Genomic DNA, 56007 nt, shown 5'->3' with positions numbered 1-56007 from the left:
GAACTTCGTCTCCAACAAGACCCGGCGCAAGTTCAAGGCCTTCCTGGCTTACGACAAGAAGGCCGGCAAGGTGAACTTCGAGTTCGAGCCGCGCGCAGCCAAGCCGGGCGTGCCGCTGCGGGGTGCCGCGGCCAAGACGGCGGCTGCCGATGTGGTGAGCGAGGCGCCGGCGGCCAAGAAGGTCGCGGCCAAGAAGGTGGCCGCAAAGAAGGCGCCTGCCAAGAAGGCAGCGGCCAAGAAGGCCGCCTGAAGCCCGGGCGCTGCATGACGCCCACCCCCACTTGCGAGGGGAACTGGGGCTGCTCCTCATCGGCATGGCGCACAAAGGCGCTATGCTGATGCGCAGAGCAGTTGCGTTAGACCCGGGCCGCCCGCGTGCCGCCTCGGTCTGGTCTTGGTCCGGCCCAGGTCAGGAGTGAGTGCATGGCCCCAGTGCGAGTGAGCTTCGGCATCCAGTCCCGCTTGATTCTGGGCATGGCGCTGGCGGCCGGTTTGCTGGCTTTGGCACTGGGTTGGTCCTGGACCTCGCGCGAGGAGCAGGAGCTCAACCTCGCCCTCGACCACCGCCAGACCCGCATGGCCAGCCTGGTCGCCCTGGGCTTTGCCGGGCCGATCTGGAACCTCGACAACATCGCCATCAAGAACCTGCTGGACGCCGTGATGGCGGACCCCGAGGTTCATTCCATCGAGCTGCGCCCGGTCGGCGTCAATGCCGAGCCCCTGCGCCGCCAGCGCAGCGAGCCGGCTGTGGAGCCGCTGAGCCGCCAGTTCGACATCAGCTACCAGGCCGCCCCGGACCTGGCCCCCACGGTGGTGGCCCAGGCCACCCTGGTGCTGAGTCGCGAGGGCGTGTACCGCCAGGTGGCACAGATGCGCCGCTTCGTGGCCAGCTTGCTGGGCGCCATGCTGGCGGCCGTGGTGGCGGCCAGCCTGCTCCTGGTCAATCGCCTGGTGCAGCGCCCGGTGCAGCGCCTGGGCCAGATGGCCCGCCAGGTCTCCGAGGGCCGCTTGGGCGCCACCACCGAGGTCGAGCGCGACGACGAGATCGGTGCCCTGACCGAGCAGTTCAATCTGATGAGCGCCCGCCTGCTGGCCTCATCCGAGGGCCTGCAGCTCAGCGAGGAGCGCTTTCGCAGCCTGTTCGAGAACGCCACCGAGGGCATCTTCCAGTGCGATGCGCGCGGCCGTCTGCTCAGCCTCAACCGCGCCCTGGCCCTGATGCTGGGCTTCCACAGCCCGGCCCAGGCCATGGCTTCGGGCCGGCGCCTGCGCAGCCTGGTGCAGATCGAGGCGCAGGAGTTCAAGCGCATCGCCCTGGCCCTGCAGCGCCACCGCCTGCTGCAGCAGGTGCCGCTCTTGATCGCCACCAACGAGGGGCGCCAGCTCTGGGTGGAGTTGAGCGTCCATGTCGTGCCGGGCGGCGGCGGCCAGGGCCTGCGCATCGAGGGCATGGTCAGCGACATCAGCCTGCGTCGCCAGGCCGAGCAGGAGCTCACGCATTACCGCGACCATCTCGAAGAGGTGGTCACCGAGCGCACCCGCGAGCTCAGCGAGGCCAAGGCCCGGGCCGAGAGCGCCAGCCAGAGCAAGAGCCGCTTCCTGGCCACCATGAGCCATGAGTTCCGCACGCCGCTGAACGCCATCCTCGGCTTCGGCCAGCTGCTGCAGATGGATGCCAGCCTGAGCCCGGCCCAGCAGGCCAAGGTGGGTCAGATCCGCGATGCCGGCGAGCATTTGCTGAGCCTGATCTCCGATGTGCTGGACATGGCCAGCATCGAGGCCGGCAAGGTGCGCCTGCAGCCCAGCTCGGTGGACCTGCGCGCCCTGCTCGATATGGTGGCCGACAGCGTGCGCCTGCGTGCCGAGCAGAAGAACCTGGATTTCCAGGTCGAGATCGACCCGCAGCTGCCGACCCGCGTGCTGGTCGATGGCCAGCGCCTGCGCCAGGTGCTGATGAATCTGCTGTCCAACGCGGTCAAGTTCACCGACCAGGGCCGCTTCGGTCTGCAGGTCAGCCTGGTCGCGCAGCAGGACAGCCGCGCCCGCATTGCCTTTGTTGTGCACGACACCGGCATCGGCATCGCCCGGCGCATGATGGATCGCCTGTTCAAGCCCTTCGAGCAGGTGGCCGAGGACGCACGCTGCCTGGGCGGCACCGGCCTGGGCCTGTCGATCAGCCAGCAGCTGCTGCGCGAGATGGGCGGCGAGATCCGCGTGCGCAGCGAGCTGGGCGAGGGCAGCGTGTTCGAGTTCGAGCTGAGCTTGCCGACCACGCACTGAGCCGGGCGGCTCTCCCGCCGGTTCTCCAGGCCGCTGGCCCGGGCGCGGCATACTGGGCCGCATGAGCTGGATTGTTTTTCACAAGCTGTTGGCCATTCTGATTGCGGTGGCCATCGGCTGGTTTGTCGGCCGCATGCGCTGGCTGGGTGGGGCGGATGCCGGCGGCAGCGGCGGTGACCCGGCGCGGGTGCTGTCGAATGTGGCCTTCTACATCTTCGTGCCCGCCCTGCTGTTTCGCACCACGGCCCGGGTCGAGTTCGCCAGCCTGCCCTGGCTGACGCTGACGGCATTTTTCGCCCCCGTGCTGGGCCTGCTGGTGGCCTTGTATGCCTTGCAGCGCTGGCGCGGTGCGGCGGCCGCCGGTGCGGCCGTGCCCAGCGTGCAGGCCATTACTGCCACCTTTGGCAACACCTTGCAGGTCGGCGTGCCGCTGGCGGCCGGTGTGTTTGGCGAGGCGGGCCTGGCCATCCACATCACCGTGGTCAGCCTGCATGCGCTGAGCATCCTGACCGTGCTGACGGCCCTGGTGGAGCTGGACCTGGCACGTGAGCGCAGCCAGGGCCAGCCCACCGGCCTGGGCAGCCTGCTGGCCAACACCGTGCGCAACACGGTGATCCACCCGGTGGTGCTGCCAGTGGTGGCGGGCCTGTGCTGGAACGCCCTGGGCCTGGGCCTGCCGGCGGTACTCGACGAGGTGCTGCAGATGCTGGGCACGGCCGTGGTGCCGCTGTGCCTGACCCTGATCGGCATGTCCCTGGCCTACCTGGGCTGGCCGCAGCGCTGGACCTCGGTGTTGGGCCTGGTGGCGGCCAAGCTGCTCGTGCTGCCGTCCCTGGTGCTGGGCCTGGGCCTGCTGCTGGGTTTGCGCGGCATGCCGCTGGCTGTGGTGGTCATGATGGCGGCCCTGCCCACCGGCTCCAACGCCCTGATCTTTGCCCAGCGCTACCGCTGTCAGGAGGGTGAGACCACCGCCGCCGTGGTGGTGTCTACCCTGGGCTTTGTGCTGACGGCGCCGCTGTGGCTGGCGCTGCTGCAGCACATGCCGGCTTGAGGGCTGCCAGCCTCAGGGCAGCGAAGGAGCAGCCGGCGGGCGTGGCGGGCTGGGCGGCTTGAGGCGCGAGATGGCAGCCGCCGGTGCGGCGGAGGCCGCGGGCGCGGCCTGGGCTGGCGTGGCCGGCGCGGCCGGTGCTGCCTGGGCCAGGCGGTCCATCACCGGGTCCAGTGCGGCCTCGACCTTGCCGCGCTCATGTTCGCTCAGGCCTCGCGCTGCCTGGCGATAACGGGCCACCAGCTCGGCATCGGCCGGCAAATGGGCCGCCAGGGCGCTGAGCAACTCGGCCCGCTCGAAATCGGAGTCGATGCTGCGTGCGGCATCGAGCACGCCCAGCAGCGCGGTCTTCTGGTGCACGCCGGCATCGAGCAGGGCGCTCAGGGCGATGCGGCGTTCGAAGTCGCTGTCGATGCGGCGGGCCGATTCGCTGTAGGCCCGCAGGGCCGCCTCGGCCTGCGCATCGAGTGCCACCTGGCGCGGCAGCTTTTGGGCCACGGCTTCCAGCGCGATGCGGTGCTCGAAGTCCGAGTCCAGGCTCAGGCTGGCCTGCAGCGCGGCGGCCAGGCTCGGCAGGCTGCCTTGCCGCTCGATCAGCTCGACGATGGCGCTGCGTTTTTCAAAGTCGGAGTCCATGCCTTGCGCCGCCTGCACCCAAGCTTGCAGGGTGGCGGTGTCCGGGCTCAAGCGTGGCGCCAGGCTTTCGAGCACCTGGCGGCGTTCGAAGTCAGAGCTCAAGTTGTTCAGGCTGTTCAGCAGCTCGGCCTGCAGCGCCGGGCTCAGGGCCTGGCCTTCGATCAGGGTCTCCAGCAGCTGGCGGCGCTCGAAATCGGAATCGATGCCGCTGCTGACCTGGATCAGGGTCTGCAGCGTGCTGTCGCTGTGCCGGCCTTGCTTGAGCAAGGCCTCGGCCCGGCTGCGGCGGCGGTGGTCCTCAAGAGCGGGCGCCTGGATGTCGGCCAGCACGCGCGCGACGCCGCCTTGGGCCATGAGGCTGCGAACGCGCTTCTCGCTGCCCTCAATGGTCTCGCCGGCCAGGGCGACGCGATCGCGGAGCCAGGCCTGACCCTCGGCGTCCGGCGTCTGTTCCTTGCCGTCAAGGCTGTAAATCAAGCGCGGTGCCTGGCCGGCTTCGCCCGGCAGGAACTCGGCGCGCCGGTGCCAGCCCTCGCGCCGCTCATCGATCAGCAGGCGGCCCTGGCTGAGGCTTTCGAGCGCGGTCTGGTCCTCGTTGAAGCGCATCTGGCCGCTGAGGCGGATGTCCAGGTTGTGCGAGGGGCTGTTTTTGACGATGCGGGTGCCCATGGCCGAGCCCACACCGAAGCGCGCCTCGAAGCTGTGGCCCAGGTCGCGCAGGCGGCTCAGGTCCAGCGGCTGGCTGTGGCCCACGCCCAGCAAGGGCAGGGCCAGGGCGCACAGGGTCAGGCCGCCGACCAGCACGCGCTTGCGCCAGAGCTCGCGTGCAGGGAGGGCGGTGTAGGGTTCGGGCTTGGGGTTCATGGTCGGGTCTCCGTGCGGGTTGGGGGCAGGGTTCATCAGTGCGTCGATGCGGGCCAGCAGGGGCGAGCGGCCGCTGGCGGCCATGCGGCTCAGCAGCTGCAGGCGCCGCACCGGGTGGGCTGCCTGCTGCAGCTCTTGGGCGCAGCGGTACAGGCTCTCCGCCAGGGCGCGGCGGGCCTGCTCGCGGGCGGCATCGCTGGGTCGGGCGGTGGCCCAGGCGTCGCAGGCCTGTTCGGCCAGGGCGTCGAGCCGGCGCAGAGCCAGGCGGTTCAGGGGTTGCAGCCAGGCCAGCTGGTTCAGCAGCTGGGCGGCCAGGCGCCAGGCCGGATCGCGCCGGCGCAGATGCGCCAGCTCATGGGCCAGCACCGCCTCGCGCTGCGCGGGCGGCAGCTGCAGGGCCCAGGCGGGCAGGCAGATGGCGCCGCCCGGGGCGATCAGGGGGCTGGGCCACTCGGCGCGGCCGAGGCGCAGGGGCGGGGTCGGCAGGCCGGCGGATCGGGCCAGGGTTTGCAGGCAGCCGTGCAGATCGGCATCGTCGTCCAAGCGGGGCAGGCGGCGCGCCTGCACGCGCAGGCGCCACCAGGCCAGGCCGGTGGCCAGCAGGCCCAGACCGGCCAACAGCGCCCAGGCCGCCGCCAGCGCGGCCACGGCGGCACTGGCTTCGGGGGGCAGTTGCAGCCAGGCGCGTGGTGCGGCCGGCGCTTGGCGAGTGGGGCGCTCTGCGCCAGTCATCGGCGCGGGTTCGCGCATCGGTGGGGTCGCTGTGGCGGTCGGCGCGTCGCTTGGCTCCGGGAGGGCGGGGCGCTCGATCGCTGTGCTGGTGGCGGTGGGCGATGCGAGCGGCCCGGCCGTCGGTGCCGGGCTCCAGCTCAGCAGCGTGGCCAGGCCGGCCGTCAGCACCGGGCCGAAAAAGGCCAGGCGCCACAGGGCCTCGCGATGCGAGGCCTGGCGCGGCCGCAGGCGGGCGCTGCGCTCGATCAGCCAGGCGCCACCGAGCAGCAGGCTGCTGTGCAGCAGGTAGTTGAGCAGGCCGCTGCTCAGGCCAGCCAGCAGCAGGGGCGCGTTGATGCTGAGGGGCTCAGTCATGGCTGCCGTCCTTGGGGTTCTTGCTCGTGCCGCCCTTGGCCAGCAGGCGGCGCATCTGCGCCATGTCCTCGTCGGCAATGTCGCCGGCTTTCAGCAGGTGGCTGAGCAGGGCGCTGGCCTTGCCGGCGAACAGGCTGGCCAGCAGGCCGCTGACCATGGACTTCTGCACCTCGGGCTCGGACACGCAGGGGCGGTAGACCAAGGCGCGGGCCTCGCGATCGCAGGCCAGCAGGCCGCGCTTTTCCAGGCGCTGCAGCAAGGTCGCCACGGTGGTGTGAGCCAGGGGTCGGCCTTCGGCGCGCAAGGCCTCGGCCACCTCGGCCGTGCTGGCCTGGCCGCGCTGCCAGAGCACACGCATCAGGCTCAGCTGCAGCTCGCTCAGGCTCAGTTCGCTTTTGTCTTCGGACATGGACTTGCTCTCTACTACAGGTGTCGTACTACAAATGTAGTTGAGCGCCGTGCGCAGCGCAAGCGGGAAGGTGCGCAGTGCGCGTCGGCGGACCGATGGCCTGGCACAGAATGACGCCCACAGCCCGCATGCCGCGGCGCTTGATGCCGGGGAGGGTGCATGGATCTGGGATTGAAAGGCCTGAGGGCAGTGGTGACTGGCGGCTCGGCCGGCATCGGTGCGGCCATCGTGCACGCGCTGGCGGCCGAAGGCTGCGAGGTGGCGTTCTGCGCGCGTGGGCCCGAGCGCATCGCCGCCCGCCTGGCCGAGTTGCAGGCGCTGCAGCTGCCGGGGCGGGTGCAGGCGCGCGCGCTCGATGTGGCCGAGCCGGGCGCCTTCGAGGCCTGGTTGCAGGAGCTCGGGCCGCAGGACATTTTTGTGGCCAATGTCAGCGCGCTCTCGGCCGATTGGTCGCAGGCCTTGGCGCTCGATGTTGCTGCCACCGTGCGCTGCTGTGAGGCCATGCTGCCCTGGCTGCAAGACTCGCCCCAGGCCGCCATCACCTGCATTGGTTCGCGCGCCAGCTCTCAAGCCTGCCCGAATTCCGAAGCCTACGGCGCGGCCAAAGCGGCCGTGGCGCATTACGCGAAGTCGTTGTCGGCCCGTGTGCTGCCGCGGGTGCGGGTCAATCTGGTGTCGCCCGGCGACACCTGGGTCGAGGGCGGATTCTGGGGCCGTATCGCCGAACAGCAGCCCGAGGCCTACCAGCGCGCGCTGCAACGCAACCCGCTGAAGCGTCTGGCTCGCGTGGAGGAGATCGCTCGCGTGGTGGCCTTCATTTCCAGCCCGGCCGCCAGCTTTGTGGCCGGTGCCAACTGGTATGTCGACGGCGGCTCCACCAGCCATGTGCAGCTGTGAGCGCGCCGCCGGTGGAAGCGCTGTTGCTCAGCGATTGGGCAGGAGGTTCAGGTGGAAGGCCAGGGTCTTTTCCTGATCGCTCTTGCAGCCGGCTTGGCGCAGCGCTGACTGCAAACGTGCCCGCACTTCGATGGGCGTGTTTTCCTGGCGAACCTGGCTGATGCTGTCGCCCTTGACGGTGAACTCGACGCGCGCCAGCGATGCCTCCATCAGCTTGCGGGTGTCACGTTCCAGGGCCTGCTGCAGCTTCTGATCGATCTGCGGGCAGGCTTGGCGAACGGGGCCCAGTTCGTCCTGGCCGGGTACGGCCGCTTGAGCGCCGAAGGCTGCGAGAGCGAGTGCGGACAGAGCGATGCGTGCGGTGGCGGTGACAGTCTTCATGGTGTGGCCTCTTTGCGTTAGGTGCCGACGCCGGCACGGGGTGGTGAGTCGATGGCTTCAATGTAGGAAAGCAAGCGACCGGGCGACAGCGGCCTGCGATGAAGTCCAATATTTGGGCGACGATCTGCAAGCCAGCCCGCATGAACTGCTGCCGGTACAAGATGAAATTTGATGGTCGTTGCAATTCGGGTAGACCCGGGTGCGAGAGGCGCGCGCGCCGGCTGTGAGGAATGGCATGGGTGTCGATGGAACCTACCTGAAACTGCCGCGTCCGGCACATCGCGGAGAATGGCGCCATGAGCTCGACCCTGCCTTCTCCCGATCTGGCCGCCCAGGATTTGCCCCTCTACATGAGGGCGGTGGGCCAGGCCGCCCGCCAGGCTTCGCGCCGCATGGCTGCCGCCTCCACCGCCGCCAAGAACCAGGCCTTGCTGAGCCTGGCCCGCCGCCTGCGCGAAGCCGGCCCGGCCCTGGCTTCTGCCAACGCCCGTGACCTGAAAGCCGCTGCCGCCGCCGGCCTGGACGGCCCCATGCTGGACCGCCTGAAGCTGAGCCCCGAGGTGATCGAGACCGTGGCCCAGGGCTGCGAGCAGATCGCCGCCATGCCCGACCCGGTCGGTGAGATCAGCGGCCTCAAGCGCCGCCCCAGCGGCATCAGCGTGGGCCAGATGCGCGTGCCCCTGGGCGTGTTCGGCATGATTTACGAGAGCCGCCCCAACGTCACCATCGAGGCGGCCTCCCTGGCCATCAAGAGCGGCAATGCCTGCATCCTGCGCGGCGGCTCCGAGGCGATCCATTCCAACCTCGCCCTGGCCGAGCTGGTGGCGGCCGCCCTGCGCGAGGCCGGCCTGCCGCCCGAGGGCGTGCAGCTGATCGCCAGCACCGACCGCACCGCCGTGGGCCTGCTGATTACGGCGCCCGAGCATGTGGATGTGATCATCCCGCGTGGCGGCAAGGGCTTGATCGAGCGCATCAGCGCCGAGTCCAAGGTGCCGGTCATCAAGCATCTCGACGGCAACTGCCACTGCTATGTCGACGCCGAGGTCGATTTCGACCTGGCCCTGACCGTGGTCATGAACGCCAAGACGCAGAAGTACAGCCCCTGCAATGCCACCGAGTCTCTGCTGGTCCATGCCGAGAGCGCTTCGGATTTCCTGCCCCATATCGGCGCCCTGTTGGCCGAGAAGGGGGTGGAGATGCGCGGCTGCTCGCGCAGCCTGGCCTTGCTGGGCCCCATCCCGGGCGCCGTGATCAAGCCGGCGACCGAAGCCGACTGGAGCGAGGAGTATCTGGCGCCCATCCTCAGCATCAAGGTGGTGGACAGCCTCGATGAGGCCATCGAACACATCAACCGCTACGGCTCGCACCACACCGACGCCATCCTCACCAGCAACCATGGCCATGCCATGCGTTTCCTGCGCGAGGTCGATTCAGCCAGCGTCATGGTCAATGCCAGCACGCGCTTTGCCGATGGCTTTGAGTACGGCCTGGGCGCCGAGATCGGCATCTCCACCGACAAGCTCCATGCCCGTGGCCCGGTGGGACTGGAAGGCCTGAGCTCGCTCAAATGGGTGGTGCTGGGCCAGGGCGAAGTGCGCCGCTGAGCATGGGCGACAGCGCCCGCCACACCGAACTGAACCAGCTGCTGCGCCAGGCGCAAGGCCTGGCCGAGGCTGAGCGCGGCCCCTGGTTGGCGGCGCTGGCCGCGCGCGATGCCGCCCTGGCCGCCGAGCTCGCGCAGCGCTTGATCCAGCAGGCCGAGACCCAGTTTCCTGCAGCCGCTGGGCCCGTGCCCTTCAGCGCCATGCCGGTGCTGGACGAGAGGCAGCAAGCGCCTTCACTGAGTGGCCAGCGTATGGGGGCTTGGCAGCTGCTGCGCAAGATCGGCGAGGGCGGCATGGGCCAGGTCTGGCTGGCGCGGCGGGCCGATGGCTTGTACGAGCAGGAGGCCGTGGTCAAGCTGTTGCGCAGTGATTTGCAGCAGGCGCCGCTGTCCCAGCGTTTCGCGCGCGAGCGGGCCGTGCTTGCCCGGCTCAAGCATCCCGGCATTGCGCGCCTGCTCGATGCTGGCATGGCGGACGGTGTGCCCTATCTGGTGCTGGAGTACGTGGCCGGCCGCACGCTCAGCGAGCATGTGCGGGCCGAATGCCCCACGGTCGCCTCACGGGTGGCCTTGCTGATCCGCGTGGCCCAGGCGGTCGAGCATGCCCATGCCCAGTTGGTGGTGCACCGCGACCTCAAGCCTTCGAACGTGATGGTCGGCGCCGAGGGCGACAGCCGGGGCGAGGTCAAGGTGCTGGACTTCGGCATTGCGGGTCTGCTGGATGAAGAGGATCCAGGCCACCTGACCCGCGTAAGCGGCCGTGGCCTGACCTTGTCGTATGCCGCACCCGAGCAGCTCAGCGGCACGCCGGTCGGCGTGGCGGCCGATGTCTACTCGCTCGGCGTGCTGTTGTTCGAGATGCTGTCCGGCCGCCTGCCCTTTTACAACGCCGGCAGCAGCCGCACGGCCATCGAGCATGCTTTGCTGCACCAGGACGCGCCGCGGCTCGGGCCCTTGCTGGCCCAGGCTTTGGCCGAAGATGCGCCGGAGGGCGCCCGCCCGCTCGACGCCGAGCGCGCCCGCGGCGACCTGGAGGCCATCGTCGCCAAGGCCTTGCGCAAGCTGCCCGAGGAGCGCTACCCGGCCGTGAGCGCCTTGGTCGAAGACCTGACGCGCTGGCTCCAGCATCGCCCGGTCAGCGCCCGCCGCGAGGACTGGCGCCATCGCCTGCGGCTCTGGATGCGCCGCAATGCCCTGGCTGCCTCGCTGTCGGGCGGTCTGGCCGTGGCCGTGCTGCTGGGCCTGGGCGTCAGCCTGGATCAATGGCGCCGCGCGCAGGCGGCGGCCCATGAATCCGATCAGGTGACGCTGTACCTGACGGATCTGCTGGGCAGTGCCAGCCCCGATGTCCATGGCGGGCAGGCGCCCACGGTCATGGATCTGCTGGAGAAAAGCCGCAGCGAGATCGCAGGCAAATTCCAGGACCAGCCCCGCATCAAGGCGCGCCTGCTGGCCACACTGGCCGAAACCTACGGCGCCCTGGACCGCTACGACCTGGCCGCACCGCTGGCGCGTGAGTGGGTGGCGCTGATGGTTCAGCCCTACGGGGAAGACGACGAGCGCACCGTGGCGGCCCATATCAAGCTGGCCCAAATTTATGTGCCGACGGGCCCGCACGATTTGGTGGTGGCCGAGCTGGAGCCTCTGCGCGAGCGCGTGGCGCGCTTGCATGGCCCCAAATCCGATCCCATGCGCGAGCTCTACTACGCGCTGGCCAATGGTTATATGAAGACTGGCCGCCTGGCCGAGGCCAAGCTGGCCTTGGATCAAGCCGGCGAGTTGGTGCGGCTGCTCTACCCGGAGGGCCACTTCTATCGAACCTTCCACCACATGGTGGAGGCGGTCCGCCTGTCCGGAGAGGGGCGCATCAGCGAGGCCCTCGCCCAGCTGCGCCTGACCGAGCCGGCCTTGCAGAATCCGCCCAAGGAGAACCTGCGCCATGTGCTGGCCATCCGGCGCAACATCCTGACCATGGAGATCCGTGCGGGCTTGTACGACGGTGTGGAGGCGCGTGCGCAGGCCTTGGGCGAGGAGATGGACCGGCTGCATGGTCGGGGCAATTCCATGCGCGCCTTCATGTACCCGGAGATTGCGCGTTACCACCACGACCGCGCTGAGTACGCGCAGGCCCTGGCCGCCCGTCTGGCCTTCAACACCCAAGGCAATGGCGCACCCTTCAATGCCCGGACGGCGGCCAAGGCCTCGCTGTTGCTGGCGCGCGCCCAGGCGGGGGAGTCGCCCGCGACCACCTTGCGCCAGGATGCCCGCGCCCTGCTGGAGGAAGTGGACCGGGTGCGTGAGCAGATGGGTGTGAGCCGGGCCGAGGCCTGGCTGGCCCTGGCGCGCAGCGGCCTGGTGCTGGGTGACCTGGATTTGGCGGCGGATGCTGTCGCCCGCCTGCGCGGCGATGCCGACCTGCATCTGGAGCGCGACCTGTGGCTGGAGAGCCGCATCGCCCAGGTCGAGGGTGCGCTGCTGCGCGCCCGCGGCGATCTGGCCGGCAGCCGCCGCCTGCTGGAGCGCCGTGTGGCCTTGCTGGAGACCAGCCCGGACCGCCAGCTGCCGCCGCTCTGGCAGGCTCGCCTCGACCTGGCGCTGACCCTGGTGATGATGGGCGCCCCCGATGCGGCCGCCGCGCTGGCCGCAGCGCGCGAGGCCCGCCCGCCGCAAATGCCGGCCGGTCATCCTTTCGATGCCTTGCAGTCGCTGATGCAAGCGCAGCTGGATGCACCGGCCAGCGACAGCCCCGCCGCCCGCCAGGCGCGGAGCGCATTGAAAGCGGGCCTGCAAAAAAACGCCGCCCATCCGCCCGAGATTCGGGAGGACCTGGGCGGCTGGTTCTGAGCCCGTGGTCTGGGGCCGAGCTCAGGCCGTGGCGCGGCGGCGGCGGGCCAGGCCCAGCACACCGGCCAGGCCGAGGCCCATCAAGGCATAGCTGCTGGGCTCGGGCACGGCGGTGACGGTGCGGGTGAAGCCGCAAGTGGCCCAGTCACCACTCTCGCAGCTCGATGCGATGACGGGCTGGTTGGCGGAATACAGCGTTCGGCCCAGGGCATCCACGCCGGTGTACTGCAGCGTCATCGAGGTCTGGTAGAGATTGACGGTGCCTTCCGGTGCGCCACCTGCCTTCGGCGTGAAGCGGCCAAACAGGTAGTCGTAGCTTTGGCCGGGGGCCAGATTGAAGTGATTCTGGTAGGTGGGCCCCGGCAGTTGCGGGTTGTAAATCGTGGCGAATTGGAAGTCGTAGCCCATGAACTCGCTGCCCGACACCGTCATCGAGGCGCTGATGAAGACACTGTCAATCCGCGCAAAAGTGGCCGGGGTGTTGGTGCCTGTGATCGGGTCGTGGTAGACGCCTTCGGGCGACAAATCTCCGGGCGAAATGCCCGTGAGTGGATAGCTGGAGAAGGTGAACGCCGGGGAGTCTGCGTCCAGCGTAAGCCGAACCCAGATGTCAATGGCCTCGGTCGTGCTGACCGTGCCCTTGGGCTGCAAGAACGTCAGGCTGCCTCGGGGCAGCTCGGCCCAGGCCGCGTGGCTCGCCATGAGGCAGGCAGCGGCAATCAACTTGAAGGTGTGCGTTTTCATGGGTTCCTCCCCCCGGACTTTGATACGAGCGAGTGTCTCCGGAGCGAATTGCCGCTGTCACTCGCAGTTACCCTAGCCGCCCCGCGTATGAGGGATTCTTCACTTTTGCCTCGGGTCTGGCCTCGTGATTCAGCGCAATCCGCTCACCCGCGCGTCCTTGGGTGTGCTGATCAGATACTCGGCCGTGAAGCGCTGGCTCTGGCCAGGCGCCAATTGCAGCTGCCACGCGACCACGCCGGGCAGCTGTTTCCAGCGCTGCTGGCTCGGCTGCGGGTTGAACTGGGTTTGCACCTTGATGTCCTCATGCTGGGCCACGGGCGAGGGCTCGATCAGCTGTAGCTGGATGGGCTGGCGGTGCAGGTTCTCGACCAGGTAGGCGCGGCGGATCTTCTGCTCGTTGCGGCTGCCGATGAAGCCGCGCTCCGCCCCGTCTTTCTGCGGCGGCTCCACCGCCACGCGCAGCAGCTCGTCGCGGCCGAAGAAGAGCTCCAGCTTTTCCTCGCTGCCCAGCTGCAGCTGGCTGTTGCCGATGAAGGCCCCGTCGCGGAAGAGCTGCAGCGCGCCGGCCGGCCAGCTGCCGCTGGGGTGGTTCAGCTCGGCCAGCAGATAGGCCTGGCGGTCTTGCTGGGGCTGCACGCGAGCGAACACCTGGGCTGTCATCTTTTCGCTGCCGAGTGCGAAGCTGACGCGCTGGCCGTCGCTGCTGATGGAGACGCGCCCCGGAACCTCGAACTCCGCGGCGTACTCGCCCTGCTGAGTGCTGATGTCGAAGCTGGGAAGGGCTGGGGCTTCATCCGCGCTCCGATTCGATTTGAAGGCCGGCGCGGGCGCTGCCATGAGCGGCGCGGCCATGCGAGAACCAGTTAGTTGAAGCTCCTGAGCGGCGATCGGCGGCAGGATGTCCAGGGTCCAGGGGTAGGGCGGGGGCAGGCCGCTCTGGCTGCGCGGCGTGCTGGTGCTCAGGCGCAATTGCACGCCACTCCAATCCTCACCGCTGGTCTGCGCCACCTGGGCCAGACGCTCCAGGCGCAGCTGCTGCCCCTGGGTGTCGAGATGAGCGCGGTAGATGGGGATCCAGCCCGCTTGATTGAGGCGGTAGCTCAGGCGCAGCTCGCCGGCGCGGGCGGCCGCCAGGTTGATGCGCACGCTGCGCAGCTGCGGGTTCGCTTGAATCAGACGGTCGCGCTCTGCTTGCAGAGGGCTCAGCTTTTCGTCGAGGTCCTGTAGGCGTCGCGCGAGCTGATGTTTGCGCAGCCAAGTTTCCTGGCCGCCACGCTTGAGGGCCTCCAAGGTACTGGTGATCGGTGCTGGTGCAGACTTGCCGTCACCCGCCCCACCGTAGCTCTTGAGAAAGCCAAGGGCCAAGTCCTGCGCTTCGCTTTCGGCGTTGATGCTGGCGCGCTGGTCCTCCAGTTCTCGAATGCGGGTGTCCAGCGGGCTGCTGTGGCACTCGGGAACGCGAACACGATCCAATGTCTGGATGCTGATCTCGCCAATTTGGATGCCGGCATCGGCTTGCACTTGCAAGGAGTCCGCCTCGAAGCGGGCGGGCAGGCAGTGAATCACGAGCTCGCGCGCGCCGGCGGCCACGTTGGCCGTGCGCTGCACCGTGGCGCCGCCCGGGTAGACCAGAACCTGGCTGATGGGCGCCGATGCGGGTGCCGCCTGCGCCGCAATGGCATAGGGCAGCAGAACGCCAAGCAGGCGTGAGGCAATGGAGGTTTTCATGAGCGCTTGTCCAGGAGTGCGTGTAGCTGCGAGCTTAGCGCGGGGGGGGCGATGTCGGGCCGTTTCCTGGCGCGGGGCGACCCTGGCACACTGGTGGGCATTGTTTGCCGCCACCGTGCGGCGCTTTCCGAGTTGTCACGCATGAACCTCCCGACGCCGCCCCAAGCGCACACCGAACGCAAAGCCCTGGTCCTGTTCTCCGGCGGCCAGGATTCCACCGCCTGCCTGGCCTGGGCCCTGAATCGCTATGCCGCGGTCGAGACTTTGGGCTTTGACTATGGCCAGCGCCACCGGGTCGAGCTGGAATGCCGCCAGACCGTGCGCCGCGAGCTGGCCGCGCAGTTCCCGGCCTGGGCCGCCAAGCTGGGCGAAGACCATGTGCTGGACCTGAGCCTGCTGAGCCAGATCTCCAGTACCGCGCTGACCGAGGATCGCGCGATCGAGATGCAGGCGAATGGATTGCCCAACACCTTTGTGCCGGGCCGCAACCTGCTCTTCCTGACCTTCGCCGCCACCCTGGCCTACCGCCGCGGTGCCTCGGTGCTGGTCGGCGGCATGTGCGAGACCGATTACTCGGGCTACCCCGACTGCCGCGACAACACGCTCAAGGCCTTGCAGGTGGCCCTGAGCCTGGGCCTGGACACGCCGATGACGCTGGAAACCCCGTTGATGTTCATCACCAAGGCCCAGACCTGGGCCCTGACCGAATCGCTGGGCGGCGCTGCACTGAACGAGTTGGTGGTCGAGCACACCCACACCTGCTACCTGGGCGAGCGCAGCCAGCGCCACGCCTGGGGTTATGGCTGCGGCAGCTGCCCGGCCTGCGAGCTGCGCGCGCGCGGGCATGATGAGTTTCTTGCCTTGAAGGCCGGAGCCTGAACATGGAGCCGACCGACACGGGCTGGAGTTGGGGTTGGGCCGGCTGGGGGCTGGCCGCCATGCTGTTGTTCTGGGCCATTGGCGCCTACAACCGGGTCATGAGCTTGCGCAACGCGATCGCGGTGGCCTTTGCTCAGCTGGACACCCATATGAGCGCGCGTGCCAGCGTCTGCGCCGAATTGCTCGCTGTGCTGCGCCCGCTACTGCCCAATGAGCAGGCCACCTTCGACGCCCTGGATGCTGCCCAGCAGGAGGTGCAAACCGCCTTGCAGGCTGTGCGCGCCCGGCCCTATGCCGGTGACCCGGTCGCCAGCCTGGGTGTGGCCAGTGCCGTGCATGCCGCAGCTTTGACGCGGCTGATGTCCATGCTGGAACACCACGCCGAGCTGCGCGAGCACCCCGAACTGTTCGCCCAGGTGGACGAACTCAAGATGATCGAGCGCCAACGTTCCTTCACCCGCCAGGTCTTCAACCAGGCGGTGGGCGCCTACAACGAAGCCATCATCCAGTTCCCGACGCGGGTGCTGGCCAGCTTTTACGGCTTTCGGGAAGCGCGCTCGCTCTGAACGCGCGTGGCCTGTCGAAAGCAGCTACTGAATGCAGGAAAAAAGAGAAAGGGCGCCGTCCGATGACGAGCGCCCTTGTCTTTTCGTCGGAGCCGGCCGAAGCTGGCCCCAGCGCATTGGCTTCTTGCTTACTTCTTGACGTTCACAGCGTCTTTGAGCGCCTTGCCCGGGGTGAACTTGGGCACGGTGGCGGCCGCGATTTCCAGGGCTTCGCCGGTGGCGGGGTTCTTGCCGGTGCGGGCAGCGCGCTCGCTGACCTTGAAGTTGCCGAAGCCGAGGATGGCCACGGTGTCGCCGGCAACCAGGGCTTCGGTGATCGAGGCCAGGGTGGCGTCCAGCGTCGACGTGGCGACGGCGCGGGTCACGCCAGCCTTGGTGGCGATGCTTTCGATCAGTTCACTTTTGTTCATCAGATATCCAGTGGGTACGGAAAAGAAAATCCCTTTGCGGGGAGCGCGATTATCGTTGCGTCCGAGGGCCTGCTCGCCACAAGCCCCGAAAACAGGCGCTTGAAGCCCTGCCGCCAGCCTTTTTTGCTTGCAATTTCTGACACTTCGGCGCGTTTTTCTTCGCGGCTTCGAGGCGGCACCCTCAGCCCAGCTGGGCCCTGTGGCTGCGCGAGACCCGCAGCCTTGCACCCGAGCGCATCTGCAGCTCGGCCTCGCCGCGTGGCAGGGCACTCAGGCCCTGGACATGGGCCGGGTTGATGGCATGGCTGCGATGCACACGCACAAAGCGGCCTTGCACGCTGGCGTGGGCCAGGAAGTCTGCCAGGGTGCAGCGGTCCAGATGGCAGGCCGGCGGCGCGTGCAGCTCGATGTAGTTGTCAGCCGCGGCCACCCATTCGATCTCAGCCAGCGGCAGCTTGAAGAGGCCGCCTCCGCGCTGCGGCACCAGCCAGTGGCCGGGCACCGGCTGGATCTGCTGCAAGGCACTGAGCCAGCCCTGACGCTGAGTTTCAGCGGGTTTGGGCGCCAGCGCTGTGCGCCGCTGCCGCAGGCGCTGCACGCTTTCCGCGAGACGCTCGGGCGTGAAGGGCTTGAGCAGATAGTCCACCGCATGCAGATCAAAGGCGCGCACAGCATGCTGGTCAAAAGCGGTGCAGAACACACAGAGTGTGTCCTCGGGCAAGGCCAAAGCCAGCTCCAGCCCGCTCTGCCCCGGCATCTGGATGTCCAGGAACAGGGCATCGGGACGATGGCTGTGCACCAACTGCAGCGCCTGCTCGGCATCGCCGGCCTCCTCGGCCAGCAGGTCGACGCCGGGCTGGCTGCTCAGCAGGCGGCGCAGCTTGGCGCGGGCCGGTGGTTCGTCGTCCACGATCAAGACGCGCAGCGGCGCGGCGTCCGGCCGCGGTTCCATCCCCTCGTTCATGCGCGCTGCTCCGGCAATTCGATCTCCAGCAAGCTGCCACCGGCACCATCGGCGCTGAGGCGCACCCGGGCCGCATCGCCGTAAAGCACGCGCAGGCGCTCGCGGGTGTTGCTCAGGCCCACCGAGCCCGGGCGTTCGCTGCGTTCCGGCGCGCGCCCGCTGTTGGCCACCTGCAGGCACAGCCGACCCTCTCGCACTGCCGCGCTCACGCGCACCTGCACCAGGCCCGCACTGTGCGCCACATCGTGGGTGATGGCGTTTTCCACCGGTGCGATCAAGAGCAAGCTGGGCAGGAGGCAGACGCTGGCGGCCTCCTCCACATCCACCTGCACCTGCAGGCGTTCGCCGAAGCGGGCTTGCATGATGGCCAGATAGGGCCGCACCAGGGCCAGCTCGGCGGCCAGGGTGTGGCGGCTGTTCTCCTGCGCCGTCAGGGCCTGGCGCAACAAGGTGGCCAGATCGCAGACGATGCGGTCGGCGCGCGGCACATCCTCGTACATCACCGAGGAAATCAGGTTCAAGGTGTTGAACAAAAAGTGCGGCTGGATCTGCTCGGCCAGGCGGTTCAGGCGGGCTTCGGCCAGCTCGGTCTGCAGGCGCAGCAGGTCTTGCTCGCGCTGGCGACTGGCTTCGTGCAGCTGCAGGCCATGGCAGAGGCCGACGATGAAGCCATAGCTGACGAGGTCCTTGCCGGCCTCATAAAGCAAGATGTCCGCCGGATGGCCGGGCTCATAACTCACACCTGCGACGGCATAGACGGCAAAGCGCAGGCCGAACATGCCCGTCACATGCAGCAAGGTGTAGCCCAGCGCACCGGCCAGATGCAGTCCCAGGCTTGGCAACCAGCCCTGCTGCCGCCGGCTGCGCGCGTGCAGGCGATAGATCAAGGGCGCCAGCAGGGCGGTCAGCAAGGTGGAGCTGAGCTCCCAGAGAAAGGGCTCCCAGGGATGTTGGCCTCCGCCGGCCCGGTATTGCTGCAGCTCGGACATGCTGTGCAGCAGGCCCACGGCCAGCATCACCGCGGCAAAGCCCCAGCTGAAGCGCTGCCGGGCTGCGGCCGAAGCGGCCATGAATGGAGGCGCTGGCCTCATCGAGTTCTCCATGGCCGCACCTTACCGCAGCCGACGCCAGGCTTCACCGCAACGCGGGTCGGTTCACCCCAAGCCAGGCGCAAGTCATCCCAAATCGGCCGGTGCCGCCTCGCCCTGCACGCCCAGCACGCCCTCCCTGACCAGGGTTTCGATGGCCGCATCGGCATAGCCCAGCTCGCGCAGCAGCGCGCGGCTGTGCTGACCCAGGCGCGGCGGGTCGCGGCGCAGGCCCAGGCGCTCGCCGTCCAGGCTCAGGGGCAGCAGGGGCACGCGGGTGGCGCGGCCGTCGGGCAGGGTCATGGGGGCCAGGCCACCGGTGGCCAGCAGATGCGGGTCGTCCATCAGCTGCTCGGGCCGGGTGATGGGAGCAAAGGGCAGGCCGGCGGCCTCGAACACGGCGGCGATCTCTGCGGCCGCGCGCGGCAGCAGGCGGTGGCGCAGCTCGGGGATCAGCCACTCGCGCGCCAGCACGCGCAGATTGTTCGTCAGCAGGCGCTCATCCATCTGCAGATCAGCAAAGTCAAATGCCTGGCAGAAGGTGGCCCATTGCGTGTCGCCCACCACGGCCAGAAAGATCTGTTCGCCACCGGCCACGGTGAAGACGTCGTAAATGCCCCAGGGCGAGATGCGTTCGGGCATGGGCGCCGCCGGCTTGCCGGTGACCGCGAACTGCATCATGTGCTGGGCGACCAGGAAGATGTTGTTCTCGAACAGGCTGGACTGCACCTGCTGGCCACGCCCGGTCTGGTGGCGCTGCTGCAAGGCGGCCAGGGCACCGATGGCGCCGAACATGCCGCCCATGATGTCGTTGACGCTGCTGCCGGCACGCAGCGGGTCGCCGGGGCGGCCGGTCATATAGGCCAGGCCGCCCATCATCTGCACCACCTCGTCGAGCGCCGTGCGGTGCTCGTAGGGCCCGGGCAGAAAGCCTTTGTGCGAGACATAGATCAAGCGCTCGTTCAGGCTGCTCAAGGCCTCATAGCCCAGGCCCAGGCGCTCCATGGTGCCGCTCTTGAAGTTCTCGCTGAAGACATCAGCGCCAGCCACCAGCTTGAGCACGATCTCCAGCCCGCGCGGGTCTTTCACGTCCAGGCTGAGGCTGAGCTTGTTGCGATTGAACAGCGGGTAGAAGCCAGCGCCCGAGCCGAGCAGCTGGCGCGTGCTGTCACCGGCCAGAGGCTCGACCTTGATCACCTCGGCCCCCAGGTCCGCCAGCACCATGCCGCAGGTCGGGCCCATGACCATGTGGGTGAACTCGATCACGCGCAGGCCGCTCAATGGCAGGCGCGGCGCATCAGACACAGAAGACTCATTCATCGACATCATCGGCGAGCCCGGCGAGCCCGGCAGGGCCAACGGGGGCTGCGGAGCGTTGGACAGGGGGCCCACATTGTCGCAAGCCGGGCCACCCTTCATCGCTCTCCCGGTCTTCGCATCCCGGCAGCTGTCGATTCGTCGCCTCATTGCCACAGCGCTTCACCTCGGCCGGCACCATGGCGCCATCAACGATCCCGTCAAGCAAGGAAGACGCCATGACCGTTCACAGCCCCCTCACCGAGCAGCGCAGCCTGGAGACCCAGCGCGAGGAGTTCAGCCACCGCCGCGGCCTGGCCATGCCGCTGGCTGGCACCCTGGCTTGGGGCCTGATCGGCCTGGTCGGCGCTCTGGGCACGCCGTTTCAGGCGGTGGTGACGCTCTACATCGCAACCGGCTCGATCTTCTATCTGGGCATGGGGCTGTCGCGTCTGACCGGCGAGAACTTTTTCGCCAAAGGCCGGCCCAGGAACGAGTTCGATCGCCTCTTCATGGCCGGCATGCTGATGAGCCTGCTGGTCTTCACCATCGCCCTGCCCTGGGCCTCGCAGAACCACGAATCCCTGCCTTTGAGCTTCGGCGTGCTGGCCGGCCTGATGTGGCTGCCCTACGGCTGGATCATCCAGCACTGGATCGGTGCCTTCCACGCCATCGCCCGGGCCCTGCTCTGCGTGGGCGCCTGGTACGCCTTCCCGGCTCAACGCTTCGTGGCGATTCCGGCCGTGGTGGTGGCGGTCTACCTCATCACCATCGCCGTGCAGGAGCGGCGCTGGCGCGCCCTGCAGGCCCGCTGAACCCGGGCGGCGCCACGCAGGAATCCGGCGCCGCCCCTGTGCGAGACTGCCCACGTTGTGATTGCTGTACCGCCCTCGCTGGGTGGTTTGAGATTTGTCTATGAAGATTTGCATCGTCGGCGCGGGCGCCATCGGAGGCTGGTTCGCCGGCCATGTGGGGCAACATCTGGGTGCCGAGGTCGAACTCAGCGCCCTGGCCCGCGGCGCCACCCTGGCCGCCCTGCGTCAGCACGGTGGCCTGCGCATGGACCTGATCAGCGGCGAGCGCATCCAGGTGCCGCTGCGCGCCAGCGACAAGCCTGAGGAACTGTGCCAGCCCGACCTGATCGTGCTGGCCGTCAAAGGCCCGGCCCTGGCCAGCGTGGCGCCCGCGGTGAAGGCCTTGCTGGGCCCGCAGACGCGCGTGCTGGTGGCCATGAACGGCGTGCCCTGGTGGTTCTTCCAAGGCCTGCCCGGCGAGGCGGAGGGCTTGCGCCTGGAATCGGTGGACCCCGGCGGTGTGGTGGCCGGCCTGATCCCGGCCGATCGCGTGATCGGCTGCGTGGTGCACGCGAGCTGTGCCACGCCCGAGCCCGGCCTGGTCAAGCATGTGATGGGCACGGGGCTCATCCTCGGTGACCCGGCCGGCGGCCAGCCGGCGCACATCAGCGAGTTGGCGGCGCTGCTGTGCCGCGCGGGCTTCAACGCCACGGTGTCCGAGCGCATCCAGCGCGACATCTGGTTCAAGCTCTGGGGCAATGTGACCATGAACCCGATCTCGGCCCTGACCGGCGCCACCTGCGACCGCATCCTCGACGACGAGCTGGTGCGTGGCTTTGTGACGAATGTGATGTTGGAGGCCGCCGCCATCGGCGCGCGCATCGGCTGCGCCGTCGAGCAGACGCCCGAGCAGCGCCATGCCGTGACGCGCAAACTGGGCGCTTTCAAGACCTCGATGCTGCAGGATGTGGAAGCGGGCCGCCCGCTGGAGCTGGATGCGCTGGTCGGCGCCGTCAGCGAGATCGGCCGCCACCTGCAGCTGCCCACGCCCTTCACCGATGGCATGCTGGGCCTGACGCGCTTGATGGCGCAAACGCGCGGCCTGGCCTGAAACGAAAGCCGCGGCGCAGCGCTGCTGTCGATTGAAGTCGACACAAGCTGCAGAGCGCACCGGCGGCGCAGCGCGCGCTCAAGAGAAGGCATGTGGATGTCGATCTCAGGGTTCTGAAATGGTGTCGATGGGGCTGGGCTTGCCGCCCCTCGCGCGATAGAGTGTTCGCAGGGAGCGAGCAACACAACGAACCCCGAAGTCCGCAGCTGAGACTGCGAAGGAGACACCCCATGCTTGCTGTCGTGCAATCGATGCGCCTGAAAGCGCGCGTCCTGACGGGCTTTGCCCTGGTGATGAGCTTGTTGCTGGCCGGATCGGCGCTGGGCATCTGGCGCATCCAGCAGCTCAACGACCGGATCGACCGCCTGGTCAATGTCGACATGGAAGCCCTGGACCTGGCGCGCAGCTGGGCCGGGCTGACCGAATCGAACATCCAGCGCCGCATCATCACCATCTGGTCGGACGATGCCGATTTCGTCAAGGCCTTCACCGCCAAGTCCAAGGAAGTCAGCGCCCGGGTCGACAAGATTCAGGACGCCCTGGGCAACCTGCCCAAATCCGCGGAAAGCGAACGCATCAAGGCCCAGATCGACCAGGCCCGCAAGCGCTACCAGGAGCTGCGCGACGACATCGGCAAGCAAAGAGCCGCCGGCACCGACGTGCGCGCCCGTGTGGTGGGCGAGCTGATCCCGGCGATGGAGGCCTATCTGGAGCCCATCCACGGCTATGCCGAGCAAAGCCGCAAGGAGCTGCAACAGGCCCGCGATGTGGCCGAGGACCAGGCGCGATCGGCCTTCCGGCTGATCACCGGCCTGCTGATCGGGGCGGCCGCCTGCGGCGTCTGGATCGCCCTGTCCATCACCCGCAGCATCACCGCGCCGCTGGACCAGGCGCGCGACATGGCCGCGCGCATCGCCGAGGGCGATCTGAGCCAGGCGGTCGTCGTGCAGGGCCGCGATGAGCTGGCCGAGCTGGCCGAATCGCTGGACCAGATGCGCGCCCAGCTGGGCGCCACGATTGCCGATGTGCGCCATGTGGCCGAGCAGGTGCAGATGGCCTCCAGCGAGATCGCCAGCGGCAATATGGACCTGTCCAACCGCACCGAGCAGGCCGCCAGCAGCCTGGAGCAAACGGGGGCGGCCATGATGCAGCTGCGCGAAGGCGTGCAGGCCAATGCCCAGGCCGCGCGTCAGGCCGACGAGCTGGCCAAATCGGCTGCGGCCGTGGCCGACCGCGGCGGCGCCATGGTGCAGCAGGTGGTGGACACCATGACCGACATCCAGCAGTCCTCGGCCCGCATTGCCGACATCACCAATGTCATCGACAGCATCGCCTTTCAGACCAACATCCTGGCCTTGAATGCGGCCGTGGAAGCGGCCCGTGCCGGCGAACAGGGGCGCGGCTTCGCCGTGGTGGCCAGCGAGGTGCGGGCCCTGGCCCAGCGCTGCGCGCAGGCGGCGCGTGAGATCAAGAGCCTGATCGGCGCCTCGGCCGAGAAGGTGGAGGCCGGCGGCAAGCTGGTCAGCGCCACCGGCGCCACCATTGCCGATGCGGTGCAGAGCGTGCAGCGCGTGACCCATATCGTGGCCGAGATCTCCAGTGCCACCAGCGCCCAGGCCAGCACCCTGGGCGAGATCGGCCAGGCCGTCGGCCATCTGGACCAGATGACGCAGCAGAACGCGTCGCTGGTCGAAGAATCGGCGGCCGCGGCCGAGGGCCTGAAACAGCAGGCGCAGACCCTGGTGAACCACATGGCCAAGTTCCGCCTCGCGGCCACACGGCGGCGGGAATGATTCCCGTAGCGGCAGGGCGCCCGGCCGTCACAGTCCGTGCCTGCATGGCATGGCTGACGGCGTGGGCCTTGACGGGCAGCCTGTGCACCACGGCCCATGCCGCCCCGCACGGTGAAACCAACATCCGCTACCTCTTGCGCACGGCGGCCGAACAGGGCGGCGCGCCGAAATGGCTGCAGCATGGCCCGCAGATGCACAGCGGCTTTTGCGCGGATGTGATCGCGGCGCTGAACCAGCGCGGCTCGGGCTTGAAGATCCAGCTGGTCGAGCAGGCATTGCCGCAGAAACGCCTGCTGCAACAGGTCAAGAGCGGCGAGCTGGACCTGCTGTGCGCGCTCACCCACACCGAGGAGCGCGACCAGGATTTCGTCTTCGTGCAGCCCGAGCTCTACAACATGCCCTATGTGCTGCTGGCGCGTGCCGACGACCCGGTCGAGGTGCGCAGCTGGGAGGCGCTGCGGGCGCTCGGTGAGCAAGGCCTGGTGCTGCTCAACTACGACAGTTCACGCCTGCCCCTGCTGCAGGCCAAGGGCGGCCTGCATCTGCACGCCCGCGGGCTGACGACCGAGGCCAATCTGCGCATGCTGCTGGCCGGGCGCGGGCGCTTCTTCTACTTTCCGCTCAGCAATGCCTGGTTCGCGGTGCAGCGCATGGGCGTGCAGCACCAGGTCCGGGTGCTGCTGCCGGCGCTGCAAAGCGAGCCCTACCACCTGCTCGCCCGGCGCAATCTGCCCAAGCCCGCGCTGGACCAGCTGAGCCAGGGCCTGCAGCAGTTGCGCCAGCAGGGCGAGCTGGCACGCCTGGCCCTGAAATGGTTTGGCGCCGACCTGCCGCCCGAGCTGCGGCAGGCCTTGCCCCATCCCTGAAGCTCAACCTTGAAGTTCAGCGCGCCCTCCGGCGCCGCTCAGAGCTCGCCCGTCTGCAAGCGCCACAGCGCCGCATAGGCCCCGCCCTGCGCCAACAGCTGCTCATGCGTGCCGCTCTCGACGATGCGACCATGCTCCAGCAGATGGATGCAATGGGCTTGGCGCACGGTGGACAGGCGGTGGGCGATGACGAGCGTGGTGCGGCCCTGGCTGACCACGTTCAGCGAGCGCTGGATGGCGGCCTCGGTCTCGTTGTCGACGGCGCTGGTCGCCTCATCCAAGATCAGCAGCGGCGGGTTCTTCAAGATCGCGCGGGCCAGGGCCAGGCGCTGGCGTTGGCCGCCGCTGAGCTTCTGGCCGCGCTCGCCGACGCGGGTGGCAAAGCCCAGGGGCAGGCGGGCTATGAACTCCAGGCTTTCGCTCAGCCGCGCGGCCTCATGGATCTGCGCGTCGCTGGCCTCGGCCATGCCGTAGGCGATGTTCTCGGCGATGGTGCCGTCGGTCAGGAAGCTGTCCTGGGCGACATAGCCGATGCAGCGGCGCAGGTCCTGCAGATTCAGCTCCGAGATCGGCCGGCCATCGAACAGGATGCGGCCTTGCTGCGGTTCGTAGAAGCGCAAGAGCAGCTTGACCAGGGTGGACTTGCCCGAGCCGGTGCTGCCGACAAAGGCCACGGTCTGGCCGGCTGGCACCTCCAGATTCAGGTCCTGCAGCGTGGGCTGCTCGGCGTAGGCAAAACCCACGCCTTCGAAGCGCAGGGCCGCGCGCGCCTGCGCCACCGGGAAATGCTCGCCCTCGTAGGCAATGCGGATGGGGGTGTCCAGCAAGCCCAGGGCGCGCTGGGTGGCGGCCATGGAGCGCTGGTACATATCGGCCACCTCGGCCAGGCGGGTCATGGGCCAGAGCAGGCGCTGGGTCAGGAAGACCAGCACCGAGTAGGCGCCCACGGCCAGATCGCCGTGAATCGTCAGCCAGCCGCCGTAAACCAGGGTGGCGGTGAAGCCGGCCAGGATGCCCATGCGGATCACCGGGGTGATGGCCGAGCTCAGGCGAATCGCACGGGCGTTCGACTCCAGATAGCCCTGGCTGGCCTGGGCGATGTGATCGGCCTCCAGCTTCTCAGTGGCAAAGGCCTTGATGGTGGCCAGGCCCAGCAGGTTGTTGTTGAGCCGGGCCGAGACATCACCGGCCGCTTCGCGCACCTCGGCATAGCGCGGCGCCAGGCGCTTCTGGAACCAGAAGGTGCCGAACAAAATCGCCGGCACCGGCAGCAGGGCGATCAGGGCCAGGCCTGGCTGCAGAGCAAAGAAGACCGCGCTGACCATCAGCGAGGAACAGACCACCTGGATGATCTGGTTGGCGCCGCCGTTGAGAAAGCGTTCGAGCTGGTTGATGTCGTCGTTGAGGATAGACATCAGCGAGCCGGTGCGCTGATTTTCGAAGTAAGCCAACTCCAGCTTCTGCACATGGCCGTAGGTGTCCAGGCGCAGCTCATGCTGGATGTTCTGGGCCAGGCCGCGCCACTTCAACTCCAGCAGGAACTCGAACCAGGATTCGCCCATCCACACCACCATGTTCAGCGCACCGAGGAAGAGCAGCTGCTGCCATGTGTCGGTGATGCCCACGCCGACCAGGATGTTCTTGGCCAGAAAGCTCTGCTCGCCGCGCACCACCACATCGACCGCGGCGCCGATCAGCACCTCGGGCAGGATATCGAAGAACTTGTTGAGGATGGAGTACAGCGTGGCCGCACGGATCTCGCGGCGGTGGCCCTGGGCATAGGCAAGCAGGCGTTTCAGGGGATGCATGGGGAACTGGGCAAGGGTTGTTGATTCGAGTGGCATCAGACCGGCGCTGGCTGCAGATGCGGCGCCTCGCCGCTGCGCCACTCAAAGAGGATCTGGTCATGCCACTCACCCTGGATGCACATGCTCTGCGCCGTGCGGCCGTAGGGCGTGAAGCCATTGCGCTCCAGCACACGCACCGAGCCGAGATTGCCGGCCCGCGCCACGGCCTCGATGCGCCAAAGGCCCAGCTCGGCACGCGCCCGCTGCAGCAGTTGGGCGACGGCCCGGCTGGCGATGCCGCGGCCCTGCCAGGGTTCTCCGATGCGATAGCCGAGTTGGGCGCGGTTGAAATGCTGGCGCTGCACGGCCGTCAGATTGATGCGGCCGACGATCTCGCCGCCCAACTGCAGCACAAAGCCGTAGGCCTGATCGGCCAGGCGCTGCGCGCGTGCCTCGTCCAGCGAGGCACGCACGGCCTCCAGCCGGTAGTAGGACGGCGCGCGGGCATTGATGCGCGCTTCAAAAAAGGCGCGGTGCTGCAGTTCAAACGCCAGCAGCTGGGCCGCGTCCACGTCTTCCAGCTGGTGCCAGCTCAAGTCATCGGTGCTCATGGCGCGCACTCTAGCAAGCGCCGGGCGTGAGCCGTTCGGACCAGGGCGCAGAGCGGCTCATTTCATGGCCGCGTCATCGCCGGCTTCCATGCTGCCGGCTTCTTTCCTCTTTGCATTCTCTGGAGCTCCACCTCATGAAAGCCTCTGTCCTGAGCCTTGCCGTCCTGCTGAGCCTGGGCACTGCCCTGCCTGCCCAAGCATGGAACACCCTGAGCGGTGACGCCCCCATCGTCATCGGCCACCGTGGCGCCTCGGGCTACCGCCCCGAGCACACCCTGGAGGCCTACAGCCTGGCCATCGCCCAGGGCGCCAACTTCATCGAGCCCGATCTGGTCATGACCAAGGACGGCGAGCTGCTGGCCCGCCACGAGCCTCTGCTGGCCCGTGTGGACCTGAATGCCGATGGCAGCATCAAGCTCGTCAACGGTGCGCCGGTGCTGAACCGCACCGACAGCAGCACCAATGTCTGGGAGCTGAGCAAGTACGCCAACCGCCTGACGGTCAAGACCGTGGACGGCCAGAAGGTCGGTGGCTGGTTTGCCGAAGACTTCACGGCCGCCGAGATCCGCAGCGACATCCGCGCCCAGGAACGCCTGCGCGATCTGCGCACCGGCAACAACAGCTACAACAACCAGTTCGTGATCCCGACCCTGCAAGACGTGATCGACCTGGCCAAGGCCAAGTCCATCGAGACCGGCCGCACCATCGGTATCTATCCCGAGACCAAGCACCCGACCTACTTCAAGAACTTCACCGATGCCAACGGTCTGAAGCGCATGGAAGACAAGCTGGTCGAGACCCTGCACGCCAACTACGGCAACGACCGCAACGCGCCGGTGTTCATCCAGTCCTTCGAAGTCGGCAATCTGCAGTACATCAACGGCAAGACCGACATCCGCATCGCCCAGCTGCTCAACGGCAGCGGCCGCCCCTTTGACGACAACCGCAGCTACGCCGAACTGGCCTCCGCTGCCGGCCTGGACTTCATCAAGAGCTATGCCGATGGCGTGGGCTCCAACACCAATCTGATGATTGCCCTGGCCAATGGCAAGCTCGGTGCCCCCACCCAGCTGATCGCCAATGCCCACCAGCGCGGTCTGATCGTGCATGGCTGGACCTTCCGCGCCGAGAATGCCTTTCTGCCGAATGAATTCGACAGCAGCGCCGACCCCGCCGCTTTCGGCGACCTGACCGGCCAGATCAAGGCTTTTGTGGATCTGGGCATGGACGGCTTCTTCACCGACCAACCCGACCTCGGCGTCGCGGCCGTAGCCGCCATCGCCGCCGTGCCAGAGCCGCAGAGCTACGCCCTGATGCTCGCTGGCCTGGCCGGCATGGGCGCCTGGGTGCGCCGCCGCAAGCAGCACAAGGCGGGCTGAGTCGTCTTTACGGACCTCGGTTCATGCGAAGGGGTCTTGTTGCCCCTTTTCCATGGACTGCGGCTTCGCTGACTTGAAGAGCTCAGCGAAAGATGGCCATCTCAGCTTTTTTCTCGCCAAGCCATGTTGACCGGGACACTGTCGCAACGCAGAAGCCCATTCAAGACTTCCAGCGAGTCTCCGCTGAATGCCGAACGCCGCCTCAGCTGCAGACGATGGCGCCCGAGCTGACCAGCTCGTGGAACAGGGCCATCAAGGCGCGGCCGCTCATGCGGTAGGGGTCGAGCTTGGCGGTTTCGGAGTACTTGAGCACCAGGCCGGGGTTGAGGCGCTGCAGATTCACCTGGCCCATGGACCAGCCGGCGAATTCCCGCTCGCCCACCTCTTCGTAGCTGAGCAGGATCACGTCGTGGTGGCGGTTGTCGCTGACGATGCGCTTGTAGCGGGCGTTGATGGCATCGCGGCCGCCTTCCAGCACCTGCATGAAGATGCCGTCGGTGTAGCAGAGCAGGCCGGTGATGCCTTCGGCGGGGTTGTGCTCGCGCGACTGTTTCAGGATGGTGCTGAGCTCGGCATCGCCCATGGGGCTGTGGGCGCGGCTGGCGTAGAGAAGACGAACTAGCATGGGGAGGGCTCCGGTGGGGCTGACGCCGACGCTGTGCTCGACGTCTTCGACGGTTTCGACTTACTTCTTGCTCAGCAAGGACAGGAATTCGCGGCGCAGATTCGGGTCCTTGAGGAAGGCGCCGCGCATCACGCTGTTGGTCATCTTGGTTTCCGTGTCCTTGACCCCGCGCCAGTGCATGCAGAAGTGATCGGCTTCCATGACGATGGCCAGGCCGTCCGGCTGCACGCGTTCCTGCAACTCGTTGGCCAGCATGGTGACAGCCTCTTCCTGGATCTGCGGGCGGCTCATGATCCAGTCGCAGATGCGGGTGTACTTGGACAGGCCGATCAGGTTGGAGTGTTCGTTGGGCAGCAGGCCGATCCAGACCCGGCCCATGATGGGGCAGAGGTGGTGCGAGCAGGCGCTGCGGACGGTGATGGGGCCCACGATCATCAGCTCGTTGAGCCGGGTGAAATTCGGGAACTCGGTGACCGGCGGCATGGGCACGTAGCGGCCCTTGAAGACCTCGCGCACAAACATCTTGGCCACGCGCTTGGCGGTGTCCTGGGTGTTGTGGTCGCTGTCGGTGTCGATCACCAGGGCGCGCAGCACCTCCTGCAGCTTGGCCTGGACCTCGGCCTGGATCTCGTCCAGCTCGCCGTCCTTGATGAAATCGGCGATGTTGTCATTGGCGTGGTGGCGGCAGCCGGCGCCGACCAGGCGGTAGCGCACGCGCTCCGAGGCGGGCAGCTCGGCCAGCTCGCGCTCGTCGCGGGGAGTGGGGTTTGCAGGCAGGACGCCGGTCATGGGGTGTTCTCGCTGTTCGGTGCAATGGGGCATTGTGTCCGGATTGCAAAGTCCTTGCAGTGCCAGGTCTTGCCTGCCGGCTTGGAGGGCCTGCTCCCCTACACTGAAGCGGTGAGCCCGACTGCGAAACCATCCTCTGTTGCTTCCTCTTCCCCCGCCCCGGCCAAGCTGGCGCCACCGCTGCACAAATTGCTGCTCCAGGTGGCGGACGCCGTGCAAGCCGTGCGAGCGGGGCGTTCGCTGACCGAGCTGCTGGCGCAATGCCCGGCCGAGCTGCGTCCAGGCACCCAATCCTTGAGCTTTCATGTGTTGCGCCATCTCGGCGCGGCCGAGGCGTTGCGCGCCGTGCTGGCGCCGAAGAGCCCGCCGCCCAAGGTCGAGGGCCTGCTGCTGACGGCCCTGGCCTTGCTGTGGGATCAGGGCGGTGGCCCTGGTTCCGCACCGTATGCCGATCACACCGTCGTGGACCAGGCTGTCAGCGCGGTGCGCAAGCGCATGCCGGCCAGCGCCGGCTTCGTCAACGCGGTCTTGCGCCGCTTTTTGCGCGAACGTGCCGATCTGCAAGCCCAGGTGACCGCGGCCGAAGCCGGCACGGCCGGCGAGGTGGCTCGCTACAACCACCCTCGCTGGTGGATCGAAAAGCTGCAGGCCGATTGGCCCGAGGTCTGGGATCAGCTGCTCCTGGCCAACAACAGCCACCCGCCCATGACCTTGCGCGTCAATGCGCGCCAGGGCAGCACGGCGGAGTATTTGCAGCGCTTGCAAGCGGCCGGCATTGCCGCCCGGGTCCTGGGTCCGCTGGCGCCGCAAGCCCTGGTGCTGGAGCGCGCCGTGCCGGTCAGCAGCCTGCCGGGTTTTGCCGAGGGCGCGGTGTCGGTGCAGGATGCGGCCGCTCAACTGGCCGGACCCTTGACCGTGCTCGCCCAGGACGGCCTGCCGGCCTTGCCTGCCGGCGCGCGCGTGCTGGACGCCTGCTCGGCCCCGGGCGGCAAGACGGCGCATTTGCTGGAGCTGGCCGATCTGGATCTGCTGGCGCTGGACAGTGACGCCCAGCGACTGAGCCGGGTTCAGGACAATTTGCAGCGACTGGGCCAGCAGGCCCAGCTCAAGGCCGTGGACGCACGCGACACGGCCTCCTGGTGGGATGGACGGCTTTTCGATGCCATCCTGCTCGACGCGCCCTGCAGCGCCTCCGGCATCGTCCGCCGCCATCCCGATGTGCGCTGGCTGCGCCGGCCGAGTGATATCGCCCAACTGGCTGCCATCCAGGCGCAGTTGCTGGACGCGCTCTGGCCCCTGCTCAAACCGGGCGGGCGTCTCGTCTACGCGACGTGCTCCCTGTTCAAGGCCGAGGGGGAGCAGCAGGTCGATGCATTTTTGCAACGCCAATCCGACGCCTTGCGCCCCGCGCTGCAGGCAGTCACCGGACACCTGCTGCCGCTCGCACACAATGGGGCGCCGCCGGACGGGGCCCCGCCCGACGCATCTGCGTCAGCTTCACCAGGCACCGAGGCTTTGTTCGACGGGTTCTTCTACGCTGTGCTGAGCAAGCGGGCCGCCTGAGCCCGGCGTGCCCGGCACTCCCGCCCTGGATTCCTTGGTTCTTATCGCGCCTTCGCCCTCTTGCTCTTGAGTTCGCCCGCCCCCGTTCACCGCTGCTGCCTCCAGCCCAAGCCCGCCTCGGCGGCTTGGCAACTGCTGTGCCACTTCGGCGCGGCGCTGCTCATGGCCGTCTGCCTGGCGCTGGCCGCCCCGGCGGCGCGGGCCGAGGGGGTGGATCTGACCGGCATCTCCACCAGCCGAACGGAAGAGGGCTTGGACTTGAGTTTCAGCACCCGTTTCGAGCTGCCGCGTGCGGCCGAGGATGCGCTGATGAAGGGCGTGTCGCTCTATTTCGTGGCCGAGGTGTCCTTGCAGCGCAAGCGCTGGTACTGGCGCGACGCTCGGGTGTCCAAGGTGTCACGTGGCTGGCGTCTGTACTGGTATGCGCTGACGCGCCAGTACCGGGTCAGCTCCGGTGGTCTGACGCAGAGCTTCAACAACCTGCCCGATGCCCTGGCCTCGCTGCGCGGGGTCTCGGGCTGGCGCATTGCCGAGGCGCGCGAGCTGGACGAAGACGGCAGCCACTATCTTGAGTTTGCCTACCGGCTCGACACCTCACAGCTGCCCAAACCGATGCAGATCGGGCTCAGCGCTGGCCAGGGCTGGAACCTGGGGGTTGAACGAGTCTTCGGCCTGAATCCGGACTTCAGCCCTCGTACCTCTGCTCCCGCACCATGAGCAAGAAGGCGCGTTGGGCCTGGATCATCGCCCTGGTGATCATCACCGGCATTTGTGGTGTGCTGGCCTTTTTGCTGTCCATCGGCGCCACCAGCCAGCGCGGCTTTTTCGAGCGCCACTATGTCTGGCTGTTCTGGCTCAATGCCTGCGTGGCGGCCCTGCTGCTGCTGGTGATCGTGGGCGCGGCCGGTCGCTTGTTCCTGCGGGTGCGCAGCGGCAAGTTCGGCAGCCGGCTGCTGATGAAGCTGGCCGGCATCTTTGCCTTGGTGGGCATGGTGCCGGGTCTGTTGATCTACGGCGTGTCCTACCAGTTCGTCAATCGCAGCATCGACAGCTGGTTCGATGTGCGCCTGGCCTCGGCCCTGGAGGCAGGTCTGAACCTCGGCCGCGGCACGCTGGATGGCCTGGTCAACGACCTCGGCAACCGCACCCTGGATGCCGCCGAGCGCCTGGGCGAGGCGGGCAGCCTGCCCCAGCCTCTGGTGCTGGAGCGGCTGCGCGAGCAGCTCAGCGCTCGCACCGTGGCCTTGGTGGCCAGCAATGGCCAGATCCTGCTGTCGGTTGGCGGCGATACCAGCTCGCTGGTGACCGATCGGCCGGCCGAAGCCTTGTTGCGCCAGGCGCGCAACACGCGGGTGGTCAGCCATCTCGAAGGTTTGGAAGACGAGGCCCTGGCCCTGCAAGGCCAGGCCCGCATCCGCGCCATCGCCCAGCTGCCCAATGTCGATCTGCGCTTGGGCCTGGTCAGTTCGACCGAGCGCTTTCTGATGGTGGTGCAGCGGGTGCCCGCCCCGGTGCTGGCCAATGCCTTGGCGGTGCAGAACGCCAGCAGCGAGTACCAGCAGCGCGCGCTCGAGCGCGATGGCCTGCGCCGCATGTACCTTGGCACCCTGACCCTGGTGCTGGTGCTGGCGGTGTTCGCGGCGGTGCTGATCGCCGTGGCTTTCGGCAATCAGCTGGCGCGGCCTCTGCTGCTGTTGGCCGATGGCGTGCGACAGGTGGCCCAGGGTGACCTCAGCCGCAAACCCATGCTGAGCTCGCGCGATGAGCTGGGGGGGCTGACCCGCTCGTTCGCCGACATGACCGAGCAGCTCTCCGAGGCGCGCGCCATGGTCGAGCGCAGCGTGGCGCAGCTGGAAAGCGCCCGCACCCATTTGCAAACCATCCTCGACAACCTGACGGCCGGGGTGATCGTGTTCGATGCCGAGCGCCGCATCGACACCGTCAACCCCGGCGCCACCCGCATCCTGCGCCTGCCGCTGTCGGTCTACCAAGGCCGGCCGTTGGGCGAGGTACCCCATCTCGAGGCGTTTGCCGAGGCGGTGTGGCAGCGCTTCGAACAGGTCAACCCCGAGAACGGCGAGCGTGACCATTGGCAGGATGCTTTTGAGCTGCAGCTCGATGCCAGCCACGATGTGCTGACCCTGCTGGTGCGTGGCGCGCCGCTGCCGCAAGGTGCGCGGCTGATGGTGTTCGACGACATCTCCGAGGTGGTCTCGGCCCAGCGCTCGGCCGCCTGGAGCGAGGTGGCGCGACGCCTGGCCCATGAGATCAAGAACCCCTTGACCCCCATCCAGCTCTCGGCAGAGCGCCTGCAGCACAAGCTGGAGGCCAAGCTCGAGGGCGCCGATCAGGCCATGTTGGTGCGCTCGGTCGCCACCATCGTCAACCAGGTGCAGTCCATGAAGCAGCTGGTCAATGAGTTCCGTGACTACGCCCGCCTGCCCTCGGCCCAGCTCAAGGCTCTGGATCTGAACGCCTTGGTGGCCGAGGTGCTCACGCTGTACGCCGAGGCGCAGGAGCAAGGGCGCTTGCGCGCCGAACTGGCGCCCGAGGCCAGCCGCATCCTCGGCGACCCAACCCAGCTGCGCCAGGTCATCCACAATTTGGTACAGAATGCGCTCGACGCTGTGCAGGAGCAGCCCGACGGCCAGGTGCTGGTGCGCACGCAGCAGGCTTTCACCGAGGCCGGCGAGCCCCGCTCCCTGCGCCTGCAGATCACCGACAACGGCCCAGGCTTTGCCGAGAAAGTGCTCAAACGCGCCTTCGAACCCTATGTGACCACCAAGTCCAAGGGCACCGGCCTGGGGCTGGCGGTGGTCAAGAAAATCGCCGATGAACATGGGGCGCGCATTCGCGTCAGCAACCAGCATGAGCAGGGCGACGAGGCGCAAGCGGTGACCGGGGCGCAAGTTTCGTTATCATTTTCAAAACTCGCGACTGCAGCAGCCGATGCGGGCTCTGCTGAAAAGCCCCATTGAACTAGGACTCCATGGCAACAATTCTTGTAGTCGACGACGAGCTGGGCATACGCGCTCTGCTCTCTGAAATCCTCAGCGACGAGGGTCACACGATCGAATTGGCGGAAAACGCTGCGCAAGCGCGCGCCGTGCGCGAGCGCATGCGTCCGGACCTGGTGCTGCTGGACATCTGGATGCCCGACGTCGACGGCATCACCTTGCTCAAGGAATGGGGCGGCGCCGGCTTGCTGACCATGCCGGTCATCATGATGAGTGGCCACGGCACCATCGACACCGCGGTCGAGGCGACCAAGTTCGGCGCCATCGCCTTCCTGGAAAAACCGATCACGCTGCAGAAGCTGCTGCGCGCCGTCGAGCAGTCCCTGGTCAAGGCCGCGCCGCGCCCCGCACCGGCCGTGGGCCTGCCCAGCAGCTACAGCCGCAGCAATGAGCTGACGCCGCAGTACGTGGCGCCGAGCAGCCACAACGTCATGCCCCAAAGCAGCCTGCCGTCAGCAGGCCTGGCCTCGGAACAAAGCTTCGAGCTCGACCGCCCGCTGCGCGAGGCGCGCGATGCCTTCGAGAAGAGCTACTTTGAGTTCCACCTGGCCAAGGAGAACGGCTCCATGACCCGTGTGGCCGAGAAAACCGGCCTCGAGCGCACCCACCTCTACAGAAAATTGAAACAATTAGGGGTGGACCTCAGCAGAAATAAGCGCGGAGCTGGAATTTAGTGCTATAGTCGTGGTCTTCGCTGATTTGAAGAGCTTTTCGAAGCGCAGCAAGCCAGCGAAGACGCCGTCGTCAAGACAGCGGCCTGGTAGCTCAGTTGGTAGAGCAGCGGATTGAAAATCCGCGTGTCGGTGGTTCGATTCCGCCCCAGGCCACCAAATACCAGACACAAGCCCATCGCCTCGGTGGGCTTTTGTTTTTCCGGCCCGGCTTGGGTCGGACGCAGCTGGAGCCGATCCAACTGCCCATGTGGCTCAGTGGTAGAGCACTCCCTTGGTAAGGGAGAGGTCACGCGTTCGATCCGCGTCATGGGCACCATCAAGGCCTCGCCCTTCAAAGCCCGTCCTGGTTTGTGACGGGCTTTTTGCGTTCTGGGCATGACATGGGGCATCTCCCTGTCCCGCCCCGTCCCAGCTTGACACGCCCGCCGCGCGGCGGCGCCTCTCTGCCCCCGGGCCTTTCCTGTCCAGGGCGTGCATGGTTTTTGGCTACCATGCCGCCAACAAGGACGCTGATGGCCGCCTGGGCCAGGGAGAAGGCGCATGCAACACACCATCCAATGCAGTGGCCGCCTCCGCCAGCTTGCCGCGGCCTTGGCGTTTGGCCTCTTGGCCCCGGCCGCCGCGCCCGTGCTGGCGCGTGGCTCGGCCCAGCCGATATCGGCGCCCGTGGAGGCTGACAGCGACTGGCACTACCGCATTCAGCCAGGCGACACCTTGATCGGCCTGACCGAGCGCTACCTCCTGCCCGGCCGCCATTGGCGCGATCTGCAGCGCCTCAACCGGGTGGCCGATCCTCTGCGCTTGCCGCCGGGTGGCGTCTTGCGCATGCCCCTGGCCTGGCTCAGCCGCGAAGCCAGCGTGGCCCAGACGGTGTTCGTGCAGGGGCAGGTCACGCTGCAGCGCAGCGGCCAGGCCGAGCAGCGCCTGGCGGCCGGGCAGGAATTGCGCAGCGGTGACCGGCTGCGCAGCGCGGCCCAGTCCTCGGCGACCTTGCGTTTTGTCGATGGTTCGCGCCTGCTGATCCCGCCGCTCAGCGATCTCAGCCTGGAGCAGCTGCTGGTCTACGGCCGCAGCGCCATTCCCTCGGTGCAGCTGCGTCTGCACGAGGGCGGGGCCGACAGCCAGGTCACGCCCACGGGCGGCCGCGTGCCGCACTACGAGATCCGCACCCCGCATGTGAACCTGGGGGTGCGCGGCACCGAGTTCCGTGTGCATCTGCAGGCCGAATCGGCGCGCATGGAGGTGCTGGAAGGCCGGGTCGCGGCCGACAGCAGTGGCCATGCCTCGCTGGCGGTGCCCGCCGGCATGGGCATGGTGGCCGAGGGTCGGAGCAAACCGCAGGCCGCGCCCTTGCTGAGCGCGCCGGCCCTGCCGGCCGAGCTGCCCGTGGTGGAGCGCCTGCCACTGCGCCTGCGCTGGCCGGCGCGCCCAGGCGCGCGTGCTTACCGGGCGCAGCTGTTTGCCGAGGGTGACTTCAGCCGCCTGCTGCTCGATCACCGCGGCAGCGAGCCCGAGCTGAGCTGGGAGGAACTGCCCCCCGACGGGCGCTACCGCCTGCGCCTGCGCGCCATCGATGCGCTTGGCCTGGAGGGCCAGGCCAGTGAGCGCCTGCTGCAGATCCAGGCCCGGCCCGAGCCGCCGTTCAGCCAGGCGCCGATGGCCGATGCCCGGCTCTACGGTGACCAGCTCGAGTTCCGCTGGACGCGCAACAACGCAGCCCAAGCCTACCGCCTGCAGGTCGCGCGCGACGCCGAGTTCCGCGAGCTGCAGCTGGACCAGACCGGCATCGCCGACATCAGCCACAGCGCCCGCCTGCCCCACGGCCGCTATCACTGGCGCCTGGCCTCGCTGCAGGGTGAGTCGCGCGGCCCCTTCGGCGACGGCCAGGCCTTCGAGCTGCGGCCGCTGCCGCCCAGCCCGGAGCCGGCCGAAGCCGAGGTTGCCGGCGAGCAGCTGAACCTGCGCTGGCGTGCCTCCGCCGGTGTGACGCGTTATGAGCTGCAATGGGCGCAGGACGTGGACTTCAGCCAGGGCCTGCAGAACTTCAGCAGCGAGACCCCGGGCCTGAGCCTGGCGCGCCCGGGCCCCGGTCGCTATTTCCTGCGTGTGCGCGGCCTGGACGAGCTGGGCCATCCCGGCCCCTACGGGCAGGTGCAGGAGATCGAGGTGCCCTACCCGCGCTGGCTTTGGCTGCTGCCCTTGCTGCTGCTGGGGCTGTGATCGATGGCTGAAGCGCGAGCCCGCGCCTGGTGGCGTTGGGGACCCTCCTGCCTGGCCCTGCCGCTGGCTCTGTGTGTCGTCTTGTTCGCTCAGGGGCAGGGGCCTTTGCGGCCCCTGGATCTGGCGCTGGAAGACAGCCTGCTGCGCCTGACCGCCCAACCCTTGCGCGTGGACGAGCTGGCGCTGCTGGACATCGACGACGATGCCCTGCGCGAGATGCAGCCCGCGCTGGGCGACTGGCCCTATCCGCGCTCCGTCTACGCCTTGCTGCTGGACTATCTGCAGCAGGCCGGAGCGCGCCGGGTGGTGATCGACCTGGTGCTGTCGGGAGAGCGCGAGGGCGATGCCGAGCTGGCACGCGCGCTGCAACAAGGGCCGCCCTCGGTGCTGGCGGCGGCAGGCTTGCAACTGGACGCCCCGCCTTCGGCCCTGCCGCGCGAGGAGCTGACCCTGCTCAAAGGCCTGGCCTGGTCCGCCGCGCCGCCCGGGACTCCCAGCCTGAGCTGGAATGCCTTGATGCTGCCGGCCATGCCGCTGCTGCGCGAGGCAACGGCGGCGCTGGGCCGGGTGGGCCTGGTGTCCTCGCCGCTGGACAGTGACGGCTTGCTGCGACGTCAGCCGCTGTGGCACCGCTACCAGGGGCAGGTCTTGCCGGCGCTGCCGCTGGCGGTCTTGCTGCAGGAGCAGCCCGAGCGTCTGCAGTCGCTGCAGACCTGGCCGCTTGATGCCCAGGGCCGCGTGCAGCTCAAGCTGCCCAGCCGGTTGGAGGGCTTGCCCGAGCTGAGCTGGGGTCGGCTGATGCGCGCCGCACTGGGCCAGCGAGAGGACCCGGGCCTGCGCGAGAGCCTGCGCGGTCGTACCGTCTTCGTCGGCAGCAGCGCCTACTTTGCCGATGCCGTGAGCACGCCCCAGGGGCGCTTGTCCGGCTCGGCCTTTGTGGCCACGGCCGCGGCCCTGCTGGCGCGCGGCCAGGTGCTGGCGTCGGCGGGCTGGGCCTGGGCGGCGGTTTTGCTGCTGCTCGCGGCTGTGCCTGGCGTGCTGCATGCGCGCTCGCGGGCCATGCAGGCCCAGCAGCGCTGGGGCCTGCTGCTGGGCAGTACGGCGCTCAGCCTGACCCTGCTCTTGGGTTTGGCGGTCTGGTTGGTGCAAAGCCAGCTCTTGCTGCCCTCGCTGCTGGGCCCGCTCGCGACCTTGGCCTTGGCGCTGATGCTGGCCGGCCTGGCCGAGCAGCGCTGGCAAAGCCTGCGCCACCGCGAGCTGCGCCATGCGCGCGAGGTGGCCGAGGCGGCCAACCAGGCCAAGACCCAGTTCCTCGCCCACGTCAGCCACGAGATCCGCACGCCCATGAATGCGGTGCTGGGTATGGCCGAGATCCTGGCTCGCACCGAGCTGAACGCTGAGCAGCGCCGTTATGTGCAGGTCTTCCAGGGTGCCGGTCAGCAGCTCTTCGCCCTGATCAACGATCTGCTGGACAACGCCAAGATCGAGGCCGGCAAGCTCAGCCTGGCGCCGCACGCCTTCCATCTCGGCGAGCTGCTGCGCCAGCAGATCGACTTGCAGCAGGGCCGGGCCCGCGAGCGGGGCTTGAGCCTGGAACTTTGCTGCGCGGACGAGATCGAGGCCTGGGTCTGGGGCGATGCCCAGCGCCTGGCCCAGGTGCTGGCCAATTTGCTCAGCAATGCCATCAAGTTCACGCGCCAGGGGGATGTGCGCCTGGAGGTGCGGCGGCTGGAGCCCGGGCGTTGGAGCTTGGCCGTGCAGGACAGTGGCATCGGCATCCCCCCGGCCATGCAGGAGCGCATCTTCCAGCCCTACACCCAGGCCGATGCCAGCATCTCGCGTGAATATGGTGGCACGGGCCTGGGCCTGGCCATCTCGCGCAGCCTGGTGCAGATGATGGGCGGCCGGCTCAGCTTGAGCAGCGTGCCAGGGCAGGGCAGCCGTTTCGAGTTGAACCTGCCGCTGCCCGCCCAGCCGGCGCCGGCACCGGGTGAGCTGCCGCCGGCGCCTGCGGCCTCGGCCCCGCTGGCGCCGCGCCGCTTGCGGCCCTTGCGCTTGCTGCTGTGCGAGGACAACGAGGTCAATGTGCTGGTGATCGAGGCCATGCTGGCGCCGCTGGGCCACGCGATCGAGGTGGCGGGCGATGGTGAGCAGGCCCTGGCCTGCCTGCAGCGTGGCGCCTACGACCTGGTGCTGATGGATGTGCAGATGCCGGTGCTCGATGGCCTGGAGGTGACCCGGCGCTGGCGCGCCATCGAGGCCGAGACGGCGCGCCCGCGCCTGGCCATCCTGGCCCTGACGGCCAACGCCTTTGCCCGCGATGTCGAGCAGTGCCTGGCCGCCGGCTGCGATGCTCACCTGAGCAAGCCGATCGCCTTGCAAGCGCTGGAGCAGGCGCTGGAGCGTTGGGCCTTGCCGCTTGAGGACGGGTCCCCGCGTCCCATTCAGACCTGACGTTCGCGCTCGACGAAGCGCCGGCCGCCGTCGGTGTAGCGGCTGTGCAGATCGTCGATCACGCCGCGCAGTTGCTGCACCGCGTGTTCGGACAGATGCTGGCCATGGTGGCTGAGCGTGGCATGGGCGAGATTGATGATGCGCGCGTTCAGGCTGCGCTGTGCCAGGGCCAGCAAGGCCTGCAGTGTTTGCTCATGCTGCTTGCTGACCAGATGGGACATGGCCTCGCGCGCCGCCTCGTTGATGCCGGCCGCGGCATTGCGCACGATGGCTTCGATCGGCGGCACGGCGGCCGCGGCCATCTCCAGCATGCGGGTGCGTGGGCGTGAGACGGCGAAGCGCTGGGTCGCGCGCTCGGTCCAGGCGCGCGCCTCGGGCATGGCCTGGCGGCCGGCGCTGCGCACCATCAGCATGATCAGATTGCAGGCCATCTCGTAGCTGAACTCGGGATGGTCCAGCTGTTCCGCGAGCTGGCGCATCAAGGCTTGTGCCAGGTCGGCGCGGCGCTCGGACAGGGCCAGCACCGCATCGGCGCAGAGCGAGAGGTGGTGCACGCGGAAGCTGTCCGGGAATCTCTGCAAGGCCTCTTGCAGAAAACGCGAGGCCCGCTCGCAGCCTTCGCGCTCTTCCTCGTCCAGGCTGGCCAGGCCCAGGGCGACCAGGCCCTGGTAATCGAGCGAGCGCGACTGCGAGCCGATATTGAGCGCCGCGGTCAGGTGCTTGAGCGCGTTCTCGCTGAAGCCCAGAAAGAGCTGCAACGAACCCAGCTTCTGCAGCCGCGCCACATTGCCCGGTGTGATCTGCACCGCCTTGCTGAACATCTCGACGGCACCGGCGAAATCCATGCTTTCCAGCAGGGCGCGGCCGTAGACATCGTAGGCATCGACATAGCTGGGGTTGTCGGCCAACAGGGTCTCCAGGCTGCGGCAGGCGGTGGCGGTGTCGGCATTGCCGAGGTCGATCTTGGCCAGGCCCAGCCGCGCCCAGGGCACGGCCTTGTACTCCAGCAGGGCCTCGAACATGCGCCGTGCGGCGTCGAGCTGGCCCAGGCGCAGATAGAGCTCGGAGCCGATGCGGGCGGCATAGACCTTGTAGCTCTGGCTGCTGTGAAACATGGCCTCGCACAGCTCGGCGGCGCCGGCGTAGTCATTGGCCTCGATGGCGGCAAAGACCTCGCGCAGGGCATGCTTGCGGTCGAGGATGATCTGCAGCCGCTCCTCAAACTGGCGGGCGGTGAAGGGCTTGAGCAGGTAGTCATCGAGCGCGCCTTCGACCGCATCGGCCACATGCTGGTAGCGCGCTTCATCCGTCACCATGATGAAGATGGTCTGCATGGGCAGGCCGCGCGCCTGGCGCAGCTCGTCCAGCAGGTCCTGGCCGCTCATGTCGTGGTTGCTTTGGCGGCGGAAGTGGAACTCGGTGATGATGATGTCGTAGGCGTGGCCGGCTTCCTTGATCTGACGGCGCGCCTGCTCGGGGCGGCGCACCGCATGCACCTGCTGCACGCCCATATCGCGCAGCATGGTGGTAATCACCGAGCGCGACAGCTCCCCCTCATCGATGATCAGCGCCTTCAGCGGGCCCCCCGGGGCGCCGCTGGCCAGCGCGATATTGAACTGGGGCGCAGACCCAAACTGGTGATTCGACACAGACCCCCCATTGCTCTCAGGCGTGCAGCGTAGCGCGTCCCGGCGCCGCTTGGCTAGCGTCGACTCTGACAGCTGTGCGCTTGTGCCGCCGGGCTTGTTGGCCTGCGTCTGCGCTCAGGCACTGCGGTCCACGCGCAAGGCCAGCACCACCGAGCTGGTGGTCTTGATGACGCCGTCAATCTCGCCGATTTCGTCGAGCAAGGCGTCCAGGCGCATGGTCGATTCGGCGCGCAGCAAGGCCATGTAATCGAACTCGCCGCTGACCGAGGCCAGCTGGCGCAGCTCGGGCAGGCCCGAGAGTCGCTTCACCACCTCGCGCCCGGCCTTGGGCTGCACAGTGATGCCGACAAAGGCCTGCACGCCGCGATCGGCCGCGTCCGAGCCGAGCTTGGCGGTGTAGCCGACCAGCACGCCATCGGCCTCCAGCCGGGCCAGGCGCGCCACCACGGTGGTGCGCGCCACACCCAGCTTGCGTGCGAGATTGGCGGTGCTCTCGCGGGCATTGGCCTGCAAGAGGGCGATCAGCTCGCGGTCGGTCTGATCGCGGGCTTGGGCGGCGCTGCGGGGCGGCTGCGGGGGAGGGATGGCTGGACTCATGAAAAACCCTGGTTTGAATCGAATTGACGATCGGGGCTGACGAATCGTCATTTTCTGCGCTGATTCCGACGAAATCGTGCTTTTTTTCGTCAGCGCTCCTGCCTAGACTGCCAGCCATCAACGCATATTGAGGAGCATCAAATGAAGATCGCATTGCTGGGCGCAGGCCATATCGGTGAAACCATTGCCCGCCTGCTGCATGGCTCGGGCCATTACGACGTGACCGTCTTCGACAAGAACGCCGCCGCCTTGTCCGTGCTGGCCGGCGAGGGCATCAAGACCCAGGTGATCGCCGAAATCGGCGCCGGCGCTGCCGCCACCGTCAAGGGCTTCAATGCCATCGTCAATGCCTTGCCTTACCAACTGGCCATTCCCGCCGCCCACATGGCCCTGGAAGCCGGCTGCCACTATTTCGACCTGACCGAAGACGTGGCCGCCACCAAGGAAATCATGCGCATCGCCGAAGGCGCCCGCACCGCCTTCATGCCGCAGTGCGGCCTGGCCCCAGGTTTCATCGGCATCGTCGCTGCCCATCTGGCCAAGAGTTTTGACAGCCTCAACGATGTGAAGATGCGCGTCGGCGCCCTGCCGGCCTTCCCGACCAATGCGCTGAAGTACAACCTGACCTGGTCGGTCGACGGCCTGATCAACGAGTACTGCCACCCCTGCGAATGCATCCACGACGGCGAGAAGATCGACGCCCTGCCGCTGGAAGGCCTGGAGCATTTCTCGCTGGACGGCACCGAGTACGAGGCCTTCAACACCTCGGGCGGCCTGGGCACCTTGTGCGAAACCCTGGCCGGCAAGGTCAAGAACCTCGACTACAAGACCGTGCGCTACCCCGGCCACCGCGACCTGATGCAATTCCTGCTCGGCGATCTGGCTCTGAAGAACGACCAGGAGCTGCTCAAGGACATCATGCGCAAGAGCATGCCAGCCACCATGCAGGACGTGGTGCTGGTCTTCGTGACCGTCTCGGGCATGAAGAACGGTCGCCTGGTGCAGGAAGTGTTCGCCCGCAAGATCTTCGCCGAGCGCGACGGCGCCCGCCCGCTCTCGGCCATCCAGATCACCACCGCCGCCGGCATGTGCGCCGCCGTCGATCTGTTCCGTCAGGGCAAGCTGCCGCAATCGGGCTTTGTCTCGCAAGAGGAAGTCTCGCTGCCTGAGTTCCTGGCCAATGAGTTCGGCAAGGCTTACCAGCAGTCGCGCCAGGTGGAAAGCATCGGTTGAGCGGAGAATCTCGCAATGACTACGCACATCACTGAACTCCTGAGCGCCCTCGGCGTTTCTTCCTCGGCTTTCACTGGCGGCACGCTGAACGTGCGCTCGCCCATCGACGGGGCCGCGCTCGGCGCCGTCCATGAGGCCAGCGCTGAAGACATGCGCGCCGCCGTGGCGCGCGCCCATGCCGCCTTCCTGGACTGGCGCAATGTGCCTGCGCCCAAGCGCGGCGAGCTGGTGCGCCTGTTCGGCGAAGAGCTGCGCGCGCACAAGGCCGATCTGGCCCGCCTGGTCTCGCTGGAGGCCGGCAAGGTCAGCAGCGAAGGCGAGGGCGAGGTGCAGGAGATGATCGACATCTGCGACTTCGCCGTCGGCCTGAGCCGTCAGCTGCATGGCCTGACCATTGCCAGCGAGCGCCCCGGCCACCGCATGATGGAGCAGTACCTGCCCCTGGGAGTGGTCGGCATCATCTCGGCCTTCAACTTCCCGGTGGCCGTCTGGGCCTGGAATTCGGCCCTGGCCCTGGTCTGCGGTGACAGCTGCATCTGGAAGCCGTCGGAGAAGACCCCGCTGACCGCCATCGCCACCCAGGCCTTGTTCGAGCGCGCCCTGGCCCGCTACAACGCGGCCGGCGGCACGGCGCCGGCACATCTGTCCCAGCTGCTGAACGGCGGCGCGGCCGTCGGCGAAGCCATGGTGGACCACCCCCAGGTCGCCTTGGTCTCGGCCACCGGCTCCACCCGCATGGGCCGCGCGGTCGGCCCGCGCGTGGCGGCGCGCTTCGGCCGTTGCCTGCTCGAGCTGGGCGGCAACAACGCCATCATCGTCACGCCCAGCGCCGACCTGGAGCTGGCCGTGCGCGGCATCTTGTTCGGCGCCTACGGCACGGCCGGCCAGCGCTGCACCACCACCCGCCGCGTCATCATTCACGAGAGCATCCATGACGAGCTGGTCGCTCGCCTGGACCGCGCCCGCGCCCAGCTCAAGATCGGCAGCCCGGTCGAGGCCGGCACCCTGATCGGCCCGCTGATCGACGGCGCCAGCTTCGAGGCCATGCAGACGGCTCTGGCCGCTGCGCGCGAGCAAGGTGGTGAGGTCTCCGGTGGCGAGCGCGCCCTGGCCAGCCAGTACCCGAACGCCTGGTACGCCACGCCCGCCCTGGTGCGCATGCCGGCGCAGACGGATATCGTCAAGCACGAGACCTTCGCTCCCATCCTGTACACGCTGAAGTACAAGACCCTGGACGAAGCGATTGCGCTGCAGAACGAGGTGCCGCAAGGCCTGTCCTCGGCCATCTTCACCAACGACATCCGCGAAGCCGAAACCTTTGTCTCGGCCAGCGGTTCGGACTGCGGCATTGCCAACGTCAATATCGGCACCTCGGGCGCCGAGATCGGTGGTGCCTTCGGTGGCGAGAAGGAAACCGGCGGCGGCCGCGAATCGGGCTCCGACGCCTGGAAGGCTTATATGCGCCGCACGACCAACACGGTCAATTACTCGCGCTCGCTGCCGCTGGCACAAGGCGTGAAGTTCGACATCTGATCGGCCCAGGCCTGACCGGGCTTGAACCGCGCGCCAGCAGCGCCATCCCTGGGAGGGGATGGGCGTTGCGGCGGGCTGTGCTTGGCCCCTCTATTTTTTGAATCTGTCCCCGAAGTCTTCCCGCATCACCATGCTTGATACCGGCTTGTTCCGCCTGCTGTCCGCCACCCTGGGTGAGGCCGCGGCCCTTGAAACCTTTGCGCAGCTGAAGGTCGCTCCGGCCCTGCTGAAACCAGTGGGGGCCACCGTGCACCGGGCCGAGCTGGCCCAGGCCTTGAACATGGCGCTGTTCCGCGATGTGGTGGCGCGCGTGCCTTCGGCTGCGGCCTATGTGGCCGATCAGCAGCGCGCCGGCCAGCCCATCGTCTTTGACCATGGTGCCCTGCGCACCGTGGCCTGGCCCAGCGGCGCCCTGCCAGCGGGCGAGGCGGCCATCACCCGCGTGCTGCGCCCGCTGGGCTTTGCCTTTGCCGAGCCCTATCCGCTGCCGCGCCTGAAGATGACCGGCCGCGCCTGGCGCCACCAGGACCATACCGAGGACATCGCCCAGTTTTTTGTGTCCGAGCTGCACCCGGAGCAGTTCTCGCCCGCCTTCCAATCGGCCGTGAGCCGCGTGATCGGCGTCAGCCGCGATCCCCTGGGCCCGGCCGAGGTGGCCGCGCTGGAGCAGCTGGCCCGCGATCGTGTCCTGCCTTGGCCCACCGCGCTGGCCCTGTTGCCGCGCCTGCTGAGCTGCTTCGAGCGCCAGCATCCGGTGTTCGATTGGGCGGACTATCAGACCCTGCTGGCCGAGTCGGCCGAAATGGCCTGGATCTCGACCGAGGGCAATGCCTTCAACCACGCCACCGACCGTGTGGCCGATATCGAGCAGCTGGCCGACACCCAGCGTGCTCTGGGCCGCCCGATCAAGCCGGCCATCGAGACCTCGGCCTCGGGCCGGGTGCGCCAGACGGCCTTCCGTGCCGCTGAGGTGCAACGTCAGTTCCTCGACGGCGGCCGCCTGGTCAGCGCCGTGGTGCCGGGCTCGTTCTACGAGTTCATCCAGCGCGAACGCGTGGCCGACGATCTCGACCTGAAGTTCGACGCTGGCAATGCCACCGGCATCTTCAAGATGACCGCCGCGGCCTGAGCCCGGCGCGCATTTCTCGCAGCCTCCGCTCAGTACAAGCCCAGCGCCGCCAGGCGTTGCACGCCGGCCAGCGCCTGCGCCTCCGGCAGGGTGAAGGCCAGGCGCACCCGGTCTTGGCCCCGCTCGGCTGACACGCTCATGGCCGTGCCGGGCGTGAGGCGCAGCTGCGCCCGTCGCGCGGCCTCGCACAGCGCGTCGGCACGCGGCCCGTGCGCCGGCAGCTGCGCCCAGAGAAAGAGCCCGCCTTCGGGCGCCTTGACGGTCCAGCTGCGCAGATGGCTGTGCAGCGCCGCCTGCAAGTGCTGGGCCTGGTGTTGCAGGCTGGCGCGGCGCGGCTGCAGTAGCCGATCCATGCGGTCGAAGAGATCGCAGGCAATCGCGGCGCTGAGGCTGGAGCTGGCAATGTCGGCACAGGCCTTGGCATGTCGCAGCGGCTCGATCAAGGCCCGAGGCGCCCGCAACCAACCGATGCGCAGGCCGGCCCACAGGGTTTTGGACAGGCTGCCGATGTGCACCACGGCGGCATCGGGTGCTGGCTTCAGCGGCCGTGCTTCGGCGCTGAAATGCAGCTCGGCCAGCGAGTCGTCGATCACCAGCAGGCTGCCGCCCGCGCGCTGCACGGTGCGCAGCAATTCCTGGCTGCGCGAGGCGGGCCAGGACTGGCCGCTGGGGTTGTGCAGCTGCGGGCAGAGGTAGATCAGCTTGGGTGCGCTGGCCGCCGCGGCGATGAAATCCCCGGCATGGGCGCAGCGTGCCTGCAGCGGCACCGCATGCAGGCGCGCACCGCTGCTGCGAAACACATCGATGGCGCCGAAGTAGTTGGGGCATTCCAGCAGCACCCGGTCGCCCGGCGAGAGGTAGAGCTGGCTCAGCAAACTCAGCGCCTGCTGCGCACCGGCGCAGACGATGATTTGATCGGCCGCGGTGGCCAGGCCCTGGCGGGTGTAGCGCGCGGCGATGCGTTCGCGCAGCGGCCACATGCCTTCGGGCTGGTAGGCGCTCTCGCGCAAGGCCAGCTGGCGGCTGGCCTCGCTGGGGCTGAGCCATGCCAGATCGGGCAGGGCGGTGGCCAGGGAGAAGTCGATCCAGTCGGCCCTTGCGCTGCCCTCAGTTCGGCCGCGTGGCGAGGCCTGCAGGGCCGGGTTGCCCAGCGGCTGGGCGCGGTGCCGGCGCGCCACATGTCCGGGTGGGCCGGCGCTGACGGTCGTGCCCTGGCCCTGGCGGGCCTGCACCCAGCCACCCTCGGCCAGGCGCCCGTAAGCCGCCACCACGGTGGAGCGGCTCAGGCCCAGCGCAGCGGCCAAGGCCCGCTCGGGCGGCAGGCGGTCGCCCGGCAGCAGCTCGCCGCGCAGCAGCAGGCCTTGCAGGGCGGTGGCCAGCGCGGCGTAGAGCTGCGCTTGGCTGGCCCGCCAGTCGCCCAGCAGGGCGGGGTTGCGGCACAAGTCCATGGCGCGGAAATTGGATTGCTTGCTTCAGTCCAATCGACTCTAGCATGGCCGCTCTGCCCACTGCCTTGGAGCCTTTCCGCCATGCATCCTTTGCTGCACCAGGATTTGAACGAACTGCCGGCCCTGAGTCAGGCCACGCGTGAGTTGGCGCTGAGCTTCTTGCAGGGGCTGGACGCGCACCCGGCGGCGCGCGCGCCGCGTGGCCCGCGGTCGGCACTGATACAGGATGCGCTGCAGCAGCCCGTCGGTGCTGCGGGGTCCTTGCGGCGCTTTGCTCAGGACTGGCTGCCGCATCTGTCCGGCAGCGCCGGCCCGCGTTACCTGGGTTTTGTCACCGGCGGCGCCACACCGGCCAGCCTGATGGGTGACTGGCTGACCGCCAGCCTGGACCAGAACCCCACGGCCGGCTGGGACTCGGAAGCGCCCGAGCTGGAGCGCGCCACGGTGCGCACGCTGGCCGCCTGGTTTGGGCTCAGCGAGGCGCAGCAGGGCGTGTTTGTCTCGGGCGCCACCCTGTCCAATTTCGTGGGCCTGGCCCTGGGCCGCGAGTGGGTGGGTGAGCAGCGCGGCCTGCGCGTCAGCGAGGCCGGCCTGGCCCGCCTGGGCCCCGTGCGCATCCTCAGCGGCGCGCCGCATTCCAGCATCCACAAGGCCGCGTCCATGCTGGGCCTGGGCCGCGAGGCGGTGGAACTGCTGCCGACCCTGGCCGGGCGTGACGCCCTCGACGTGACGGCGCTGGAGCAGCGCCTGCGCGCCAGCCCCGATGAGGCGCTGATCGTGGTGGCCAATGCGGGCACGGTCAACAGCGGGGACTTCGACGATCTGACTGCCTTGGTGGCCTTGCGTCAGCGCCACCGCTTCTGGTTGCATGTCGACGCCGCCTTCGGTGCATTTGCGGCGCTGGACGAACGCGTGGCGGCCCAGGTGGCGGGCCTGGATGGGGCCGATTCGGTGTGCATCGATTGCCACAAATGGTTGAACGTGCCCTATGACAGTGCGCTGCAGTTCACCCGCCACCGCGATCTGCAGCTGCGTGTGTTCCAGAACGCCGCGGCCTACCTCGGACCCATCGGCGAGCGGCCCGATTTTGTGCACCTCACGCCCGAGAACTCCCGCCGCTGGCGCGCGCTGCCGGCCTGGTTCAGCGTGCAGGCGTATGGGCGCGAGGGCCACGCCGAAATCGTGCGTCGCAATATCGACGGAGCCCGCCTGCTGGGCCGCTTGCTGCAGGGCGACGCACCGCGCTTCGAGCTCTTGTCGCCGGTGCGGCTGAACATCGTCTGCTTTGCCATTCAAGCTCACGACGACGCGGCCGGTGTGCAAAGCTTGCTGGAGCGCTTGCGCGATAGCGGCGAGGCTTTCCTCACACCGACCCACTACCAAGGCCGCTGGGCCGTGCGCGCGGCCTTCAGCAATTGGCGCAGCGAAGCGGCCGACGCCCAGCGGGTTCATGCGGCGCTGAACCGTGTGCTGGATGAGGCATGCTGAAAAGTTTTTTGAGAAAACGCTTGCGCGCAAAACAAACCATGCTACAGTAGCGGTCTTCGCTGCTTCGGCAGAGAAGAAAAACAAGCCCAGGTGGCGGAATTGGTAGACGCACTAGTTTCAGGTACTAGCGGGTAACTCCGTGGAGGTTCGAGTCCTCTCCTGGGCACCAAATTGAAAATGGGTCAACACGCAAGTGTTGACCCTTTTGTCATTCCGATGTCGAAAGCCGTGGTTCCAGAGAGCGTGGGGTCAGGCCTTGCCTTTGGCCAGCAGCTGCTCGAAGGCCTCGACCGGCAGCGGGCGGGCGAAGAGGTAGCCCTGGCCGTAGTCGCAACCGGCGCTGCGCAGCAGTTCGTACTGTTCCTGCGTCTCCACGCCCTCGGCCACCACCTGCAAGCCCAGCTCATGGGCCATGGTGATGATGGCTTTGCACAGTGCCAGGTCTTTGGTGCCGGGGCGGAGGTTGCGCACGAAGCGCTGGTCGATCTTGAGTAGGTCGATGGCGTATTTGTGCAGGTAGGACAGCGAGGAGAAGCCGGTGCCAAAGTCGTCGAGCGAGACCAGGAAGCCGCCGCGCCGCAGGGTTTCGAGCTGACGCGTGACCTCGCTGTCGCCTTCCAGCAGCAGGCCTTCGGTGATTTCTATCGCCAGGGCCTGCTCTTGCAGGCCGAGTTCGTGCACGGTGTCGACCCAATGCGCGTGGGAATCGGGCCCCTGGTTGTTGCGAAACTGGATGGGGCTTTTGTTGATGCTGATCTGCAGCGTCGGCAGGTAGCGCTGGCGCCAGTCGTGCACCTGGCGCGCGGCCTGTTGAAACACCCATTCGCCAATCTCGATGATCAAGCCGCTGCTTTCGGCCAGAGGGATGAAGACATCGGGGCCGATGCGGCCGCGACTCGGATGGGTCCAGCGCAGCAAGGCCTCGGCCTTGCAGATCTCGCGCGTGCGCATGGCCACGATGGCCTGGTACTCCAGGCTCAGCTGGGCCTTGGGCAGGGCCTCGCGCAGCTCATTGCCCAAGCGCATGCGCAAGAGGGCGGCTTGCTGCAGATCGGGCGTGAAATGACCGAGGCGGTTGCGCCCGGCGCCCTTGGCCACATAGAGCGCCTGGTCGGCGTGCTTGAACAGTTCTTCGATCAGCTGCCCGTCATCGGGGAAGAGGCTGATGCCGATGCTGGCCGAGACAAACACCCGCTCGTCCTGCAAGTGGAAGGCGCTGGCCATGGACTGGATGATCTTCTGCGCCACCTGCTCGGCTTCTTCGGCGCTGTTCAGGCCGGACAGCACGACCGTGAACTCGTCGCCGCCCATGCGGGCCACCGTCTCCTGCGGCCGCACGCAGGCGCGGATGCGTTCGGCTGCCTGCAGCAGCAGGGCGTCGCCCATGTCGTGGCCGAGCGTGTCATTGACTTCCTTGAAGTGATCCAGGTCGATGAAGAGCAGAGCCAGACGACCGCCCTCGCTTTTTGCGCTGCTGAGCAACTGTTCCAAGCGGTCGCGCAGGGTGCGGCGGTTGGGCAGGCCGGTGAGTGCGTCGAAATGAGCCTGGTGCCAGATCAGGGCTTCGGTCTGCTTGCGCTGGGTGATGTCGGTGTGGGTGCCGACCATGCGCAGAGGCCGGCCCTGGGCATCGCGGCTGATCACCATGCCGCGGCTGTGGATCCATTTCCAGCTGCCGTCCTTGCACAGCACGCGGTGCTCATTGCTGTAGATCGGCACATGACCCGCAAAATGAGCGGCGCGGTCCAGCTCCATCTGCTGTCGGTCTTCCGGATGGGTGCGCGCATCAAGCTCGGCCGGGCTGGGCTTGATCTCGGTCTCCGAGAAGCCGTACATCTGCAGGATGCGGGGCGAGTAAATTTCGACCTCGTCCTGCACATACCAGTCCCAGACGCCGTCGCCCACGCTTTCCAAGGCGAGCTTCCAGAGCTCGTCGGCTTCGCGCAAGCGGGCTTCGGATTCCTTGCGTTCGCTGATGTCGGTGTGGGTGCCCAGTACGCGACGTGGCCCTTCGCCCTGGCTGGGCAAGACCTGACCCAAGGCCAGGTGCCAGCGGTAGCGGCCATCGGCGGCGCGCAGGCGGTAGTCCATCTCGAAATGCCCGCTGAGCAGGGCCTGCTGCCAGCGCAGATCGAATTCCAGCCGGTCGAGCGGATGGATGATGTGGCGCCAGCCCAGGGTCTGGAGCTCGCGAAGATTGAGGCCGAGAAACTCCTGCAGCAGGGGCGAAGCCAGTACCGGCTGCAGATGGGCATCGAGCACCCACAGCTGTTGCGGCAGAGCTGCGAGCAGGCTGCTGCTGTCGAGGCCGTGGGCCATGGCCGAAGGCGGCGAGGCCGGGCTGGGCGTGCTCTCGGCGAGCGTGGGGCGGTTCGTCGCTTGTTCTGACGGCATGAAAACGGGCGGCGGAAAACCAAGAGAGCCTGCCTGGCCACAACCCAAACCTTGAGGCGCAAACGCCGAAGATCAGCGGAGTTTGCCTGCCCGAGGACTGCTTGCGATGGCGAAAAAACAGGGCCTGCGCGTGCGATTGGCGCTTTGATTGAACCCTGCGCACCAGCTTTTTGCAAGTAGTGATGGGGCTTGTCGCGGATTCGTAGAAAATAGCGGCGCCCGAGATGGTCGGGCTATCACCTGAGACGAGATTCTGGAATGAACAAAACCGAACTGATCGAACACCTGGCCAGCAAGCACGAACTGACCAAGGCCGAAGCCGGCCGCATCCTGGAAACCCTGCTGGACGCCGTGGTTTCCACCGTCAAGAAGGGTGGCGCTGTGTCCATCCCCGGCTTCGGTTCCTTCAAGCAGCACGCCCGCGCAGCCCGCACCGGCGTGAACCCCAGCACCGGCGACAAGATCAAGATCGCTGCTGCCAAGCTGCCCAAGTTCACCCCGGGCGCTGGCTTCAAGGCCGCTGTGGATCCCAAGGCTGCTGCTCGCAAGGCTGCCAAGACCGCTGCCGCTCCGGCCAAGGCTGCTGCCAAGCCCGCCGCCAAGAAGGCCAAGAAGTAATCTTGCCGACTGAGCCATGCGTGCCATCGGGCACGCGTGGTGATGTCCAGAAAAAGCCGCTGCCCCTTTTCGGGGTCTGCGGCTTTTTTGATGTGGGGCGCTCGCCGGGTCATACGGTGAATATTCCCCGCTGCAGCCGGGTCCAGCTCGGCTGCAGCCGCAACTCAGATGGCAGTGAAATGCTCGACCTTGGGTGGCTCGGCGAAGAAGGGGCCGACGATGGCGCGCCATGCAGGAAACAGCGGGCCGCCGCGGAAATGGACGGTGTGATCCTCCAGCGTCGCCCATTGGATCTGCAGCAGATAGCGTTCTGGCGATTCAATGCCGCGTTGAACTTGGGCCTTGATGAAGCCCTGGGCCTGGCTGATCACGCTGGCGATCCCGTGCTGGATGGCGGCTTCAAAGGCGGCCTGCTGGCCGGGTTGGATGCGGATATCGGCGACTTCGAGAATCATGTGAGGGACCTTTTTTCGGGGTTCAGAACGGGTGAGTGAGGGTGGCGCGTCAGCGGCCTTCGGCCTGATGAAGCCGGCTGCGTACCAAGGGGTGCCAGAGTCGGGTGTCCAGCAAGGGCGTTTCGTTCGGAAGATCTGGATTGGGCACACGCAGCCAGAGTCGTTCGGCCAGGCGAGCCCGTGTGAGCTGGGTGCCCACCGTGCGCTCAAACAGGGCCAAAAAGCTACCGTCCGCGAGCACCAAGTCCCAGCCCTTGCGAAGCCGCTCGGCCAGGGCTGGCTTTTGGGGGCTGACGAAGAAGTAGAAGGCTGCGGGGTAGGCAATCAACCAGCGCTCCAACACGCGCAAATCAGGCTGAGCGTCGACGATGGGATAGACCTCGGTCGCGCCCAAGGCGAAGAGATCCACGCGCCGGCGGCGCAGCATCTCCACGAAGGTGGCAAGCCGTGGCAGCCGCTCCAGCCGCCAGCCCGCTGCAGCCAGGATCTGCGTGTCCGGCCAGTCGGCCACCTGACCGGTGCGCAGCGCCTGCGCTTGCGCGGTGCTGCTGATGGCCTCCAACTCGGCCACTCGGCTGTGCAAGGCGATCGGTAGGCGCACGCCCATCAGGCCGCGGTACAGGCAGACGCGCACCGGCAGGCTTTGTCGTTCCCGCGCTGCCGAGGTCATGGCGCTGATCAGATCGATCTCGCCGCTCTGGATCTGCAGAAAGGCGCGGTTCTGCGACACCACCTCGCTGGCTTCCAGCCGGTAGGGGCCATGACTGGGTACCGTCTTGTCGAGCAACAGCTGCAGCACGACTTGCTCGTAACTCAAGACCTTGGCGTTTTGGCCCTGGCTCAGGGCGTGGCGCACCACCAGGGGGCCGTCTTCCTGCGCCAGGCTGGGCGGGGCGAGCACAGCGCTGCCCAAAAGGCTGAACAGTGCACGTCGCGCGAGAGTGCTCATGCAAGGCAGCGCTGGAACAGCGCGTTTGTGTGCTCAATCACCGCCTCGGTTTGCTCGCGCTGGGGTGCATGGCCACAGCCGGGCAAGACACAAAGTTTGGTGTCGGCGTGCAGGCGCGCGATCGCTTTGATCTGGGCCAGGCTGCCGTATTCGTCGTTTTCACCCTGCAAGGCCAGCACCGGGCAGGCCAGGCGCCCGCGCAGCTCATCCTCGATGTTCCAGCGCTCGGAGCCGGGGTGCAGCCATGCGGAGTTCCAGCCATAGAACGCCGAATCGGTGTCGGCGTGGTGGCGGGCCAGGGCGGTGCGCAGGGCCGGCTCCTGCTCGTAGGCTTGGCGAGCCTGGCGCAATCCGGCGATCGTGCAGGGCTCGATGAACAGATGCGGGGCCATTGCCACCACGCCACGTACTCGCTCGGGAAAGGCCGCGGCGAACAACAGGGCCAGACTGGCCCCGTCGCTGTGTCCAAAGAGAAAGAGGCGCTCATCGCGTGGCACGCCCAGTGCGTCGAAGCAGGCGGGTAGCTGGTCACGCGCCTGACGCTGCAGATAGTCTTGAGGCCAGAGTTCGCGGCGTGGGCTGCTCTGGCCATAGCCGGGACGCGAGTAGACCAGGCCGCGGCAGTCCAGGGCCTCACACAGTTGCTGCGGGAAATCGCGCCAGTGCGACAGCGAACCCAGCCCCTCGTGCAGGAAGACGGTCAAGGGCCGCCCCTCGCGCTCGATGCCCAGCCACTGGGCTTCGATCTGCAGCGCTTCGCCCTGCAATTGCAGCGGCTGGAGAAAGGGGGCGGACATGGCTGGATTGTGCCGCCAAGCCTCCAGCCCCGCGGCCCTGCGCTGCGATACTTGCCGCACAACAAGGAGCATTCATCCGTGGAGACTTTGCATATCGAGCTGGACCCGCGCGGCGTGGCCCGTTTGACCATGACCCGCCCCGAGGTGTTCAACGCCTTCAACGAAACCATGATCGCCGAGCTGGCCCAGTCCATGGACCGCCTGGTGGCTGACCCGCATGTGCGCCTGATCGTGCTGGCTGGGGCTGGCAAGGCCTTCAGTGCCGGCGCCGACATCCAGTGGATGAAGCGCGCGTCCGAGGCCAGCCAGGACTGGAACCTGGCCGACGCCCGCAAATTCGCCGACATGCTGCAGCGCATCGCCCATTGCCCCAAACCGGTGCTCGCGCGCATCCAGGGCCTGGCCCTGGGCGGCGGGGTCGGGCTGGCCGCCGCCTGTGACATCGCCGTGGCCAGCAGCGAGGCCAAGTTTGCGGTCAGCGAGGCCCGCTTCGGCATCCTGCCCGCTGTCATCGGCCCCTATGTGATCAACGCGGTCGGCCCGCGCCAGGCCAAGCGCCTGGCCCTGACGGCCAGCCGCATCGGTGCCGCCGAGGCCTTGAGCCTGGGCTTGGTGCATGAGGTGGTCGAGGCCGAACAGCTCGACGCTGCGCTGGAGCGCTGGATCCATGAGCTGCTGCAGAACGGTCCCGCCGCGCAGGGCGAGATCAAGCGCTTGTTCGCCCAGCTGGAGGTGGGGCTGGTCACGCCCGAGGTGCGTGAGCTGACGGCCCAAACCATCGCCCGTGTGCGCCTCGGCGATGAGGCACGCGAAGGCTTTGCCGCCTTTCTGGCCAAGCGCCCGGCGGCCTGGGTGCCTGCCGCTGAAGCCAGTGCCAGCAAGGAGGGCCTGTGATGACGAGCGCGATCCATACCTCGGGCTGGCATGTGGCCCAGCGGCCAGCAGCTGACGCCCTGATCGGCGTAGTCGGCGCCGGTGTGATGGGCGCCGGCATCGCCCAGGTGGCGGCGCAGGCCGGCCATCCGGTGCGCTTGCTTGATGTGCGTGAAGGCGCAGCCGCTGCGGCCTTGGCCCAGATCGGCAAGGGCCTGGACGGCCTGGTCAACAAGGGGCGCATGGAGGCCGAGGAACGCGCCGCCATCATGGCCCGCATCCAGCCAGCCCGTCAGACGGCGGAGCTGGCCGAGGCCACCCTGGTGATCGAGGTCATCATCGAGAAGCTCGAGCCCAAGCAGGCCCTGCTGCAGGAGCTGGACGGGCTGCTGGGTGAGGGCGCCATCATCGCCACCAACACCTCGTCCATCAGCGTCACCGCCCTGGCCAATGGCATGAAGCACCCGCAGCGCCTGGTCGGCATGCACTTCTTCAACCCCGTGCCGCTGATGAAGCTGGTCGAGGTGGTCTGGGGCGCCGAGACGGACGCTGGCGTGGCCGAGGTGATCGCGCAGCTGGCACGCAGCTGGGGCAAGACGGCGGTGCACGCCAAAAGCACGCCTGGCTTCATCGTCAACCGCATTGCCCGGCCCTACTACGCCGAGACTCTGGCCCTGCTGCAGGAGCAGGCGGGCACGCCCGAGCAGATCGACCGGGCCTTGCGCAGCGCCGGCTTCCGCATGGGGCCGTGCGAGCTGATGGACCTGATCGGCCACGACACCAACTACCTGGTCACCCAGTCGGTGTTCGAGGCCAACTTCGGCGACAAGCGTTACCAGCCCTCCTTGGTGCAAAAGGCCTTGGTGGATGGCGGGCGTCTGGGCCGCAAGGTCGGCAAGGGCTTTTACGTCGGCCCACCGACGCCGCCGGCGCCGATCGAGCCTGTCAGTGCCGCGCTGCCGGCCCTCAGCCTGGTCGGGCGCGGCCCGCTGGTGGAGGCTTTGGCCGCTTGGTTTGCGCACCGGGGCCTGAGCTTCAGCCGCGGCGAATCGGCCGACTGGGTGGGCCTGGTGCTGGGCGAGGTGCATCTGCACCTTAGCGATGGCCGCACGGCCGCCCAGATTGCCCACGAGCGTCGTTATGCGGAGCTCGCGGTGATGGACTGGCCTGTCGCCCCTGATCGTGTCGATGGTCTGGCCGTGGCCTTTGGCCCGCGTTGTTCTTCGAATGCGCGTGAGGCTGTGCGCCTGCTCTGGCATGCGCTGGGCTGGGAAATGCTGGAGCTGCGCGATGTGCCGGGCCTGGCCGTGGCTCGTACCGTGGCCATGCTGGTCAATGAGGGTAGCGATGCCGTCTGGCAGGGGGTTTGCGACGAGCAAGGCGCCGATCTGGCGATGAAGCTCGGCGTCAACTACCCGGCCGGGCCTTTCGAGTGGCT

46 protein-coding genes and 3 tRNA genes (2 of these 49 cut by a window edge) are annotated in these 56007 nt (G+C 67.8%); 29 read left to right on the top strand and 20 right to left on the bottom strand.

The annotated features are described in order from the left end of the window. From C1O66_RS13480 to C1O66_RS13470, 3 genes are all read left to right on the top strand, one after another. Positions 1-250, top strand: partial view of a DNA topoisomerase III gene (locus tag C1O66_RS13480; RefSeq protein ID WP_243392793.1) — the 3' portion only. Its footprint begins 2444 nt before the window's first position; 250 of the gene's 2694 nt are visible here — the last part of the coding sequence; its start codon lies beyond the left edge, outside the window; its stop codon occupies positions 248-250. 173 nt (positions 251-423) lie between these two features. Continuing rightward, the gene (locus C1O66_RS13475) at positions 424-2280 is read left to right on the top strand and encodes an ATP-binding protein (RefSeq protein ID WP_102768352.1); all 1857 of its coding nucleotides are present in this window, start codon (positions 424-426) and stop codon (positions 2278-2280) included. A gap of 61 nt (positions 2281-2341) precedes the next feature. Continuing rightward, complete coding sequence (locus C1O66_RS13470; RefSeq protein ID WP_102768351.1) at positions 2342-3331, top strand: AEC family transporter; 990 nt, start codon at positions 2342-2344, stop codon at positions 3329-3331. A 12-nt stretch (positions 3332-3343) separates the two neighbouring features. Here C1O66_RS13470 and C1O66_RS13465 read toward each other — a convergent pair whose 3' ends face one another. Both C1O66_RS13465 and C1O66_RS13460 read right to left on the bottom strand, forming a co-directional pair. After that, positions 3344-5914, bottom strand: a complete 2571-nt coding sequence (locus C1O66_RS13465) for a M56 family metallopeptidase (RefSeq protein WP_102768350.1) — start codon at positions 5912-5914, stop codon at positions 3344-3346. Continuing rightward, on the bottom strand, positions 5907-6323 hold the full coding sequence (locus C1O66_RS13460) for a BlaI/MecI/CopY family transcriptional regulator (RefSeq protein ID WP_102768349.1): 417 nt from the start codon (positions 6321-6323) through the stop codon (positions 5907-5909). Before C1O66_RS13460 ends, C1O66_RS13465 begins: the two co-directional genes overlap by 8 nt. A gap of 159 nt (positions 6324-6482) precedes the next feature. Between C1O66_RS13460 and C1O66_RS13455 the strand changes: the two genes are divergently transcribed. Then, positions 6483-7220, top strand: coding sequence for an SDR family NAD(P)-dependent oxidoreductase (locus C1O66_RS13455; protein ID WP_102768348.1), 738 nt, complete (start codon positions 6483-6485; stop codon positions 7218-7220). Between the two features lie 27 nt (positions 7221-7247). On the opposite strand, the gene C1O66_RS13450 is transcribed toward C1O66_RS13455, so the two are convergent. Continuing rightward, positions 7248-7601: a hypothetical protein gene (locus C1O66_RS13450; RefSeq protein WP_102768347.1), complete on the bottom strand. Its 354-nt coding sequence runs from the start codon at positions 7599-7601 to the stop codon at positions 7248-7250. A gap of 350 nt (positions 7602-7951) precedes the next feature. Between C1O66_RS13450 and C1O66_RS13445 the strand changes: the two genes are divergently transcribed. Both C1O66_RS13445 and C1O66_RS13440 read left to right on the top strand, forming a co-directional pair. Next, positions 7952-9205 carry a glutamate-5-semialdehyde dehydrogenase gene (locus C1O66_RS13445; protein ID WP_102769640.1) on the top strand — a complete coding sequence of 418 codons (1254 nt, stop codon included), beginning with the start codon at positions 7952-7954 and terminating at the stop codon, positions 9203-9205. Positions 9206-9207: 2 nt separating this feature from the next. Beyond that, on the top strand, positions 9208-12048 hold the full coding sequence (locus C1O66_RS13440; RefSeq protein WP_102768346.1) for a serine/threonine-protein kinase: 2841 nt from the start codon (positions 9208-9210) through the stop codon (positions 12046-12048). Between the two features lie 21 nt (positions 12049-12069). On the opposite strand, the gene C1O66_RS24095 is transcribed toward C1O66_RS13440, so the two are convergent. After that, positions 12070-12792, bottom strand: a complete 723-nt coding sequence (locus C1O66_RS24095; RefSeq protein ID WP_243392792.1) for a PEP-CTERM sorting domain-containing protein — start codon at positions 12790-12792, stop codon at positions 12070-12072. 129 nt (positions 12793-12921) lie between these two features. Beyond that, positions 12922-14520, bottom strand: coding sequence for a DUF4139 domain-containing protein (locus C1O66_RS13430; RefSeq protein WP_102768345.1), 1599 nt, complete (start codon positions 14518-14520; stop codon positions 12922-12924). Between the two features lie 141 nt (positions 14521-14661). Between C1O66_RS13430 and queC the strand changes: the two genes are divergently transcribed. Continuing rightward, a complete protein-coding gene (gene queC / locus C1O66_RS13425; protein WP_102768344.1) occupies positions 14662-15399 on the top strand; it encodes a 7-cyano-7-deazaguanine synthase QueC in 738 nt (245 codons plus the stop codon). Positions 15400-15401: 2 nt separating this feature from the next. Then, a complete protein-coding gene (locus C1O66_RS13420; protein WP_102768343.1) occupies positions 15402-15965 on the top strand; it encodes a LemA family protein in 564 nt (187 codons plus the stop codon). A gap of 128 nt (positions 15966-16093) precedes the next feature. Here the strand turns inward: C1O66_RS13420 and C1O66_RS13415 are convergent, their stop codons facing one another. The 4 genes from C1O66_RS13415 to C1O66_RS13400 all read right to left on the bottom strand — a co-directional run bounded on the left by C1O66_RS13415 (position 16094) and on the right by C1O66_RS13400 (position 19753). Next, positions 16094-16375: an HU family DNA-binding protein gene (locus C1O66_RS13415; RefSeq protein WP_102768342.1), complete on the bottom strand. Its 282-nt coding sequence runs from the start codon at positions 16373-16375 to the stop codon at positions 16094-16096. A 181-nt stretch (positions 16376-16556) separates the two neighbouring features. After that, entirely contained in the window at positions 16557-17339 is a 783-nt protein-coding gene (locus C1O66_RS13410; RefSeq protein ID WP_102768341.1) for a LytR/AlgR family response regulator transcription factor, read from the bottom strand. Continuing rightward, complete coding sequence (locus tag C1O66_RS13405) at positions 17336-18409, bottom strand: sensor histidine kinase (RefSeq protein WP_165794601.1); 1074 nt, start codon at positions 18407-18409, stop codon at positions 17336-17338. Before C1O66_RS13405 ends, C1O66_RS13410 begins: the two co-directional genes overlap by 4 nt. Positions 18410-18514: 105 nt before the next feature. Beyond that, positions 18515-19753 (bottom strand): CaiB/BaiF CoA transferase family protein, encoded by a 1239-nt coding sequence (locus tag C1O66_RS13400; RefSeq protein ID WP_102769639.1) that lies wholly within the window; start codon positions 19751-19753, stop codon positions 18515-18517. A gap of 209 nt (positions 19754-19962) precedes the next feature. Between C1O66_RS13400 and C1O66_RS13395 the strand changes: the two genes are divergently transcribed. From C1O66_RS13395 to C1O66_RS13380, 4 genes are all read left to right on the top strand, one after another. Next, positions 19963-20538, top strand: a complete 576-nt coding sequence (locus C1O66_RS13395; RefSeq protein WP_102768339.1) for a DUF7010 family protein — start codon at positions 19963-19965, stop codon at positions 20536-20538. Between the two features lie 100 nt (positions 20539-20638). After that, positions 20639-21628, top strand: coding sequence for a 2-dehydropantoate 2-reductase (locus tag C1O66_RS13390; protein WP_102768338.1), 990 nt, complete (start codon positions 20639-20641; stop codon positions 21626-21628). Positions 21629-21858: 230 nt separating this feature from the next. Next, on the top strand, positions 21859-23421 hold the full coding sequence (locus C1O66_RS13385) for a methyl-accepting chemotaxis protein (RefSeq protein ID WP_102768337.1): 1563 nt from the start codon (positions 21859-21861) through the stop codon (positions 23419-23421). 44 nt (positions 23422-23465) lie between these two features. Beyond that, the gene (locus C1O66_RS13380; protein WP_165794600.1) at positions 23466-24287 is read left to right on the top strand and encodes a substrate-binding periplasmic protein; all 822 of its coding nucleotides are present in this window, start codon (positions 23466-23468) and stop codon (positions 24285-24287) included. Positions 24288-24325: 38 nt separating this feature from the next. Here C1O66_RS13380 and C1O66_RS13375 read toward each other — a convergent pair whose 3' ends face one another. Beyond that, the gene (locus C1O66_RS13375; RefSeq protein ID WP_102768335.1) at positions 24326-26095 is read right to left on the bottom strand and encodes an ABC transporter ATP-binding protein; all 1770 of its coding nucleotides are present in this window, start codon (positions 26093-26095) and stop codon (positions 24326-24328) included. Positions 26096-26130: 35 nt separating this feature from the next. Further along, complete coding sequence (locus C1O66_RS13370; RefSeq protein ID WP_102768334.1) at positions 26131-26685, bottom strand: GNAT family N-acetyltransferase; 555 nt, start codon at positions 26683-26685, stop codon at positions 26131-26133. 134 nt (positions 26686-26819) lie between these two features. On the opposite strand from C1O66_RS13370, the gene C1O66_RS13365 reads away from it, so the two are divergent. Continuing rightward, positions 26820-28064: a glycerophosphodiester phosphodiesterase gene (locus tag C1O66_RS13365; protein ID WP_102768333.1), complete on the top strand. Its 1245-nt coding sequence runs from the start codon at positions 26820-26822 to the stop codon at positions 28062-28064. A gap of 202 nt (positions 28065-28266) precedes the next feature. Here C1O66_RS13365 and C1O66_RS13360 read toward each other — a convergent pair whose 3' ends face one another. Together C1O66_RS13360 and folE are read right to left on the bottom strand one after the other, a co-directional pair. Continuing rightward, entirely contained in the window at positions 28267-28689 is a 423-nt protein-coding gene (locus C1O66_RS13360; RefSeq protein ID WP_102768332.1) for a BLUF domain-containing protein, read from the bottom strand. 60 nt (positions 28690-28749) lie between these two features. Continuing rightward, the gene (gene folE, locus C1O66_RS13355) at positions 28750-29478 is read right to left on the bottom strand and encodes a GTP cyclohydrolase I (RefSeq protein ID WP_102768331.1); all 729 of its coding nucleotides are present in this window, start codon (positions 29476-29478) and stop codon (positions 28750-28752) included. 111 nt (positions 29479-29589) lie between these two features. On the opposite strand from folE, the gene rsmB reads away from it, so the two are divergent. From rsmB to C1O66_RS13315, 8 genes are all read left to right on the top strand, one after another. Then, the gene (gene rsmB / locus C1O66_RS13350; protein WP_243392791.1) at positions 29590-31041 is read left to right on the top strand and encodes a 16S rRNA (cytosine(967)-C(5))-methyltransferase RsmB; all 1452 of its coding nucleotides are present in this window, start codon (positions 29590-29592) and stop codon (positions 31039-31041) included. 66 nt (positions 31042-31107) lie between these two features. Continuing rightward, positions 31108-31758 carry a DUF4390 domain-containing protein gene (locus tag C1O66_RS13345; RefSeq protein ID WP_133155206.1) on the top strand — a complete coding sequence of 217 codons (651 nt, stop codon included), beginning with the start codon at positions 31108-31110 and terminating at the stop codon, positions 31756-31758. Continuing rightward, positions 31755-34019, top strand: a complete 2265-nt coding sequence (locus tag C1O66_RS13340) for a sensor histidine kinase (RefSeq protein WP_102768329.1) — start codon at positions 31755-31757, stop codon at positions 34017-34019. The genes C1O66_RS13345 and C1O66_RS13340 overlap by 4 nt, the downstream gene beginning before the upstream one ends. Before the next feature lie 11 nt (positions 34020-34030). Beyond that, complete coding sequence (locus tag C1O66_RS13335) at positions 34031-34732, top strand: response regulator (protein ID WP_102768328.1); 702 nt, start codon at positions 34031-34033, stop codon at positions 34730-34732. A gap of 80 nt (positions 34733-34812) precedes the next feature. Further along, positions 34813-34888 (top strand) — tRNA-Phe (locus C1O66_RS13330). An 85-nt stretch (positions 34889-34973) separates the two neighbouring features. Further along, positions 34974-35048 (top strand) — tRNA-Thr (locus C1O66_RS13325). 224 nt (positions 35049-35272) lie between these two features. Further along, on the top strand, positions 35273-36952 hold the full coding sequence (locus C1O66_RS13320) for a FecR family protein (RefSeq protein ID WP_102768327.1): 1680 nt from the start codon (positions 35273-35275) through the stop codon (positions 36950-36952). A gap of 3 nt (positions 36953-36955) precedes the next feature. Next, the gene (locus tag C1O66_RS13315; RefSeq protein WP_102768326.1) at positions 36956-39406 is read left to right on the top strand and encodes a hybrid sensor histidine kinase/response regulator; all 2451 of its coding nucleotides are present in this window, start codon (positions 36956-36958) and stop codon (positions 39404-39406) included. Here C1O66_RS13315 and C1O66_RS13310 read toward each other — a convergent pair. Both C1O66_RS13310 and C1O66_RS13305 read right to left on the bottom strand, forming a co-directional pair. Further along, positions 39397-41055 (bottom strand): response regulator, encoded by a 1659-nt coding sequence (locus C1O66_RS13310; protein WP_102768325.1) that lies wholly within the window; start codon positions 41053-41055, stop codon positions 39397-39399. The two genes, C1O66_RS13315 and C1O66_RS13310, sit on opposite strands and share 10 nt — an antisense overlap. 114 nt (positions 41056-41169) lie before the next feature. After that, on the bottom strand, positions 41170-41652 hold the full coding sequence (locus C1O66_RS13305) for an Lrp/AsnC family transcriptional regulator (RefSeq protein WP_102768324.1): 483 nt from the start codon (positions 41650-41652) through the stop codon (positions 41170-41172). Between the two features lie 141 nt (positions 41653-41793). Between C1O66_RS13305 and C1O66_RS13300 the strand changes: the two genes are divergently transcribed. From C1O66_RS13300 to C1O66_RS13290, 3 genes are all read left to right on the top strand, one after another. Continuing rightward, positions 41794-42885: a saccharopine dehydrogenase family protein gene (locus C1O66_RS13300; RefSeq protein WP_102768323.1), complete on the top strand. Its 1092-nt coding sequence runs from the start codon at positions 41794-41796 to the stop codon at positions 42883-42885. 15 nt (positions 42886-42900) lie between these two features. Then, on the top strand, positions 42901-44418 hold the full coding sequence (gene amaB / locus C1O66_RS13295) for an L-piperidine-6-carboxylate dehydrogenase (RefSeq protein ID WP_102768322.1): 1518 nt from the start codon (positions 42901-42903) through the stop codon (positions 44416-44418). A 130-nt stretch (positions 44419-44548) separates the two neighbouring features. Continuing rightward, positions 44549-45547: a DUF1338 domain-containing protein gene (locus C1O66_RS13290; protein ID WP_102769637.1), complete on the top strand. Its 999-nt coding sequence runs from the start codon at positions 44549-44551 to the stop codon at positions 45545-45547. Positions 45548-45576: 29 nt separating this feature from the next. Here C1O66_RS13290 and C1O66_RS13285 read toward each other — a convergent pair whose 3' ends face one another. Next, positions 45577-46995, bottom strand: a complete 1419-nt coding sequence (locus tag C1O66_RS13285) for an aminotransferase-like domain-containing protein (RefSeq protein ID WP_102768321.1) — start codon at positions 46993-46995, stop codon at positions 45577-45579. Between the two features lie 81 nt (positions 46996-47076). On the opposite strand from C1O66_RS13285, the gene C1O66_RS13280 reads away from it, so the two are divergent. Together C1O66_RS13280 and C1O66_RS13275 are read left to right on the top strand one after the other, a co-directional pair. Then, positions 47077-48483 (top strand): pyridoxal phosphate-dependent decarboxylase family protein, encoded by a 1407-nt coding sequence (locus tag C1O66_RS13280; RefSeq protein ID WP_102768320.1) that lies wholly within the window; start codon positions 47077-47079, stop codon positions 48481-48483. 84 nt (positions 48484-48567) lie between these two features. Continuing rightward, a tRNA-Leu gene (locus C1O66_RS13275) sits at positions 48568-48652 on the top strand. An 80-nt stretch (positions 48653-48732) separates the two neighbouring features. On the opposite strand, the gene C1O66_RS13270 is transcribed toward C1O66_RS13275, so the two are convergent. After that, positions 48733-50877: a putative bifunctional diguanylate cyclase/phosphodiesterase gene (locus C1O66_RS13270; RefSeq protein WP_102768319.1), complete on the bottom strand. Its 2145-nt coding sequence runs from the start codon at positions 50875-50877 to the stop codon at positions 48733-48735. A gap of 258 nt (positions 50878-51135) precedes the next feature. Here C1O66_RS13270 and C1O66_RS13265 point away from each other — a divergent pair, with 258 nt between their 5' ends. Then, a complete protein-coding gene (locus C1O66_RS13265) occupies positions 51136-51495 on the top strand; it encodes an HU family DNA-binding protein (RefSeq protein ID WP_102768318.1) in 360 nt (119 codons plus the stop codon). 164 nt (positions 51496-51659) lie between these two features. On the opposite strand, the gene C1O66_RS13260 is transcribed toward C1O66_RS13265, so the two are convergent. Genes C1O66_RS13260 through C1O66_RS13250 form a run of 3 tightly spaced genes read right to left on the bottom strand, consistent with a single transcriptional unit; the run spans position 51660 to position 53696 of the window. Continuing rightward, positions 51660-51950, bottom strand: coding sequence for an antibiotic biosynthesis monooxygenase family protein (locus C1O66_RS13260; RefSeq protein ID WP_102768317.1), 291 nt, complete (start codon positions 51948-51950; stop codon positions 51660-51662). 49 nt (positions 51951-51999) lie between these two features. Then, positions 52000-52899: a type 2 periplasmic-binding domain-containing protein gene (locus C1O66_RS13255; RefSeq protein ID WP_102768316.1), complete on the bottom strand. Its 900-nt coding sequence runs from the start codon at positions 52897-52899 to the stop codon at positions 52000-52002. Then, positions 52896-53696, bottom strand: a complete 801-nt coding sequence (locus C1O66_RS13250; protein WP_102768315.1) for an alpha/beta fold hydrolase — start codon at positions 53694-53696, stop codon at positions 52896-52898. The genes C1O66_RS13255 and C1O66_RS13250 overlap by 4 nt, the downstream gene beginning before the upstream one ends. Positions 53697-53774: 78 nt before the next feature. Between C1O66_RS13250 and C1O66_RS13245 the strand changes: the two genes are divergently transcribed. Then, the gene (locus tag C1O66_RS13245; RefSeq protein ID WP_102768314.1) at positions 53775-54590 is read left to right on the top strand and encodes an enoyl-CoA hydratase-related protein; all 816 of its coding nucleotides are present in this window, start codon (positions 53775-53777) and stop codon (positions 54588-54590) included. Then, on the top strand, positions 54590-56007 hold the 5' portion of the coding sequence (locus C1O66_RS13240; protein WP_102768313.1) for a 3-hydroxyacyl-CoA dehydrogenase. The gene runs 112 nt beyond the window's last position; 1418 of the gene's 1530 nt are visible here — the first part of the coding sequence; the start codon lies at positions 54590-54592; its stop codon lies off the right edge, out of view. The genes C1O66_RS13245 and C1O66_RS13240 overlap by 1 nt, the downstream gene beginning before the upstream one ends.

The sequence above is a fragment of the Paucibacter aquatile genome, assembly GCF_002885975.1.
Taxonomy (GTDB): Bacteria; Pseudomonadota; Gammaproteobacteria; order Burkholderiales; family Burkholderiaceae_C; genus Paucibacter_A; species Paucibacter_A aquatilis.
Note: the sequence above shows the minus strand (reverse complement) of the source record. Positions and strands in the feature narration are given on the sequence as shown.

Excerpts from the sequence above, each read along its gene's own strand:
- C1O66_RS13255 (WP_102768316.1), bottom strand. The coding sequence starts at position 52,899 with ATGAGCACTCTCGCGCGACGTGCACTGTTCAGCCTTTTGGGCAGCGCT.
- C1O66_RS13370 (WP_102768334.1), bottom strand. The coding sequence starts at position 26,685 with ATGAGCACCGATGACTTGAGCTGGCACCAGCTGGAAGACGTGGACGCG.
- C1O66_RS13335 (WP_102768328.1), top strand. The coding sequence starts at position 34,031 with ATGGCAACAATTCTTGTAGTCGACGACGAGCTGGGCATACGCGCTCTG.
- C1O66_RS13390 (WP_102768338.1), top strand. The coding sequence starts at position 20,639 with ATGAAGATTTGCATCGTCGGCGCGGGCGCCATCGGAGGCTGGTTCGCC.
- C1O66_RS13460 (WP_102768349.1), bottom strand. The coding sequence starts at position 6,323 with ATGTCCGAAGACAAAAGCGAACTGAGCCTGAGCGAGCTGCAGCTGAGC.
- C1O66_RS13405 (WP_165794601.1), bottom strand. The coding sequence starts at position 18,409 with ATGGCCGCTTCGGCCGCAGCCCGGCAGCGCTTCAGCTGGGGCTTTGCC.
- C1O66_RS13260 (WP_102768317.1), bottom strand. The coding sequence starts at position 51,950 with ATGATTCTCGAAGTCGCCGATATCCGCATCCAACCCGGCCAGCAGGCC.
- folE (WP_102768331.1), bottom strand. The coding sequence starts at position 29,478 with ATGACCGGCGTCCTGCCTGCAAACCCCACTCCCCGCGACGAGCGCGAG.
- C1O66_RS13280 (WP_102768320.1), top strand. The coding sequence starts at position 47,077 with ATGCATCCTTTGCTGCACCAGGATTTGAACGAACTGCCGGCCCTGAGT.
- C1O66_RS13470 (WP_102768351.1), top strand. The coding sequence starts at position 2,342 with ATGAGCTGGATTGTTTTTCACAAGCTGTTGGCCATTCTGATTGCGGTG.
- C1O66_RS13270 (WP_102768319.1), bottom strand. The coding sequence starts at position 50,877 with ATGCCGTCAGAACAAGCGACGAACCGCCCCACGCTCGCCGAGAGCACG.
- C1O66_RS13380 (WP_165794600.1), top strand. The coding sequence starts at position 23,466 with ATGGCATGGCTGACGGCGTGGGCCTTGACGGGCAGCCTGTGCACCACG.
- C1O66_RS13475 (WP_102768352.1), top strand. The coding sequence starts at position 424 with ATGGCCCCAGTGCGAGTGAGCTTCGGCATCCAGTCCCGCTTGATTCTG.
- C1O66_RS13440 (WP_102768346.1), top strand. The coding sequence starts at position 9,208 with ATGGGCGACAGCGCCCGCCACACCGAACTGAACCAGCTGCTGCGCCAG.
- C1O66_RS24095 (WP_243392792.1), bottom strand. The coding sequence starts at position 12,792 with ATGAAAACGCACACCTTCAAGTTGATTGCCGCTGCCTGCCTCATGGCG.
- C1O66_RS13250 (WP_102768315.1), bottom strand. The coding sequence starts at position 53,696 with ATGTCCGCCCCCTTTCTCCAGCCGCTGCAATTGCAGGGCGAAGCGCTG.
- C1O66_RS13265 (WP_102768318.1), top strand. The coding sequence starts at position 51,136 with ATGAACAAAACCGAACTGATCGAACACCTGGCCAGCAAGCACGAACTG.
- C1O66_RS13340 (WP_102768329.1), top strand. The coding sequence starts at position 31,755 with ATGAGCAAGAAGGCGCGTTGGGCCTGGATCATCGCCCTGGTGATCATC.
- C1O66_RS13285 (WP_102768321.1), bottom strand. The coding sequence starts at position 46,995 with ATGGACTTGTGCCGCAACCCCGCCCTGCTGGGCGACTGGCGGGCCAGC.
- C1O66_RS13305 (WP_102768324.1), bottom strand. The coding sequence starts at position 41,652 with ATGAGTCCAGCCATCCCTCCCCCGCAGCCGCCCCGCAGCGCCGCCCAA.
- C1O66_RS13410 (WP_102768341.1), bottom strand. The coding sequence starts at position 17,339 with ATGAACGAGGGGATGGAACCGCGGCCGGACGCCGCGCCGCTGCGCGTC.
- C1O66_RS13290 (WP_102769637.1), top strand. The coding sequence starts at position 44,549 with ATGCTTGATACCGGCTTGTTCCGCCTGCTGTCCGCCACCCTGGGTGAG.
- C1O66_RS13375 (WP_102768335.1), bottom strand. The coding sequence starts at position 26,095 with ATGCATCCCCTGAAACGCCTGCTTGCCTATGCCCAGGGCCACCGCCGC.
- C1O66_RS13400 (WP_102769639.1), bottom strand. The coding sequence starts at position 19,753 with ATGTCGATGAATGAGTCTTCTGTGTCTGATGCGCCGCGCCTGCCATTG.
- C1O66_RS13465 (WP_102768350.1), bottom strand. The coding sequence starts at position 5,914 with ATGACTGAGCCCCTCAGCATCAACGCGCCCCTGCTGCTGGCTGGCCTG.
- C1O66_RS13320 (WP_102768327.1), top strand. The coding sequence starts at position 35,273 with ATGCAACACACCATCCAATGCAGTGGCCGCCTCCGCCAGCTTGCCGCG.
- C1O66_RS13365 (WP_102768333.1), top strand. The coding sequence starts at position 26,820 with ATGAAAGCCTCTGTCCTGAGCCTTGCCGTCCTGCTGAGCCTGGGCACT.
- queC (WP_102768344.1), top strand. The coding sequence starts at position 14,662 with ATGAACCTCCCGACGCCGCCCCAAGCGCACACCGAACGCAAAGCCCTG.
- C1O66_RS13445 (WP_102769640.1), top strand. The coding sequence starts at position 7,952 with ATGAGGGCGGTGGGCCAGGCCGCCCGCCAGGCTTCGCGCCGCATGGCT.
- C1O66_RS13360 (WP_102768332.1), bottom strand. The coding sequence starts at position 28,689 with ATGCTAGTTCGTCTTCTCTACGCCAGCCGCGCCCACAGCCCCATGGGC.
- C1O66_RS13315 (WP_102768326.1), top strand. The coding sequence starts at position 36,956 with ATGGCTGAAGCGCGAGCCCGCGCCTGGTGGCGTTGGGGACCCTCCTGC.
- C1O66_RS13395 (WP_102768339.1), top strand. The coding sequence starts at position 19,963 with ATGACCGTTCACAGCCCCCTCACCGAGCAGCGCAGCCTGGAGACCCAG.
- C1O66_RS13385 (WP_102768337.1), top strand. The coding sequence starts at position 21,859 with ATGCTTGCTGTCGTGCAATCGATGCGCCTGAAAGCGCGCGTCCTGACG.
- amaB (WP_102768322.1), top strand. The coding sequence starts at position 42,901 with ATGACTACGCACATCACTGAACTCCTGAGCGCCCTCGGCGTTTCTTCC.
- C1O66_RS13455 (WP_102768348.1), top strand. The coding sequence starts at position 6,483 with ATGGATCTGGGATTGAAAGGCCTGAGGGCAGTGGTGACTGGCGGCTCG.
- C1O66_RS13430 (WP_102768345.1), bottom strand. The coding sequence starts at position 14,520 with ATGAAAACCTCCATTGCCTCACGCCTGCTTGGCGTTCTGCTGCCCTAT.
- C1O66_RS13300 (WP_102768323.1), top strand. The coding sequence starts at position 41,794 with ATGAAGATCGCATTGCTGGGCGCAGGCCATATCGGTGAAACCATTGCC.
- C1O66_RS13450 (WP_102768347.1), bottom strand. The coding sequence starts at position 7,601 with ATGAAGACTGTCACCGCCACCGCACGCATCGCTCTGTCCGCACTCGCT.
- C1O66_RS13420 (WP_102768343.1), top strand. The coding sequence starts at position 15,402 with ATGGAGCCGACCGACACGGGCTGGAGTTGGGGTTGGGCCGGCTGGGGG.
- C1O66_RS13415 (WP_102768342.1), bottom strand. The coding sequence starts at position 16,375 with ATGAACAAAAGTGAACTGATCGAAAGCATCGCCACCAAGGCTGGCGTG.